The organism is Marinactinospora rubrisoli, assembly GCF_042664915.1.
In the GTDB taxonomy this organism is placed as follows: domain Bacteria; phylum Actinomycetota; class Actinomycetes; order Streptosporangiales; family Streptosporangiaceae; genus Marinitenerispora; species Marinitenerispora rubrisoli.
In genome coordinates, this window is sequence record NZ_JBHTBH010000009.1 from 230686 (window position 1) to 286463 (window position 55778).

The 55778-nt window shown below is 72.6% G+C and carries 52 protein-coding genes and 1 pseudogene (2 of these 53 only partly in view); 26 read left to right on the forward strand and 27 right to left on the reverse strand.

Features of this window, described 5'->3' with window-relative positions; translation table 11 throughout:
• The 4 genes in view from murQ to ACFQRF_RS19505 are tightly spaced (at most 40 nt apart) and all read left to right on the forward strand, a layout consistent with a single transcriptional unit that may run on beyond the window.
• Positions 1-954 carry the 3' portion of an N-acetylmuramic acid 6-phosphate etherase gene (murQ, locus tag ACFQRF_RS19490; RefSeq protein ID WP_379872565.1) on the forward strand. 21 nt of this gene lie to the left of the window's left edge, so 954 of the gene's 975 nt are visible here — the last part of the coding sequence; the start codon falls outside the window, past its left edge; the stop codon is at positions 952-954.
• A gap of 40 nt (positions 955-994) precedes the next feature.
• Positions 995-2296, forward strand: a complete 1302-nt coding sequence (locus ACFQRF_RS19495; RefSeq protein WP_379872566.1) for an ABC transporter substrate-binding protein — start codon at positions 995-997, stop codon at positions 2294-2296.
• Positions 2275-3276: a carbohydrate ABC transporter permease gene (locus tag ACFQRF_RS19500; RefSeq protein WP_379872567.1), complete on the forward strand. Its 1002-nt coding sequence runs from the start codon at positions 2275-2277 to the stop codon at positions 3274-3276. Before ACFQRF_RS19495 ends, ACFQRF_RS19500 begins: the two co-directional genes overlap by 22 nt.
• Positions 3273-4145 (forward strand): carbohydrate ABC transporter permease, encoded by an 873-nt coding sequence (locus ACFQRF_RS19505; protein ID WP_379872568.1) that lies wholly within the window; start codon positions 3273-3275, stop codon positions 4143-4145. Before ACFQRF_RS19500 ends, ACFQRF_RS19505 begins: the two co-directional genes overlap by 4 nt.
• Before the next feature lie 68 nt (positions 4146-4213).
• Here the strand turns inward: ACFQRF_RS19505 and ACFQRF_RS19510 are convergent, their stop codons facing one another.
• Positions 4214-4804, reverse strand: a complete 591-nt coding sequence (locus tag ACFQRF_RS19510) for a DUF4303 domain-containing protein (protein WP_379872569.1) — start codon at positions 4802-4804, stop codon at positions 4214-4216.
• 2 nt (positions 4805-4806) lie between these two features.
• Entirely contained in the window at positions 4807-6360 is a 1554-nt protein-coding gene (locus tag ACFQRF_RS19515; RefSeq protein WP_379872570.1) for a DUF885 family protein, read from the reverse strand.
• Positions 6361-6698: 338 nt separating this feature from the next.
• Here ACFQRF_RS19515 and ACFQRF_RS19520 point away from each other — a divergent pair, with 338 nt between their 5' ends.
• Both ACFQRF_RS19520 and ACFQRF_RS19525 read left to right on the forward strand, forming a co-directional pair.
• Positions 6699-7385, forward strand: a complete 687-nt coding sequence (locus tag ACFQRF_RS19520; protein ID WP_379872571.1) for a SanA/YdcF family protein — start codon at positions 6699-6701, stop codon at positions 7383-7385.
• A 322-nt stretch (positions 7386-7707) separates the two neighbouring features.
• A pseudogene (locus tag ACFQRF_RS19525) lies at positions 7708-8112 on the forward strand (nitroreductase/quinone reductase family protein); the annotation flags it as partial.
• Between the two features lie 67 nt (positions 8113-8179).
• Here the strand turns inward: ACFQRF_RS19525 and ACFQRF_RS19530 are convergent.
• The 6 genes from ACFQRF_RS19530 to ACFQRF_RS19555 form a co-directional block, all read right to left on the reverse strand.
• Entirely contained in the window at positions 8180-8824 is a 645-nt protein-coding gene (locus ACFQRF_RS19530; RefSeq protein WP_379872572.1) for a SanA/YdcF family protein, read from the reverse strand.
• 205 nt (positions 8825-9029) lie between these two features.
• On the reverse strand, positions 9030-9956 hold the full coding sequence (locus ACFQRF_RS19535; protein ID WP_379872573.1) for an NADP-dependent oxidoreductase: 927 nt from the start codon (positions 9954-9956) through the stop codon (positions 9030-9032).
• A gap of 166 nt (positions 9957-10122) precedes the next feature.
• Positions 10123-10902 carry a hypothetical protein gene (locus ACFQRF_RS19540; protein WP_379872574.1) on the reverse strand — a complete coding sequence of 260 codons (780 nt, stop codon included), beginning with the start codon at positions 10900-10902 and terminating at the stop codon, positions 10123-10125.
• The gene (locus ACFQRF_RS19545) at positions 10902-12887 is read right to left on the reverse strand and encodes a hypothetical protein (RefSeq protein WP_379872575.1); all 1986 of its coding nucleotides are present in this window, start codon (positions 12885-12887) and stop codon (positions 10902-10904) included. Before ACFQRF_RS19545 ends, ACFQRF_RS19540 begins: the two co-directional genes overlap by 1 nt.
• Before the next feature lie 38 nt (positions 12888-12925).
• Positions 12926-13771 (reverse strand): hypothetical protein, encoded by an 846-nt coding sequence (locus ACFQRF_RS19550; RefSeq protein ID WP_379872576.1) that lies wholly within the window; start codon positions 13769-13771, stop codon positions 12926-12928.
• A 107-nt stretch (positions 13772-13878) separates the two neighbouring features.
• Entirely contained in the window at positions 13879-14715 is an 837-nt protein-coding gene (locus tag ACFQRF_RS19555; RefSeq protein WP_379872577.1) for a Crp/Fnr family transcriptional regulator, read from the reverse strand.
• A 94-nt stretch (positions 14716-14809) separates the two neighbouring features.
• Here ACFQRF_RS19555 and ACFQRF_RS19560 point away from each other — a divergent pair, with 94 nt between their 5' ends.
• From ACFQRF_RS19560 to ACFQRF_RS19580, 5 genes are all read left to right on the forward strand, one after another.
• Complete coding sequence (locus ACFQRF_RS19560; protein WP_379872578.1) at positions 14810-17074, forward strand: 3'-5' exonuclease; 2265 nt, start codon at positions 14810-14812, stop codon at positions 17072-17074.
• A gap of 57 nt (positions 17075-17131) precedes the next feature.
• The gene (locus ACFQRF_RS19565) at positions 17132-18949 is read left to right on the forward strand and encodes a hypothetical protein (protein WP_379872579.1); all 1818 of its coding nucleotides are present in this window, start codon (positions 17132-17134) and stop codon (positions 18947-18949) included.
• 147 nt (positions 18950-19096) lie between these two features.
• Entirely contained in the window at positions 19097-19579 is a 483-nt protein-coding gene (locus tag ACFQRF_RS19570; protein WP_379872580.1) for a hypothetical protein, read from the forward strand.
• Positions 19580-19699: 120 nt separating this feature from the next.
• Positions 19700-20128: a helix-turn-helix domain-containing protein gene (locus ACFQRF_RS19575; RefSeq protein ID WP_379872581.1), complete on the forward strand. Its 429-nt coding sequence runs from the start codon at positions 19700-19702 to the stop codon at positions 20126-20128.
• A 10-nt stretch (positions 20129-20138) separates the two neighbouring features.
• Positions 20139-20564: a VOC family protein gene (locus tag ACFQRF_RS19580; RefSeq protein ID WP_379872582.1), complete on the forward strand. Its 426-nt coding sequence runs from the start codon at positions 20139-20141 to the stop codon at positions 20562-20564.
• 28 nt (positions 20565-20592) lie between these two features.
• Here ACFQRF_RS19580 and ACFQRF_RS19585 read toward each other — a convergent pair whose 3' ends face one another.
• Positions 20593-21207, reverse strand: a complete 615-nt coding sequence (locus tag ACFQRF_RS19585; RefSeq protein ID WP_379872583.1) for a DUF1707 domain-containing protein — start codon at positions 21205-21207, stop codon at positions 20593-20595.
• A gap of 158 nt (positions 21208-21365) precedes the next feature.
• Here ACFQRF_RS19585 and ACFQRF_RS19590 point away from each other — a divergent pair, with 158 nt between their 5' ends.
• Positions 21366-22346, forward strand: coding sequence for a type IV toxin-antitoxin system AbiEi family antitoxin domain-containing protein (locus ACFQRF_RS19590; RefSeq protein WP_379872584.1), 981 nt, complete (start codon positions 21366-21368; stop codon positions 22344-22346).
• A gap of 55 nt (positions 22347-22401) precedes the next feature.
• Here ACFQRF_RS19590 and ACFQRF_RS19595 read toward each other — a convergent pair whose 3' ends face one another.
• Positions 22402-24219, reverse strand: a complete 1818-nt coding sequence (locus tag ACFQRF_RS19595; RefSeq protein ID WP_379872655.1) for a UvrD-helicase domain-containing protein — start codon at positions 24217-24219, stop codon at positions 22402-22404.
• 603 nt (positions 24220-24822) lie between these two features.
• Here ACFQRF_RS19595 and ACFQRF_RS19600 point away from each other — a divergent pair.
• Positions 24823-25170: a DUF3817 domain-containing protein gene (locus ACFQRF_RS19600; protein WP_379872585.1), complete on the forward strand. Its 348-nt coding sequence runs from the start codon at positions 24823-24825 to the stop codon at positions 25168-25170.
• Positions 25171-25253: 83 nt separating this feature from the next.
• A complete protein-coding gene (locus ACFQRF_RS19605) occupies positions 25254-25856 on the forward strand; it encodes a hypothetical protein (RefSeq protein WP_379872586.1) in 603 nt (200 codons plus the stop codon).
• 70 nt (positions 25857-25926) lie between these two features.
• On the opposite strand, the gene ACFQRF_RS19610 is transcribed toward ACFQRF_RS19605, so the two are convergent.
• Entirely contained in the window at positions 25927-26112 is a 186-nt protein-coding gene (locus ACFQRF_RS19610; RefSeq protein WP_379872587.1) for a hypothetical protein, read from the reverse strand.
• A 476-nt stretch (positions 26113-26588) separates the two neighbouring features.
• On the opposite strand from ACFQRF_RS19610, the gene ACFQRF_RS19615 reads away from it, so the two are divergent.
• Entirely contained in the window at positions 26589-27515 is a 927-nt protein-coding gene (locus tag ACFQRF_RS19615; protein WP_379872588.1) for a virginiamycin B lyase family protein, read from the forward strand.
• A gap of 397 nt (positions 27516-27912) precedes the next feature.
• Here ACFQRF_RS19615 and ACFQRF_RS19620 read toward each other — a convergent pair whose 3' ends face one another.
• From ACFQRF_RS19620 to ACFQRF_RS19640, 5 genes are all read right to left on the reverse strand, one after another.
• Entirely contained in the window at positions 27913-30570 is a 2658-nt protein-coding gene (locus tag ACFQRF_RS19620; RefSeq protein ID WP_379872589.1) for a DUF4132 domain-containing protein, read from the reverse strand.
• 8 nt (positions 30571-30578) lie between these two features.
• The gene (locus ACFQRF_RS19625) at positions 30579-30971 is read right to left on the reverse strand and encodes a hypothetical protein (RefSeq protein ID WP_379872590.1); all 393 of its coding nucleotides are present in this window, start codon (positions 30969-30971) and stop codon (positions 30579-30581) included.
• A gap of 153 nt (positions 30972-31124) precedes the next feature.
• A complete protein-coding gene (locus ACFQRF_RS19630) occupies positions 31125-31445 on the reverse strand; it encodes a hypothetical protein (protein ID WP_379872591.1) in 321 nt (106 codons plus the stop codon).
• 212 nt (positions 31446-31657) lie between these two features.
• The gene (locus ACFQRF_RS19635) at positions 31658-32500 is read right to left on the reverse strand and encodes a maleylpyruvate isomerase family mycothiol-dependent enzyme (protein WP_379872592.1); all 843 of its coding nucleotides are present in this window, start codon (positions 32498-32500) and stop codon (positions 31658-31660) included.
• A gap of 71 nt (positions 32501-32571) precedes the next feature.
• On the reverse strand, positions 32572-33516 hold the full coding sequence (locus ACFQRF_RS19640) for a hypothetical protein (protein ID WP_379872593.1): 945 nt from the start codon (positions 33514-33516) through the stop codon (positions 32572-32574).
• A 128-nt stretch (positions 33517-33644) separates the two neighbouring features.
• Here ACFQRF_RS19640 and ACFQRF_RS19645 point away from each other — a divergent pair, with 128 nt between their 5' ends.
• Positions 33645-34214: a hypothetical protein gene (locus tag ACFQRF_RS19645; RefSeq protein WP_379872594.1), complete on the forward strand. Its 570-nt coding sequence runs from the start codon at positions 33645-33647 to the stop codon at positions 34212-34214.
• Positions 34215-34222: 8 nt separating this feature from the next.
• Positions 34223-35965: an ABC transporter ATP-binding protein gene (locus ACFQRF_RS19650; RefSeq protein ID WP_379872595.1), complete on the forward strand. Its 1743-nt coding sequence runs from the start codon at positions 34223-34225 to the stop codon at positions 35963-35965.
• Here ACFQRF_RS19650 and ACFQRF_RS19655 read toward each other — a convergent pair.
• On the reverse strand, positions 35950-36150 hold the full coding sequence (locus tag ACFQRF_RS19655) for a hypothetical protein (RefSeq protein ID WP_379872657.1): 201 nt from the start codon (positions 36148-36150) through the stop codon (positions 35950-35952). The two genes, ACFQRF_RS19650 and ACFQRF_RS19655, sit on opposite strands and share 16 nt — an antisense overlap.
• On the opposite strand from ACFQRF_RS19655, the gene ACFQRF_RS19660 reads away from it, so the two are divergent.
• Positions 36053-36289: a DUF397 domain-containing protein gene (locus ACFQRF_RS19660; RefSeq protein WP_379872656.1), complete on the forward strand. Its 237-nt coding sequence runs from the start codon at positions 36053-36055 to the stop codon at positions 36287-36289. The two genes, ACFQRF_RS19655 and ACFQRF_RS19660, sit on opposite strands and share 98 nt — an antisense overlap.
• 62 nt (positions 36290-36351) lie before the next feature.
• Here ACFQRF_RS19660 and pdxA read toward each other — a convergent pair whose 3' ends face one another.
• The 5 genes from pdxA to ACFQRF_RS19685 all read right to left on the reverse strand — a co-directional run bounded on the left by pdxA (position 36352) and on the right by ACFQRF_RS19685 (position 42615).
• Positions 36352-37380: a 4-hydroxythreonine-4-phosphate dehydrogenase PdxA gene (pdxA, locus tag ACFQRF_RS19665; RefSeq protein WP_379872596.1), complete on the reverse strand. Its 1029-nt coding sequence runs from the start codon at positions 37378-37380 to the stop codon at positions 36352-36354.
• 72 nt (positions 37381-37452) lie between these two features.
• The gene (locus tag ACFQRF_RS19670) at positions 37453-38811 is read right to left on the reverse strand and encodes a four-carbon acid sugar kinase family protein (protein ID WP_379872597.1); all 1359 of its coding nucleotides are present in this window, start codon (positions 38809-38811) and stop codon (positions 37453-37455) included.
• A gap of 8 nt (positions 38812-38819) precedes the next feature.
• On the reverse strand, positions 38820-40241 hold the full coding sequence (locus ACFQRF_RS19675; protein ID WP_379872598.1) for a GntP family permease: 1422 nt from the start codon (positions 40239-40241) through the stop codon (positions 38820-38822).
• Between the two features lie 17 nt (positions 40242-40258).
• Positions 40259-41047: a DeoR/GlpR family DNA-binding transcription regulator gene (locus tag ACFQRF_RS19680; protein WP_379872599.1), complete on the reverse strand. Its 789-nt coding sequence runs from the start codon at positions 41045-41047 to the stop codon at positions 40259-40261.
• A gap of 332 nt (positions 41048-41379) precedes the next feature.
• Positions 41380-42615, reverse strand: a complete 1236-nt coding sequence (locus ACFQRF_RS19685) for an MFS transporter (RefSeq protein ID WP_379872600.1) — start codon at positions 42613-42615, stop codon at positions 41380-41382.
• 70 nt (positions 42616-42685) lie between these two features.
• Here ACFQRF_RS19685 and ACFQRF_RS19690 point away from each other — a divergent pair, with 70 nt between their 5' ends.
• A complete protein-coding gene (locus ACFQRF_RS19690) occupies positions 42686-43615 on the forward strand; it encodes a LysR family transcriptional regulator (RefSeq protein ID WP_379872601.1) in 930 nt (309 codons plus the stop codon).
• Positions 43616-43630: 15 nt separating this feature from the next.
• Here the strand turns inward: ACFQRF_RS19690 and ACFQRF_RS19695 are convergent, their stop codons facing one another.
• Complete coding sequence (locus tag ACFQRF_RS19695) at positions 43631-44719, reverse strand: Gfo/Idh/MocA family oxidoreductase (protein ID WP_379872602.1); 1089 nt, start codon at positions 44717-44719, stop codon at positions 43631-43633.
• Between the two features lie 233 nt (positions 44720-44952).
• On the opposite strand from ACFQRF_RS19695, the gene ACFQRF_RS19700 reads away from it, so the two are divergent.
• Positions 44953-45270 carry an AbrB/MazE/SpoVT family DNA-binding domain-containing protein gene (locus ACFQRF_RS19700; protein WP_379872603.1) on the forward strand — a complete coding sequence of 106 codons (318 nt, stop codon included), beginning with the start codon at positions 44953-44955 and terminating at the stop codon, positions 45268-45270.
• Between the two features lie 385 nt (positions 45271-45655).
• On the opposite strand, the gene lon is transcribed toward ACFQRF_RS19700, so the two are convergent.
• Positions 45656-48076 carry an endopeptidase La gene (gene lon / locus ACFQRF_RS19705; RefSeq protein WP_379872604.1) on the reverse strand — a complete coding sequence of 807 codons (2421 nt, stop codon included), beginning with the start codon at positions 48074-48076 and terminating at the stop codon, positions 45656-45658.
• 311 nt (positions 48077-48387) lie between these two features.
• Between lon and ACFQRF_RS19710 the strand changes: the two genes are divergently transcribed.
• The 3 genes from ACFQRF_RS19710 to ACFQRF_RS19720 all read left to right on the forward strand — a co-directional run bounded on the left by ACFQRF_RS19710 (position 48388) and on the right by ACFQRF_RS19720 (position 51729).
• A complete protein-coding gene (locus ACFQRF_RS19710) occupies positions 48388-49737 on the forward strand; it encodes an ABC transporter substrate-binding protein (protein ID WP_379872605.1) in 1350 nt (449 codons plus the stop codon).
• Positions 49738-49816: 79 nt separating this feature from the next.
• Complete coding sequence (locus ACFQRF_RS19715) at positions 49817-50800, forward strand: carbohydrate ABC transporter permease (protein ID WP_379872606.1); 984 nt, start codon at positions 49817-49819, stop codon at positions 50798-50800.
• Positions 50797-51729 carry a carbohydrate ABC transporter permease gene (locus tag ACFQRF_RS19720; RefSeq protein WP_379872607.1) on the forward strand — a complete coding sequence of 311 codons (933 nt, stop codon included), beginning with the start codon at positions 50797-50799 and terminating at the stop codon, positions 51727-51729. The genes ACFQRF_RS19715 and ACFQRF_RS19720 overlap by 4 nt, the downstream gene beginning before the upstream one ends.
• A gap of 122 nt (positions 51730-51851) precedes the next feature.
• Here ACFQRF_RS19720 and ACFQRF_RS19725 read toward each other — a convergent pair whose 3' ends face one another.
• Positions 51852-52508: a response regulator gene (locus ACFQRF_RS19725; protein ID WP_379872608.1), complete on the reverse strand. Its 657-nt coding sequence runs from the start codon at positions 52506-52508 to the stop codon at positions 51852-51854.
• A complete protein-coding gene (locus tag ACFQRF_RS19730) occupies positions 52505-53779 on the reverse strand; it encodes a sensor histidine kinase (RefSeq protein WP_379872609.1) in 1275 nt (424 codons plus the stop codon). Before ACFQRF_RS19730 ends, ACFQRF_RS19725 begins: the two co-directional genes overlap by 4 nt.
• A 182-nt stretch (positions 53780-53961) precedes the next feature.
• On the opposite strand from ACFQRF_RS19730, the gene ACFQRF_RS19735 reads away from it, so the two are divergent.
• The 3 genes from ACFQRF_RS19735 to ACFQRF_RS19745 all read left to right on the forward strand — a co-directional run bounded on the left by ACFQRF_RS19735 (position 53962) and on the right by ACFQRF_RS19745 (position 55515).
• Positions 53962-54270 carry an SHOCT domain-containing protein gene (locus tag ACFQRF_RS19735; protein WP_379872610.1) on the forward strand — a complete coding sequence of 103 codons (309 nt, stop codon included), beginning with the start codon at positions 53962-53964 and terminating at the stop codon, positions 54268-54270.
• Entirely contained in the window at positions 54267-54842 is a 576-nt protein-coding gene (locus tag ACFQRF_RS19740; protein ID WP_379872611.1) for a hypothetical protein, read from the forward strand. The genes ACFQRF_RS19735 and ACFQRF_RS19740 overlap by 4 nt, the downstream gene beginning before the upstream one ends.
• A gap of 145 nt (positions 54843-54987) precedes the next feature.
• The gene (locus ACFQRF_RS19745) at positions 54988-55515 is read left to right on the forward strand and encodes a GNAT family N-acetyltransferase (RefSeq protein WP_379872612.1); all 528 of its coding nucleotides are present in this window, start codon (positions 54988-54990) and stop codon (positions 55513-55515) included.
• Between the two features lie 135 nt (positions 55516-55650).
• Here the strand turns inward: ACFQRF_RS19745 and ACFQRF_RS19750 are convergent, their stop codons facing one another.
• Positions 55651-55778, reverse strand: the 3' portion of a protein-coding gene (locus tag ACFQRF_RS19750; RefSeq protein ID WP_379872613.1) for a DUF8017 domain-containing protein. The gene runs 748 nt beyond the window's last position; 128 of the gene's 876 nt are visible here — the last part of the coding sequence; the start codon falls outside the window, past its right edge; it ends in the stop codon at positions 55651-55653.

The following is a 55778-nucleotide window of genomic DNA, read 5'->3' on the forward strand; positions in this document are numbered from 1 at the left end:
CACCCCGCCGCACCCGGAGTCGGCGGCACCGCTCCGGGAGGACCGGAGCCGCGGGTGGAGGTGGTGCGCTCGCCGACCGAGGAGCGGAACCCGCGCACCCTGGACATCGACGTGCTGCCGACACTGGAGGTGCTGCGCCTGATCAACGCCGAGGACGCGACCGTCGCCGGCGCGGTGGCCGCGGTCCTGCCGGAGCTGGCCCGCGCCGTGGACCTCGGGGTCGCGGCGCTGGACGGCGGCGGGCGGATCCACTACTTCGGGGCCGGCACGTCCGGGCGGCTGGCGACGATGGACGCGGCCGAACTGCCGCCCACCTACGGAGTCGCCGCCGACCTCGTCGTGGCGCACCACGCCGGCGGTGAGAGCACGCTGCGGGAGGCGGCCGAGGGTGTGGAGGACGACGCCTCGCTCGGCGCCGCCGACGCCGCCGGCATGCGGGCCGGCGACCTCGCCGTGGGGCTGGCCGCCAGCGGCCGCACCCCCTACGTCGGCGGGGCGCTGCGCCGCGCTCGCGAACGGGGGGCGCACACCGTGCTGGTCAGCGCCAATCCCGCGGCCGTGCTCGCCGCAGAGGTGGACGTGCACATCGGGGTGGCCACCGGGCCGGAGGTGATCGCCGGGTCGACCCGGATGAAGGCGGGAACCGCACAGAAGCTGGTCCTCAACGCCTTTTCGACCGCGGTCATGGTGCGGCTCGGCGGCACCTACTCCAACCTCATGGTGGGGGTGAACGCCAGTAACGCCAAGTTGCGCGGCCGGGTCGTCACCATCCTGACCGAGGCCAGCGGGCAGCCCGCCGACGTGTGCGCGGATGCGCTCGCCGCGGCCGGCGGCGACACCCGGGTGGCGCTGGTCTGCCTGCTCACCGGCGCCGAGCCGGACCGCGCCGCCGAGGAGGTGCGGGCCGCCGGCGGATCGGTGCGCGACGCGCTGCGCCGGCTGACCACGGTCTGAGGAGCTTCGTCCGAGCGGAACCGAGTCCCAGGAGTCGCCCATGCCCGTCCTCCGGTCCCTGAGAGCACGAGTGACCCGCGCCGCCGCGGTGGGCGCCGCACTGGCCCTGGCGGCCTCGGCGTGCGCGCCGAGCACCGACGGCGGCGGCGAGGGCGGCGACGGGGACGTCACCCTCACGGTGTGGTCGTGGCGTCCCGAGGACGCCGACGGATACGAGCGGATCTTCGCCGCGTTCGAGGAGCGCAACCCGGGCGTCACGGTGGAGTTCCGCGGCTACCAGAACAGCGAGTACCCCGCGATTCTGCAGACGGGGATGACCCAGTCCTCGGGCGGACCCGACGTGGTGCAGCTGAAGCCGTTCGGCCCGATCCAGTCGTTCATCGCGGCCGGGCAACTCGTCCCGCTCGACGAGGAGGTCGACCTGTCGGACTGGCCCGAGGAGGTCGTCGCGGCGGCGCGGGGACGCGAGGACGGCCGGCTGTACGGGGTGCCTTTCGCCTTCCAGACCCTGGGCGTCCTGTACAACGAGGGGCTGTTCGCCGAGCACGGCCTGCGGCCGCCGGCGACCTGGGCGGAGATGACGGAGGCGGCGGAGACACTGCGCGACGCCGGCGTCATCCCGTTCGCGACCGCCGGAAGCGACCCGTGGGTGCTCGCGATCCTGCGCGAGACCATGGGGGCGACGCGCGCCGGAGGCGCGGAGTTCGCCGAGGACGTGCTGGCCGGGCGCACCGACTTCACCGACCCCGACTACACCGCGTCGCTGCGGACGGTCGCGGACCTGGCGCCATACCTGCCCGAGGACGTCACTGCGGTCGGCTACACCGACGCCCAGACGCTCTTCACGAGCGGTCGCGCGGCGATGTACCCGGGCGGCAGCTACGAGCTCGCGCCGTTCGCGACGGCCGCCCCCGACCTGGAGATCGGGTACTTCGACGCACCGCCCGCGCCCGGCGCCGTGGTGGACACTCCGCTCACCCCGGGCTTCGCCGACGGCTCCTACGGTGTGAACGCCGCGTCGCCGCACCGCGCCGAGGCGATCGCGCTGGTGGAGTGGATGGCCACCGAGGAGTTCGGGCAGGCGTTCGCCGAGGAGCTGCGCCAGATCCCCGCCGTGCCGGGGGTGCCGCCCGCCGACCCGCTGCTGGCCGAGATGCAGGCCAACTACGAGGAGCACGGCACGCCGTACATGATGAGCGTGCACTTCGGCTACGGCGATCCGCTCGGGCGCGACGCCGAGGGGCAGGCGCTTGCCGACATGCTTCTTGGCCGCAGCACCGAGGAGGAGGCGGGCGAGCGGATCCAGAGGGAGATATCGGCGTGGTTCGAGCCGACCGGCTGAGGCCGGTCGAACCGGGTACCGGCGGTGTCGCCGCGCCCGCGCGGGCGCGGCGACACCGGACCCGCCGTACGGGGACGGGCTACCGGCCGCCGTGGTGGGTGCTGGCGCTGTTCGTGCTGCCGGCCCTGGCACTGTACACGGTGTTCATCGTGTACCCGCTGTTCAGCGCGCTGCAGTACAGCCTGTTCGACTGGCAGGGCACCCGGCGGGGCGGGCCGGCGGGGCTGACGAACTTTCAGCACCTGTTCAGCGGGGTCTACGGCGAGCGGCTGTGGCGCGCGTTCGGGCACAACCTGGTGTTCTTCGCCGGAACGCTGCTGGTGCAGACCACGCTCGGGCTGGCGTTCGCCGTGCTGCTGCGGCGGTCGCGGGCCGGCCGGCGGTTCCTGCAGACCGCGTACGTGCTGCCGCACCTGGTCAGCCCGATCGTCGTCGGCTACCTGTGGAGCCTCATGCTCAGCCCGCAGTTCGGCGCGGTGAACGCGGCGCTGCGCGCGGTGGGCCTGGACGCGCTGGCGCTGCCGTGGCTGGGCGACCCCGCCCTGGCGTTGCCCACGCTGGTGCTGGTGAACGTCTGGCAGTGGGTGGGCTTCCCGATGCTGCTGTTCACCGCCGCGCTCGCCGGGCTGCCGCCGGAGTACGAGGAGGCGGCCCGGGTGGACGGCGCGTCGGCGTGGCGGGCGTTCTGGCACGTCACGTTGCCGCTGCTGGTGCCGGCGATCGGCATCGTGAGCGTGCTGACCTTCGTGGGCAGCATGAACGTCCTGGACCTGGTGTACGCGATGCGGGGGTCGCAGGGGGCTCCGGGCGGCGCCACCGACGTGCTCGGGCTGCTGTTCTACCGGACGGCGTTCAGCAACCCCGATCCGGGGGCGATCGGGCAGGCGTCGGCGCTGGCCGTGGTGATGTTCGTCTTCATCTTCGGCATCTCGATCGCGGCGACCCGCGTGCTGCGCCGCTGGGAGGCGAGGCTGCGATGACCGCCGGAGTGGTGTCCGCCGCGCGGCCTGGCCGCGCCCGCCGCGACCCGGCGGCGGTGCTGGGCGCGGTCGCGGTGCGCGTGCTGCTGTGGGGCTACGCCGTGGTGGCGCTGGCTCCGCTGGTGCTGATGGCGGTCAACTCGCTGCGCCCGGAGACCGAGCTGCGCGCCCGGCCGCTGGGGTTGCCGACGGTCCCGGAGTTCGGCAACTACGCCCGGGCCTGGACCGAGGCGGACTTCGGCGGCTACTTCGCGAACTCGGTGTTCGTGACGGTCACCGCGGTGCTGCTGGGCACCGCGGTCTCGGTGCTGGCCGGGTACGCGCTCGGCCGGTACACCTTCCCGGGCAGCGGGCTGCTGCTCGCCTACCTGCTGGCCGGGCTGATGATCCCGATCCGGCTGGGGATCGTGCCGGTGTTCTATCTGTTCGACGTGCTCGGGCTGCTCGACTCGCTGTGGGGCCTGGTGCTGGTGTACGCGGCGAGCGGGGTGCCGTTCTCGGTATTCGTCCTCACGGCGTTCTTCCGGCAGCTGCCGGACGGTCTGGCCGAGGCGGCACGGATCGACGGGGCGGGTGAGTTCCGGCTGTTCGGCCGGATCATGCTGCCGCTGGTGCGGCCGGCGCTGGCCACCGTGATGCTGTTCCAGTTCATCCAGTTGTGGAATGACTTCTTCTTTCCGCTGGTGCTGATCCGCGACCAGGACCGGTACACGCTGCCGGTGGGGCTGACCGCGTTCTTCACCGAGTACGGGCTGAACGAGTCGCTGCTGTACGCCGGACTGGTGATCACCACGCTCCCGCTCGTGCTGCTGTTCCTGCTGGCGACCCGCCAGGTGGTGGACGGGCTGACGGCCGGCGTGCACCGGTGACGCCCGGCGGGCCCGCGGCACGGGGCCGCGCGGGCCCGCCGGGGCGGCATCCGCGCGGGCGCGGCCCGTCACTCGTCGGCAGGTTCGGCGGCCTCGGCCAGCCATCTGCTGAGGGCGGCGGGCGGGTTCAGCCGCGTCGCGCGCGCGGTGTTGCCGCTGTCGCCGGGCACCACCTCGACGTTGACGAGGACGGCCGCCCGCTGCGCTCCGGAACCGAACAGGCCGTCGCGGTCCAGGCGCGCCACCGCCGTCTCCATCGCGCGCAGCCGGAGCTCGTACTCGGAGTCGCCGTCCTCCTCCGGTAGCTCGAAGACCTGGGGCCGCGCGTCGAACAGCTCCCGGACCGGCGCGAGGTACCGCTCGCCGTAGCAGCAGAACGGGGAGTCGGCGTAGGACCAGCGCAGTGCATCGGGATCGGCGCCCGTACGGTGCGCGGCCTCCGCGAGTGCCTCGGTGGACCACGCCGACAGCGCGGGACCGTACGCCTCGCCCGGAGTGACCAGCACGCAGTAGTAGAAGGTGTGGCCGGGGTACTCCCGGAACAGATCCGCGACAGCGGCGCGGGCCGCCCGGTACACGGCGTGGGCGAGATCCGCCTCGGTGGGCACGGACGCGGCCGCGCCGTGCGGCGGCCGGGCCTCGGCTGCGCTCTCCGGCACGCTCAGCCCCGTTCCAGCGCGGTGCCGAGCAGTCCGAGCGGCGGCGAGCCGAGGTCGAGCATCGCGGTGTGGAAGCGCTTCAGGCTGAAGTCGGCTCCCCAGCGGGCACGCGCCTGGTCGCGCAGCCCGAGAATCACCAGCTTGCCCCACGTGTAGCGACCATAGGTGGGGTCGTGCGCGGCGCGTTCGGCCTCGGCGCGGGCGGCCGGCCCTGTCAGGTGGGTGTCGGCGGCGAACCGGCGCGTTGCCTCCTCGACCGTCAGGGCGCCGGTGTGCACGCCGATCGCGGACGCCAGCCGGGTGACGCGGATCAGCGCCTCCAGCCACACCCCGATCTCCAGATGCGCCGCGGTGAGCCCGCCGTCCGGGAACCGGCGCGCGGCTGCCGCGGCGAACCCCTCTTCCAGGCACATCTCCTCGGCGTAGTGCGCCCAGCCCTCGGCGAAGGACATGGAGAACAGCGTCCGCCGCACCTGCCCGGGCGCGCGGCGCAGCGCTCTGCCGTGGGAGAAGTGACCGGGGGCGACCTCGTGCACCGTGATGCCGGGCAGCGTGGTGGCGCTGAACATCTCCAGCCACTCCGCGGCCTCGCGGGGCTCCCACGCGGGATCGGGAGGGGTGACGTAGTAGTAGGTGGGGCCGTCGGGTTCCGCGGGCCCGGACCAGCTGAGCATCGCCGTGGCCCACCGGCGGGAGGCCGGCGACGTCGTCACGAGGCACTCGCCGTCGTGATAGGGCACGAGGTCGCGTTCCCGGGTGAACTCGATGGAGTAGTCCGTCCACGCCCGGGCGGCGTCCAGCACGCCAAAGGAGTCTGGGTGGTCGCGCACCAGGGTGCGGGCGACGTCGAGCGCCGGGCGGTCGGGGTCGATCCGCGCGGCGGACTCGGCGAGCAGCGCGGTGAGGCGGTCGCGCTCGGCGTCGGCCTGCTCGGCCAGCCGGCCGAGATCGACCTCGGCGGCCTCGGAGGTGCCCATGAGGCGGGCCAGCGCGGCGCCGCCCAGCGCTGCGCTGGGGTCGCCTTCGGCGGCGGCGTACTCCAGGTGGGCGATCAGCCGCCCGTGCGCGGCCAGCGCGCCCGCGCGCAGCTTCTCGGGGACGCCGGCCGGAACGCCGTCGGCCAGGCCGCGCGCGCCGGGCAGCAGCGCGGTGGCGACGGGCGCGCTCACGCGGTCCAGGGAGGCGATGGCTGCGTCGACGGCGTCGGGCCAGGCCGCGAGGTGCCGCTCGACGGCGGACCGCCGCTCGGCCTCGGGCGCGTACGCCTTGTCGTAGCAGCAGAGGTCGAGCTCCTCCAGGTGGTAGCCGGGGTTGGACCGGTGCAATTCGAGCTCGCCGAGCTCGTACCGCAGGCCCTGCTCCACGGCCGCCAGGTGCGCCTCGTCGTGCGGGTCGTCCTGTGGCTCGCCCGCCCCGAGACGGGCGAGCCCGGCGCGCACGCCCTCGGGTGACAGATCGGCGATCCGGCCGTCGTACTCGTGCCGACCGCCCTCCTCCCGGATGGTCGCGACGGTGAGATCGGCAATGGCCCGAAGCCGGGGAGCGAGATCGTCCATGCCCAGACCATAGAGGACGGGTGACCGGCGACGCCGACCGATTTTCCCGCCTGTGGAGAACGGAACGGTGAGCCGACGAGCGAACGTAACCGGCGCCGCCCCGCGCCGCAGGCCCCTCCCGCGGGGCCGGTGAAGCAGAACGAGAAGGCGAACGTGACCGGGAGTACCGGACGGCGAGCCGACGAGCGAGCGGAGCCGGTGCCGCCACTCTGGCCCGCCACCGGGCCGGGAAGCGCCGCCGGACCGGAACCGGGCGGAAACGCGCTGGCCGGTTCCGGTCGGCCGTCCTCGCGCGCCGCGTTCGGGAACCCGGCGGCGGCGCCCTACGTCGACTGTCCGTGAGCGGACTGCGCGCAGTAGTGGACAAGATGCGGAAGTGGTGGCTGCCGGCGGCGGCCGGGCTGGGGGCGGTGGCGCTGTTCGCGCCCGTCACGTGGCTGCACGTGAGCACGGCGCAGCAACGGTATCCGGCCGACGACGTGCCGGCCCGCGCCGTCGCCGTCGTGCTGGGGGCCGGGCTCAGGTCGGACGGGCGGCCGACCCGGTTCCTGGCGGAACGGCTCGACGTCGCCGCGGAGCTGTACGGCCAAGGCCGGGTCGAGGCGGTGCTGGTCACCGGAGACAACAGCCGCCGGTCCTACAACGAGACCGACGCGATGCGCGACTACCTGGTCGCCGCCGGGCTCCCCGCAGCCAGAGTGGTGGGCGACTACGCGGGCTTCTCCACCTGGGAGTCGTGCACCCGCGCCCGGCGGATCTTCGGCGTCCGCGAGGCCACCGTCATCACCCAGGCGTTCCACCTGCCCCGGGCGGTGGCGCTGTGCCGCGCGGCGGGCATCGACACGGTGGGGGTCGCGGCGGTCAGCAGCGACGGATACCGGCTCGGCGCGATGGGCTACGGCTACGTACGCGAGGTCCCGGCCGCGTTCAAGGCCGTCCTCGACGCCACCGTACGGCCGGACCCCACCTTCCTGGGCGACCCTGAACCGGGAGTGCGGGAGGCGCTCTCGTCCCCGCGCGGCTGACGGCGGCGGGACCACGCGGGAGGCCATGGTCACGAGGCGGGCCGCTCGCTGCGCCCCACGGCCGGAGGCCACTCGTGCTCCGGTATCCCCGCGCGGCCGGCCGCCGCCGGATCCGGTTCGAGGGGACTACGCCCGGCGAGCGCTCTCCGGCACACCCGTGCTGCGCCCCGCCCTCCCGCCCGCCCCGGGCGGAGACGCGGCGCGATCCGTCGCCACCGGTGCTGCCCGCCGCAGGGTCCGTACCCGGCCGAGGTTCCGGCGGCACGGCACCGGGAAGACGTTCATTGACCTTGACAAGAAGTCAAGGTCTAGCGGCACCGCCATGACGGCCGGTCCGAACACCGACGAACCGAGCACCACGCACCCGGTCGACCGCGCCGTCATCGAGGAGTTCCGGCGCAACGTGGGCCGGGTGAGCGGGGACTTCGCCGGGACCGGCCTGCCGCCGCTCACCACGCGCGGCGCCCGGAGCGGCCTGCCGCGCACCACTCCACTGGTGTACCTGCCCGACGGTGACCGGCTGATCGTCGTCGCGTCCAACGGCGGCGCTCCGGCGGCGCCCGGCTGCTTCCACAACACCGTCCGCTCGCCGGACGTCTTCGTGGAGGTGGGGGCGGAGCGGCTCCCGGCACGGGCCGTCATCGTGGACGAGCGCGAGCACGACCGGTCGTGGCGGCGGCGGGTCGAGCGGGACCCCGCTTTCGCCGGATTCCGGGCCCGTGCGGGCCGCACGATCCCTGGTGGCACTGGAACGGGCCGCTGCCACGGACGCCGGATAGCGGCGCCGGCCGGCCTCACTCGGCGTCGGACAGCCGGGCCAGGTGAGCGGGGTCGGCGGGGTCGGTCACGGCCGGTGCGGGGCGCAGCACGGCGTCGCGCAGGGCCTTGGCGTTGGCCCCGATCTCGCGGGCGTAACCGTGGAGGGTGGAGCGCGACCGCCCGCTCAGGCTGGCGTCGCCGACCCCGACGGCGTCGATGCCGACCGTACGGCACAGCGCCACCGCCCGGGGCAGGTGGAACGCCTGGGTGACCACGGTGGCGGCGGTGATCCCGTACACGTCGCGGGCCCGCACGCAGGTGTCCCAGGTGCGGTAGCCCGCCGGGTCGGCCGCGATGGCGGACTCGGGGATGCCGCGCGCCACGAGGTAGCTCGTCATGCTGTCGGTCTCGAACCGCGACCTCGCCTCGTTGTCCCCCGACACCAGAATGGCCCGCACCCGCCCGGCGCGGTACAGCTCCGCGGCGATGTCCAGCCGGCGGGCCAGCAGGGGGCACGGGCCGCTCTCCCAGACGGCGGCTCCGAGCACAATCGCGACCGGCCGGACCGGCACACCGTCCAGCCGGTGCCGGCGCCCCGCGCTCACCGCGTACGTCCAGGCGGTCGGCAGCAGCGCCAGCATGACGCACCCGCCCACCGCGCCCAGTACCGCCCACGTCATCCGCCGCACCCCGCCGATCTCCGCTGCCGTCCCGCGTGCACGGCACCAACGTAGAGGATCCCGGGCGCTCCGTTGCGCGTTTCCACCGCACCGGACGCCCTGCGGCGCAGGGGATGCGGGCGCCCGCACCACCCCGCGCCGAACGCGGAGCAGGGCGGACGGCGAGCTCCCGCGCCCCCTGCCGGGCCGCACGTCCCGGGGACGGTCAGCCGATCTCGATGGCGATCTTGCCGCGGGTGTGCCCTTCAGCGCTGCGCCGCTGCGCGTCCGCGGCCTTCTCCAGCGGGAAGACCTCGCTGACCTGCACCCTGACCTTGTTCGCCTCGACCAGCTCCACCAGGGCGGTCAGGTCCGCGGAACTCGGCCGGACGAACACATACGTTCCGCCCCGCTCCTTGATGGAGACGTCCACGATGGACGCCTCGCGAACCCCCGGCGCCCCGACCTCGCCCGTGACCGCGAGCGCAGGACCGCCCACGAGATCCAGCACCGCGGTCACCCCGCCGGGCGCGATCTCCCGCACGCGCTCCGCCAGCCCGTCGCCGTAACTCACCGGCTCCGCACCGAGCGAGCGGACGAACTCGTGATTGCGCTCTGACGCGGTCCCGATGACCCGCGCCCCGAACACCCGCGCGATCTGCACGGCGAACGTCCCCACCCCGCCGGCCGCCGCGTGCACCAGCACCGTGTCGGCGTCGGTCACCTTCAGCGCGTGCACCAGCGCCTGGTAAGCGGTGAGCCCCGCAAGCGGCAGACTCGCCGCCTGCGCCCAGTCGAGGTTCCCCGGCTTCCGCGCCAGCGCCCGCACCGGCGCCGCCACCTTGTCCGCGTACGTCCCACGCCGGACCACGTCCTCGCGCACGTACCCGATGACCTCGTCCCCGACCCCGAACTCCGGCGCCGCCGCCCCGGACGCCTCCACCACGCCGGCCACGTCCCACCCGGGGATGACGGGGAAGAACGCGTCCATGATCCCGTCGAGGTACCCTTCGCGAAGCTTCCAGTCGACCGGATTGACGGAGGCCGCCTTCACCCGCACCAGCACCGAGTCCGGCCCGACCTTGGGATCGGGCACCTCGGCCATCCGCAACACCTCGGGGCCGCCGTACTCGTCGTAGACGATGGCTCGCATGGTCGTCTCCTGTCGCTCGCTCCACGATTACGGTCTCGGACAACATGCGGGGCACGCCCGCCATTCCCAGTGCCCGGGCGCGGCCGCGTCCACCGCCATGGAACGGAGCCGCCCCCGTGCGGTGCACCGCGCTGCGGAAGCCTCCTCTCACCGGGAAGACCGGCCGTCAGCCCGGTACGGCCGACTCCGCTCCCGCCCTCCCGGGCAGGTGCGGAACGAGGTCCGGGCGGTCGCAGGCGGTGAAGACGTGCGCGAGGAAGTCGATGGACTGCCGGACCAGGAGCTTCCTGGAGTCGTCCTCCAACCCGGCGACCAACGCGAAGCACAACTCCACCACCCGGGCCACGTCGGACTCCGCCGTGGTAGTCGGCTGCCCACCGCTGATCCCATCCAGCGCCTGCCCGACCTGCGGAAGCCGTTCCACGTGTTCGGGGTACTTCATCAGCCACCACAGGCGCGCGAGGTTCCCGTCCCGAAAGACGCCGTCACGCAAATGCCGGATCTGGCGGACCATGTCCTCCTGCTTCCGGAGCTCGATCACCGCTCGGTGGTTCGCCGCCTCGATCTCGCGGGCACGCTCCATGTCCGCCTCATGCGCTGAGATTTCGGCCGTCGCCCATGAAGCAGCCGGACCCGCAGGGCTGCGAAGAGACAGCAGCCGCTCATTGACGGCGAGTTGGGCGTTACCGGAATCCACGATCGAGTACCCGACGCTGACCTGATCGGCCGCTGCCCGGGCTTCCTGCTGAGCATCATTGATGAGCTTCGCCCGCGACCGGCCGTTCTCGCCCGCGGGCAGCAGCCGCAGCTTGAAGCAGGCGGTGAAGTACAGTCCTTCGGTCCCGCTTCGCAGGCGGGCCGTGAACGGAGCCTTGATCTCCTTCTCACGCTCGAACCCGAACAGCCTGCCGAAGAACAGTTCGCTGCGACCGTTTGTCCCCGTCATCACTGGCTCCCCGCCTGTGCGTGCACTGACGTCGTGAAGGAGCCGGAACGCAACGGATCCTGCTCCAGCACATGCCGCAGAACCGCTGCGACACGAGGGTCAGCGGTGCCTGTGGCCACCTCCCAGGAGACGATCGATCGCGCCACCATGTGCACACGAGGGAAGCTCCCGCGCACGGCCTCGGTGAAGACGCCGACCACGACCTCGGGTGGCACGGTTTCTCGGACGAGGGCAGCCATCCACACGTCCACGGTCTGATCGACGGTTTCACGGTCAGCGTGCGTCAGGACGAGTTCCCATGCCTTCGTCACCGCCGGCACGTCGACCTCCGCCTGCGACGCGCCGTCCCCGACCACGAGCAGCGCCCCACTGTCCGTCGATTCGCTCACCAGCCGGACAAGCGCCTGAAGGGCGACGCCCACGCGTTCCCGACGCTGCGCGTCCGACACCCATTCGAACAGTTCGGCCAGAACCAGCGGACGCACGGCCGCCTCCGCCCAGAGCGTTCGCAGTGCGTCGTGAACGGCCCCCTGTACTTCTGCGTCGCCGTGATCCGCGAGCCACTTCAACCGGGTAAGTGCCGAGTTGGGGAAGCTCATCCCGTACCCGGCGCACACCTCAGCCACCACCACTGCCGTGCGTGTGGAGACCGGCCGCTTCGCCTGCTCGTAGAGACGCCGCCGGAGGTTTCGACCGGCCCTTGGCTGCTCGGCGACCCTGCGGCCGATACTCACGGCCAAGCTGCGGGTCTGGGAGGTTTGGGCCCAGCTTTCGAAGAGTTGCCCCACCCACTGCCAGTCGTTGTGGCGTTCCGCCAATTCCAACCAGCGTTCCGCGATCTTGGACCGCCAAAGGGCTGGGAATCTGCCCGTGGCCACCTTGCCGCTCCAGTTCAGCAGGGCCGGCCGAACGCGCGGGTGCTGTTCCCAGAGGTAGTCCAGAACAGCCGACGCGTAGGCGACTCTCTGGAAGCGGACTCGGCGCCCTGGTGTCACCTCTGCCGCCACGGCGGCCATCGCAGAGTCCAGTCCAGGGCCTGAGATGCCCGTCGGGTCCGAGGGGGGAACGGCGAGTTCCTCGGCGAGCAAGTCGGCCGCCGCGAGAACGTGGTCCGCGGCCTCGTTCTCAAGGATCGCGACAGATGCCAGCAGCACCCGCTCGTAGGTCCGCTCAGCCGCCAGGCGCTCGGCGAACCAAGGTCGCAACTGGTCCTTCCAATTACCGAACGCCTGAATGGCGGTGTTGATCCAGTCCTGGTCAGTGTCACCATGCGATGCGGCACCCCGCGCTTTACCCGCGAGGCGAGCCAGTCGAGCCGCGTCCCCCGGCTGAGCTCCTCGCAGGGCGCCGAGGATACGCGAATCCGAACGCCAGACCTGCGGGTCGATCGGCGCGAGCGCCATCAGGTGCCGCTCGAAGACTTCGACGGCCGGAGGAGCGGAGATCCGAAGCACAGAGACGGCGTCGGCTGCGGTTTCGAGCCACTGCTCGGGGCGGAGCACGATGACCACGGCAGAACCACGCTGCTTCGCCTTCGTCGCGTAACCGAGAAGCACACGGAATCGGCCTTCGCTGAGCGGGCTGTTCTCGGAGAGGTCCAGCACGTAGCCTTGGCCGGACTCGCACGGTAGCTTCGGCAGACTCCAGTCCTCGTCGTCCTCCAGGGTGATCGGGCGCGGCGGCACGTCGAGGAGGTCCGCAGTGCGCATCGCCGTCGTCCAGCGCCCGTTCCCCGGTTCCCCGATGACAACACCGAAGCGGCTCTTCGTGACTTCGGCGATGAAGGCATCGAACCCGTCAGGAGCGACGAACCTCCGCCTCAACTCCCTGAGATCGTCTTCGTCGATCTGGCTGGCCTCGATCAACTCCCCCGTGAATTGGTAGCTGTAGGTCTGATGCACGCCACCGTCGATCCGTCCCGCCTGAACGATCAGGTCGGCGTCTCCGCCGTTCCAGTTCGTGGCCGGCGCCATCGTGCCCACCATGCCCCGCGGCCCTTCCAGGGCCTCAGCCGATCGCTGGCTCACTTCTGTCCCCCGTTCCACGTGATCCCACCCTGGAAGGTCTGTCCCTGGATGATCTGCTGGGCGTTACCGCTGTTGTGGTTTCCGCCCGCCGCCCCAGAATCCGGCGCGACGCCCGTTTCGGTGGCCGGGGCCGGTTCGCTCTCGTCCGAAGCCGCCCGCCTACTGCCTTTGGCGTCGGCGCGCCATGTCGGGAACGGGATGTACAGATACCCCTCGGCGTCGAACTCCTTCGCTGGCATGTCCACATGCACGGCACGGAACCTGCTCGGGGGCACGCCCACGAACCCGCCCAGCACGGCGTCCTCATACACCCGACGCGACACGATGGCAGCGAGCAGCGTGGCGTCCGGGTCGGCGTTGTCCAGCTCATCACGGACGGGGTCGGAGTCGAGCAGGCGGTGAGTGTGGTTCATCGCTCCGCCGATCCCGTCGGCCGCCCCACCCTCGCACGCGTCCGGCAGCGGGCCGACGTCGATGCTCGCCCGCAGTCGCAGCCGCAGGTTTCGGTCGTGGGCGGCCAGCTGGGACCGTGCGTCTTCGAGGGTCTCCTGGAGGCACCCGAGCAGCGGGTGGATGAGGAAGGGGAGGTTCCGCGGTTCAGCGCCGATGACGTAGCCGTCACCGGCCGCCTGCGGGAACCGGCGGTTCGCCCAGACTTCGGCCAGGTTGCTCCTCTGGAACGCCACTTCGAGGATTCGGGGCACCGCCTGACTGAGGATCTGCTGGTCCAGGTCCGGGTTCCGGGTGTACCTGACGATGTCGACAGCGAGCACTGCCTGGTACGGAGGAAGCGGCACACTGACACGTGGCGCTCGGCGCTCGAAGCGCAGGATGTCGTTCATGGCACCTCATTCGGGATCGCGGGGCGCAGCCGGTCGGCCGCGCCCCTTGACGATCCGCCGAGTACCGTCGGAGCAGTATTCAGAACTGAACACAACTCCCATGTGTGTCACGCGTCACTGCCCCCATGCGCGATGGCGCGGAGCCGGTCGAGATCGTGGACGGCGACGAATTGCCGGCCGGTGCGCACGATTCCCAGTTCCCGGAACCGGATGAACGCCTGCGCAACGGACGAGCGGGAGGCCCCGATGTGGTCGGCGATGTCTTGCTGCGACAACCCGAAAAGCACACCTTGGCGCGACGTCCGCCCGTTCGCGGTGACGTCGGGGGCGATGTTCTCCCCGCCGAAGGCCGCCAACTGCACCAGAATCTTGGCCAGGCGGCGCTCAGCCGGCAGAGCGGCCTGATCGGCGCGCGTTGCGTCGCTTTCGATCTGGCGAACGACGAAGTGCTCAAGCAGGGCCGCGTCCAGGCCCATTTGGTTGACCAGTTGCCGAAAGCGCTCTCTGAGCACCACATGTGTGTAGCAGGTACCGATCGCGGTGACCGTTGCCGAGCGTGGTCGGCCTGTGATGACCGCCATTTCCCCCAGAGCCTCGCCATAAGAGCGGACCACAAGGAGCACCTCCTGACCGTCCGGGCGGACCATGCTGACCTTGACTCTCCCTGCGACCAGCAGGTGGACGCTGTCCCCCGGCTCTCCCTGGCGCATGATCTGGGAGCCCGCCTCGTGGCGGCGCCGGGTGCCCGCCTTTATGAGTCGGGTCCACTGGTCGTCGGTGAGGACGCCGCCGAATCCCTGTCGTGTCACGCGTTCCCTGTTCCGGTTTTTCGCACTGGCTTTTGCCGGTGAGTGGTGGATTCCGAGAAGAGGTTTCCCACCCCGGGATCCGAGCTGGCCGTCACGCAAGCGATTGGCCGCATCCGGCCCTTTTGTCAGCACCATCCGTTACAAGATCATGGGAAGGCATTCCGGAGACGGCGTACCCGAACGTACGGGCCGGGGCCGGTCGAAGAGGTGCCCGTAGCTAAGGAGGCTCATGCCCCAGCTGGCCATCGACGCGACGTGTCTCCCGCAGTACGACAAGCTCGACCGGCCCACGCGGGAGCGGCTCATCGCGGCCACGCGGAAGTTTCGGGAGCTGCCGTTGGAGGCGCTGCTCGCCCATCCCGACCTGCGCATTCGGCGGCTGCCGGCGGGGCAGGATCCGCGGATCCGTACGTTCCGTATCAGCGACGGCTGGACCGGGGTGATGCTCGCGCCCGAGTCCGGGGAGACGTTTCTGCTCGTGCATCTGCTGCCCCGGGACTCCGCCGAGGACTGGGCCGGGGAGCAGCGTCATGACGTCAACACGGTCATGGGGACGCTGGAACGGCGCAACGCCGCGGCGCTCGGGCGGGTGGTGGGGCGCGGTGACGTCGCTGCTCCCGTGCAGGCCGGCGGCGCGGGCCCGCCGGGTGAGGCGGTGCCGGCCCCGGCGTCCGATCCGGAGCCGAGCGGGGGGCCGGTGGTGGCCCGGCCCGACGAGGCGGCGCTGTTCGACCACGTCAGCAACCATGACCTGCGGCGGCTCGGCGTGGACGCCGAGATCCGCCGGTTCTGCCGCACCCTGACTACCGAGGAGGAGCTGGAGGGCTGGCGGGCGGCGCTGCCCCAGGACCAGTACGAGGTACTGAGTCACCTCGCCGAAGGGCTCCCCGTGGAGCGGGTGCTGCGCGAGGTCGTCGAGCCGCGCCGGCCCAGGGTGGGCGCGGTGGCCGCCGACGACTACGACACGGCGATCCGCAACACGCGCGAGCGCGTCATCGTCGTCAACGACGACCAGGAGATCGAGGACGTCCTCGCCGGTGAATTCAACGCCTGGCGGATCTACCTGCACCCCAAGCAGCGCGATCTCGCCTACCGTCCGCGCTTCAACGGGCCGGCCAAGGTCTCGGGCGGGCCGGGGACCGGCAAGACCGTGGTCGCGCTGCACCGGGTGAAGTTCCTCGCCGAGCACCTTCCGCTCGGCGGGCGGGTACTGCTGACCAGCTTCACCAACGCTCTCGTGGAGTCCCTGAAGCGCAATCTGGCGCTGCTGCTCCCGGCGGAGCTGATCGAGGACGTGGACGTCATCACCGCCGACAAGCTGGCGATGAACGTGGTGAAAGAGGAGCAACCGGACGTCAGCTTCTGGTCGGACAACGACGTGCGGGGCCTGCTCGCCAACGTGGCCCAGCGGCACGGCCTGCGCTGGTCCGCCGACTTCCTCTTCCAGGAGTACCGGCACGTGATCATGGCGCACGGCATCACCACCGTGGACGGATACCTGGACCCTGACGCGCGGCGCGGGCGTTCGCTCGCGCTGGACACGGCGCAGCGCCGCGACGTGTGGCACGCGATCGCCGACGCCCGGGTCCGCATGCGCCGCAATCGCCGTCTGCCGTCGCTGGAGCTGCACGCCGAGGCCGCCCGCATCCTGGACGGGCGGGCCGAGAAGCCCTACACCAACGTGGTGATCGACGAGGCGCAGGACCTCCATCCGACCCAGTGGCGTACGCTGCGCGCCGCGGCCGCTCCCGGCGCCAACGACCTGTTCATCGCCGGCGACAACCGGCAGCGGATCTACGACAACACCGTGTCGTTCAAGCAGCTGGGCATCCGGATCGTCGGCCGGTCCTACCCGCTGCGGGTCAATTACCGCACCACCGGCGAGATCCTGGCGTGGGCGGGTGAGATCCTGCGCGGTCAGCAGGTCAGCGAGCTGGGCGAGCCGGTACCGGAACCGGCGGGCACCACCCGGTCGGTGCTGCGCGGCCGCCCGCCGGAGGTGCGGGCGGCCCGCGATCTCGCCGACGAGCTCGACGCCCTCGCGGAGCGGGTGCGCGGCTGGCTGGCCGACGGCATCGCCCCTGGAGACGTGTGCGTGACGACCCGTACCCACCGCCTGCGCAACGCGGTCGTCCGAGAGCTGACCGAGCGGGGCGTCCCGGCCGCGGCGTTCCAGGCCAGCAAGGACACGGTGACCGACGCCTCGCCCGCGGTGCGGGTCACCACGATGCACAGCGTCAAGGGCCTGGAGTTCCGGGCCATCGCCGTGTTCGGCGTCACCGCGGACGCACTTCCGAACATGGAGCACGTCACCGACGCCGAGGTGGACGAGCAGCAGCACGAGGCCGACCTCGCCGCGCAGCGCTCCCTGCTGTACGTGGCGTGCACCCGCGCGCGCGAGTCGCTCTACGTCTCCTGGCACGGTGAGCCCAGCCCGTTCCTGCCGCGGGCGGCGGTGAACGGCGCGGTCCGGCGGGGACCCGCCCGAAGGTAGAGTTCGTCTTCGGCGTCCGTGGGCGGGCGCGTTCCGGTCCGGCCCTGGTGCACGGGGATGTCCGTACCGGCCGTCGTCGGCATGGCCGCGGCGCCGCTCGTGCTCACCGGCCGCCGGCCGTCGTTCCCCTCTACCCTCAGGTTGGTCGCCGCCATGCGTTTGGTGTTCACGAACGCCGATCAGGAAACGTTCGACGAGTACCGGTCGCTGTTCATCACGCGAACGCTCGCCCACTGCCGCGCCGAGAACATCCCTGTGTCGCGGACCGCGCTGGAGATCCTGCTCGATTTCAAGTTCGGCGAGCCGGACGAGGGCGGTGACGGGCTGCTCGCGCGGTGGAACGAGGACGATGTGGCGGCGCTGCTGCTCGGCTGGCTGCCCGAGGAGGCGGAGCGCACCCCGCCGCCGGTCGGGGACCTGCGCGCCGCGCTGGACGCCTGGTACCGCTTCCTGGAGGCGCGCGGCTGGCTGGACCCGCGCTCCGACGGCCGCGACGGGCTGCTCGCGACCATGGACGAGCTCGCCGACGCCTACCAGAACGCGGTCGAGAACCCGGAGCAGCACCGGATCGCCAAGTACCTGCAGCGGGCGCTGCTGGACTCCGACGTGGACGTCGACGACCCGGAGCAGCTCGCGGACTTCGAGTCCCGGCTCGACGAGGGCGACCTGCCGGTGGACCAGGAGACGCTGGCCGCCATCGCCGAGGGCACCGCGGCGGCGCCCAAGTCCCCGGTGGACGGCATCGGGCGCGTCGGTTACGTGTGGCGCGCGCCGCGGCTGCTGGAGGGCGCCGAACTCGCGGCCGCGATGGAGGCCGCCCCCACGCTGGCGCGGCTGCGCCGGGAGTCGCCGGAGGGGCTGCCGAAGGACTCCGAGGAGGCGTGGCTCAGCGCCTACGACGCTCTCGGGCCGGCGATCGCCGAGGGGCGCGGCCTGGACGCCGGCTCGTTCGAGGACGCCTTCGGTCTGGACCCCGAGGAGTTCGTGGTGGCCGTGGTCACCGTGCTGTTCGCCGAACGCCCGCCGCTGCCGGTCCCGGTGGTGCTCGAACTGGTGGCCGAGGCGTCCGGTGCGTTCGATGAGGAACCGCCGCCCGGGGACAGCGGGGACGTCGCCGACGCGGCGGCCCGGTTCGCCCCGGTGGTCGAGACGGCGCTCACCGAACTGGAGAAACTCGGCGTACTCGTCCGGGACGCCACGTGCGAGGAGGCCCGGGAGGCCGGCGAGCCCGTGGTGCGCCTGACGCCGCTCGGCGAGTGGATCGGCTTCGAGGAACTGTCGGCCGACGACTACGTCATCCGCACGTTCGACGAGCTGATGGCCGAGAACGCCGAGGTCCTCGTGGAGCGCGCCGCCTCCGGCCAGCCCACCGCCGACGTCGACCTCGACGACTGGATCGGCGCCCGTGACACCGCCACCGCCATGCACGACCTGGTCGAGGTCGCGCGGCGCACGGACGACTCCACCCACCGGTTCGTGATCGCCTGCGCCACCCGCGAACACGCCGAAGCGGCCCGCCCGGTGTACGACGCCCTGCGCGACGACCCCGCCTTCGGCGCCCAGGCCCGCGCGTGGCTGTTCGACGCCGGTTTCCTGAAGGAGTCGGACCTGCGGCCCGACGACCGCACGTGGGTCACACTCGACACCGAGGCGGCGCTCGCCCGGCTGGGCCTGCTGGACGAGCAGCGGCTCCTGGACAGCCCGCTGCTGGGCGCCGAGCCGCTGCTGTTCGAGATCGCGCTGGACATCGACCACCCCGAGAGCGCCTTCCTGCTGAGCTACGTCGGCGAGCACCATCCGGACCCGAAGGTCTGCAAGCAGGCGCGCGCGACGCTGTACCGCCTGCGGAGCCGGGGGACATCCGGCCGCGGCTGACCGCCACGCCCCCGGGGCCTGCGGGCCGGCCTCTCGGGTGGGTTATCCACAGACCACGAACCGCGGTGGAGCCGGCAGGGTGCGCGCGCCGAGCATGGACGCTGGGTGCCCGGAGGGGCATCCGGACGTTCGTCTGGAGGTTTTGCCATGCTGGTTCAGTCGTTGGCGGCGGTCATGGTGGCGGCCGGGGCGGTCGTCGCCTCGCCGGGGGAAGTGGAGGTTCGGGAGCCGTTGGACGGATTCGTGATCGAGCACGTGCCGGCGGGGGCCGGCACGCTGGAGTCGGACTTCAGGTTCGAGTGGGGCGATGTCGCCTTCACCGAGCGGGTGTGGGAGCGGCAGCTGGAGAGCGGCGGGTACCGGGTCGACCTCACCGTTGCGGTGCTGCGCGGCGAGCGGCTGTCCGACGTCGCCGCGACCCAGGACTTCCTGGCCGAGTACCACGAGCGCGAGCCCGGTGCGTGGCGGGTGCAGCCGTTCCGGCACGGAGCGCACGATGGCGGTATCGCCGATGATCTGGCGTTCTGGCAGGTGCGGCCGGGAGTCGCGGTGTCGGTGCGGGTGGATCCCGAGCGTTTCGGGGTGGAGGACGTCCGGGAGACCGCTCTGGGGGTCCGACCGGCGGAGTGAGCCGGGGCGGCCGGGAGGGGCGGGCGTCCGCGCGCCTTCCGGCCGCCGTCCCGTGGCCCGGCCGCACCGTGGGCCGGGGTGGCGAGCGCTCCCGCCGCACTGACGTGGTGTGATGTTGGCATGAACCGCGCCGTCGAGGAGTCCAATCGCCGGATGCTCCGGGCCCGCGACGCCATGGACCGCGACTACGCGGCTCCCCTCGACGTCCGGGCCCTCGCCCGGATCGCGCACGTGTCCGAGGCGCACTTCATCCGGACCTTCCGTGCGACGTTCGGGGAGACGCCGCACCGCTACCTGCAGCGCCGGCGTGTCGAACGCGCCATGGCCCTGCTGCGCGAGACCGGTCTGAGCGTCACCGACATCTGCCTCGCGGTCGGCTTCACGAGCCTGGGCACCTTCAGCCGGACGTTTCGCGACATCGTCGGCCGGTCGCCCTCGGCCTACCGCGCCGCAGCGCGCGGCACCGCGGCGGGGGTGCCGACTTGCTTTGCCAAGGCGTGGCTGAGACCGAGCAGTTTCGGAGAAGCGGGCCAGACCGGACGCGACTAGCGTTGCCGCCATGTTGCGATCGATCACTCACTCCCAGATCTACGTCCTCGACCAGGACCAGGCACTCGACTTCTACGTCGGCAAACTCGGCATGGAGGTCGCCACCGACGCGGACCTCGGCTTCATGCGCTGGCTGACCGTGCGGGTGCCGGGCGACACCGGGCGCGAACTACTGCTGGAACGGCCGGGCCCGCCGGCGCTGGACGAGGCCACCGCGGAACAGGTTCGCGAACTGGTGACCAAGGGCGTCATGGGCGGCTGGCTCATCCTCGGCACCGCGGACTGCCAGAAGACCTACGAGACGCTGCTGGAGCGTGGCGTCGAGTTCACCGAGACCCCGACGACGCGCCCCTACGGGATCGACTGTGCGCTCCGTGATCCGTTCGGCAACAACATCCGGATCACCCAGCCCGCGCCGCGGCCCCCGGCGGGGTGAGCGGCCGCACGTCCGGCCGGGCGGGTCCTCAGTCCCAGTCGTTCCAGCCCATCCATTCGTCGAGCCTGGTCTTGTACCGGACGCGCAGCGCACCGCCCTTCACGGCGCCGCTGATCCGGAAGTGCGGCGCGGGCGGGGCCGGCCGATCGGGGACCCGGCTGTCCACGTCACCGAACCACGACGTGTCCACGTCGATGGCGGCTGTGGCGCCGTCGGGCAGCACGATCTTGGCGTCTCCCCAGGAGGCGGTGATCTCCAGGTCGATCACGTCGGCCAGCAGCCTGGCCTCGCGGAAATTGAGCCGGGTCTCGCCGTAGGGGTTGCTCACGACGACCCGGGCCGGCACCTCCCACTCCCCCCGCCGGGCGATGCTGCCGGCCTTGGCGCGAAGCTCCAGGGTGCGCTCGGCGGCGCCGGCCTGGTGAGGGACGGCCGGCGTGCCGTGGCCGGTGGGCAGATCGGCGGTGAGCGGACGCAGTTCGCCGTAGGTGCGGGCACGGTAGGCGAGGTCGAGCCGCTCGTCGAGTTCGTCGAGGGTGATCCGGCCCTCTCCGGCGGCCTGCCGCAGGATCTCGGCCACCTGGTCCCGGTCGAGATCGGACGCCCGCATCGCGTCCCGGCCAACCGCCCCGTCTCCGGTCATGGTTCTCCCCGTCGATCCGCTCAACGCTCGCGTTTCATCGTAATTGCGCACCACCACGGCTCCCAGTTCCCCCGGCGTCCTTTCGCCGCACGGGCCGGTTGTCCACAGTCCCGGAACCGGACTCGCCGGCGCGACCCGCCGCCTCCGACCCTGGAAGCATGCCGGAACTGTCCAGCGCACACACGCTCGCCGCCACCCAGCACGGGGTCATCGCCCGCCACCAGGCCCTGGCGTGCGGTCTCCTCCCTCAGCAGATTGCCCGGCTGCTCCGCCGTGGCGAGTGGCGGCGGCTGCGGGCCGGTGTGTACTTCGTCGGTGGCGACCCGCCCCGGCTCGCCGCGCGGGTCATGGCGGCGCAACTGGTCTACGGGCCACGCGCCGTGGCGGTCGGCCCCACGGCGGCGCGGCTGTGGCGGCTGCAGGGGCTGCTCCCCGGCCCGGGACACGAGCACGTCCATCTCAGCGTCAGCGGATCGGCCGCGGCCCGGCACGACGGTCTGCGCCTGCACGGCTGGAACGTCGCCCCGGGCGAGGTGACGCTCTGCAACGGCCTGCGGGTCACCACCCCGGCCCGCACCCTGCGCGACACCGTCCTGCTCGCGGACCGGTACTCGGCGGTGAGCATCCTCGACTCGGCGCTGCAGAACGGGCTCGTCGACGCCGCCGACCTGCCCACCCTGGAAGCCGCCAACGCGGGCCGGCGCGGCGCCCGGCGGACCCGGGACTGGTGGCGGCTGGCCGACGGCCGGGCACAGAGCACCTTCGAGACGCGCCTGCGGCTCGTCTGCCATGACGCGGGCATCCCGCCGGAGACGCTGCAGTACCCCGTGTACAACGGCGACGGCCGGCTCGCCGGGCATGCCGACCTCGCCTGGCCCAGCTGGGGCGTCGTGGTGGAGGCCGACGGTTCGGAGCCCCACTCGCTCCCCGGCCCGCTCTTCGTCGACCGCCGCCGGCAGAACGACATCGTCAGCTCTCCGGAACGGCTGGTGCTCCTCCGCTTCACTTGGCGGGACCTCCATCACCCGCGCGAGATCGTCGCCATGATCCGCGAGGCGCGCGACCGCGCCACGGCCGGCGCCGAACGGCCCGGCGATGGTCCACCGCCGGACGGCGGCGGGGCGGCGCCATGCGAGTGACCGCGGGCCCTTCCGCCGGCGCGGTGTGCCCGCACCGCGCCGGCGGAAGGCCGGCTCAGTCAGCGGACTCCGCGGAGTCGGCGTGATCGGGGAGCAGCCGGCTCGGCGCCCCCACGTGGGAGACGTAGAGGGCGTCGCGGGCCCGGGTGCAGGCCACGAACAGCAGGTTGCGCTCCTGCTGGCGGATCTGCTCCAGCGCCACCGGGTCCCCCTCGGCCGCGTCGACCGCCGCCCTGGGCGGCAACTGCGCCTCGCCCGCTCCCACCACGGCGACGCACCGGTACTCCTGCCCCTTCAGCTTGTGCATGGTGCCGACCCGCACGGCGTCCACGTCGTCCGTCGCGTCCACCGGCGCGGTGCGGATCCCCTGGGCCAGCAGCTCCTTGCTGATGTCCCGGACGACCCAGCGGTTCCGCCCGGCCACCGCGATCGACGGCGCGGCCACCCCGGCCGCCAGCCAGGCCCGGACCCACTCGCCGAGCGCCGCGAGCTCCTCGTGGCGGCTGGCGCAGCCGCGCACCACCGGCCGCGGCCCGTGCAGCAGCGAGCGGTACCCGGCGAGGGTGTCGACACTGTCGTCCAGGCCCACGGCCGGCGTCCGCCCGAGGATCGGCACCGCCCAGTCCAGGGTCTCCTGGGTGACGCGGTAGCTCACCCGCAGCCGGTGGCCGCGCCCCCGCACGTGGATGCCGACCGAGGCGAGCGACACCCGGCTGTCGTAGATGCGCTGGTGCGGGTCGCCGACGATGAAGAGATCGTCGGGTCCCTCGGCGACGGCGGCGCGCAGCAGTCGCCACTGGGCCGGGTGCAGATCCTGTGCCTCGTCCACGACGACGTGCGCGTACCGGGGTCCCGAACGCCGCAGAGCGCGGGCGGCCTCGTCGGCCACCTGCGGGTAGGACCACTCCCCTGCGACCCGCATGGCGTCGGTGTAGCGGCGCACGGTGTCCCAGACGAGCCGCCGGTGCTCGGGGGCGAGGTGCAGCACACGGCCGCTGCGCTCGCACCGGATGTAGGCGGCGGGGTCGGTGAACCCGCGGGCGAGGATCACCTGCTCCCACTCGTCCACCAGGAAACGGCCGGAGTAGGGGATGCCGTCCGCCCGGGCGGCGTCCCGCCAGCGCTGCGCGATCACCTCCTTGGCCAGCGCCTCCGGGGCGAATCCCGCGTGTCCCTGCACGACGGCGCGGGCCAGGCCGTCGATGGTGACCACCTCGATGCGGGCGCGCACGTCGGGATCCGGCACGATCCGGTCGAGGTGCGCGCTGAGCGTCTGGGCGAGCAGCCGGTTGTACGTGGTGAGCAGCACCGGCCGCGTGTCGCGGTCCGGCCGGGCGGTGAGAGCGGCGGCCAGGTGGGCGGCGCGGTGCAGCGCGAGCACCGTCTTGCCGGTGCCCGGGCCGCCGGTCACCTGCACGGATCCGCGGAACCGCCCTTCGGCGAGGCGCTTCTGGTCCGGGTGCAGCGTGACCTGCCAGCGGTCGAAGGGGCCGCGGAGATGGCGCGCGATCTCGACCGGCCCGACCACCGTGGGCGCCGCCGGAACAGGGGCGGGGTGGTGCGGAATTTCGATGATGTCGATGGCCGGTACCGGGCCGGGCCGGAACCGCCGGGCGAAGGCCAGCGCCTCCTCGTGCGGCCGGATGGTGATCAGGCAGTAGCCGTCATCCGGCGTGGGGGCGACCACACCGGACCATTCCGGGCCGATCTGCAGCATCCGCACCCGGGAGTCGGCGGCGTCCTCGACGCTGCCCAGGTCAGGCCGGTCGCCGGTGAGGTACGCCTGCACGGCGGTGAGGGCGGCGGCTTGGACACGCGTGTCGAGCCGGGAGAAATCGTTGAGGAAGGTGGGGGCGATGGCGAGCTGCGGCACGTCGGGCATTCCTCCAGGTCTGGGCCGGTCGTCGGGCGGCGCGTGGGGAAGTCGGTTGCGGGACGACCACCGCGTCCACCGGTAGAAATGCTCATCGAGAAATTCCGGCAAACCGCCCCAGAAACCCCTGTTCCCGTCGCGGATCAACCACGAAAAGGACGAACGTTTCCGCAGGTCAGATACGAGAAAACGAACGCCTTTCCGACTACCTCCCCGAAAGGTAAGGTAACTGTCACCTTGATTGCCGGACGAGGCTCGTCCGGCACGCTCGCCACGGTGTCCGGATCCCGGATTTTCCACCGACCGAAACCGCGAGAACCGGTGCGGCGGACCGGCTTCCGGGAACGCGGTCCCGCCGTCGGCGGTCGGCCCGATCTCCCTGGACACCGCGGGCCCGCCCCGGCGCCCGCTCTCGGATCCCAGGGTGCGGAGACGGGGTCTACCCACCGCCCGATTTCGGATGCCGGTTACTCCCGGGATCCCGTCGCCGGAGTAACCGGCGTCACGTCCGATCCACTCCCGCGCGCCGCGCAGACTGGTACGGACGTCCGGCCGCGCATCAACCGGCCCCTGCCGTTGCCGCTACCGCCCCGAGGAGCCCCCGTGTCCAAGCCGCTACTGCTGACCGCCTTCCGGGTGATCGCCGCCGTCGAGGCCGTCACCTGGGCCGGGCTCCTGGCCGGCATGGTCGTCAAGTACCTCGTCGTCCACAACGAGATCGGGGTCAAGGTGTTCGGCCCACTGCACGGAGCGGCTTTCCTCGGTTATGTCGCCGTCGCCGTCCTGGCCTGGATCGTGCTGCGCTGGTCCCCGCTGACGGGCGTCCTCGCCCTTGTCGCCAGCGTCCCGCCGCTGGGCACGGTGATCTTCGAGCGCTGGGCCTCCCGCACCGGACGCATCGACCGCACCGCCGAGCGGGAGCCGGAGCCGGTGGGGTCCGCCGCGCGTTGAGCACCGCACGCGGCAGGATCGGTCGCCGGCCGAAAGCGTCCCGGCCTGGAGGGGCCGGACGCACACGCTGAAGGAGTCCCCCCATGGACGGTGTCGTCCATCGAAGTCGCCGCCTGATCCTCCAGGAGGGATTCGGCCTGCGCGTCGTGTCCGCCTCCGTCGCCACGTTCCCGCCGGAGCTCGGCTGGTCGGGCCCCTCCTCCACACGGGAAGAGGACCGCGAATCCTGGCTGCCGGCTCGCGTCGTCTGGGGTACGGACCCCGCACTCCACTACGAAGAGGACCTGCTGTCCGACTTCGCGTACGTGACCTCGGTGGGCAGTGACCCGGAGCAGGTGGCGGCGGTGGCGCGGCTGGCGGAGCAGCGACTTCCCGTCCGCTCCGTCGGCCAGCTACTGGAGGACGTGGACTGGCAGTTCGGAGATGAAGACCGGGCGCACGCCGTCGTTCGGGCCGGTGCCGGGGCCCCTTTGGAGGTCCACGAGGGCGTCCTCGATTGCGTCCGCGCGGCGCTCGCGCACGCGTCGCCGCAGGTGCGCATGGCAGCGGTCTGGGCCGTCACCTACCAGCCCTGGCCTGAATTCCGCACGCTGCTGCGCGAGCGCGCGGAAACGGAGACGGACGAGCACGTCACGGCCGTGATCCGGCACCTGCTCGATGGGTGGGACCCGGTCGGCGAGAAGTGAATCCGGCGCCGCCTCAGCACCTCGCCGAATCGGCTCGCCCCTGCCGTACCGGCAGTGCAGCCGCCGTGAGTCACATGTGTCCGGCCACCATGCCGATGAGGATGAGACCCACGCAAGTGATCGCGAGCCCGATCCCGAACGAGTTCCAGGAATACCCGACGAACTTCTCCCGCTGGTGGGGGTCGTCCATCGACATCGCGATGACCGCGAACACGATCGCCAGGATGCCGCAGACGACATTGCAGCAGACCGTCATCAATATGCCGCCGGCAAGGGCGGAGCCGGCGTCACGCCTCGGATACTTGCGGGATGGCATATTCGCCCTTTTCTGATGTGGAACACGTTCAGAGAAACCGTGAATTCAGACGCCCGACCTTGCCGGTCCGTTTGCGCTCGCTTCTCCGTACCTCCGTCCGTTCTACCGTCCGCCCATCCGCTCACCAGCGCACCGATTCCGCACCGACATCGGCGGCGAACGTCCCCGACGGGCAGCGCTCCACAAAGGAGCCGCAGCGGGGAACGCCGCGCAACCCGGAAAACCGGTTGCCGCCATTGACGCCCAGCACCGACCATGGCGCGGTGCCATGACGGCGGCCGGCGGACCCGCGACCGGACATCAGGGCCGGACGCAAGGGCGCCGCCTGCGCTCGGCGCCATCCGCCGGTCCCCGTCCGATCCGGCCGGCCCGCCCTTGACTCGACCGCGCACCTCCATCACCACCGGGAGCCCGCCATGTCTTCGACACCGTCCGCCGCGATCACCGAACACCGCCTCCCGGGCGCGGGCTCCGGACCGTACGGCATCACCGCAGGGCCCGACGGCGCCCTCTGGTTCACCATGAACGGGGACGGCCGGATCGGCCGGATGACCGTGCGCGGTGAGCACGCCTCCCATCAGCTCGAACCCGCGACGTGCGGGCCGACGGTCATCACGGCCGGGCCGGACGGCGCGCTCTGGTTCGCGCAGACGCAGGCGCACCGGATCGGCCGTATCAGCACCGACGGCCACGCGTCCTCGTATCCGCTGCCCACTCCGGAGGCCGGGCCGTTCGGCGTCGCCGCCGGGCCGGACGGCGCGGTGTGGTGCACGGAGATGAACGCCAACGCCGTCGCGCGGATCACGCCGGACGGCGAGGTGACCGAGTTCCCGCTCCCCGTGACCGGAGCGTTTCCGTCGATGATCGCGGCGGGGCCGGACGGAGCACTGTGGTGCACCCTGAACCAGGCGAACGCCATCGGCCGGATCACCACCGGCGGCGAGGCCGTCCTGTTCCCGCTGCCCACGCCCGCCGCCGGACCGGTGGGGATCGCCGCCGGGCCGGACGGTGCGCTGTGGTTCGTGGAGATCGGCGCCGGGCAGGTCGGCCGCGTGACGACCGACGGGCACATCACCGAATTCCCGCTGCCGGACCGGGCGGCACGTCCGCACGCCATCACCACCGGACCGGACGGCGCACTCTGGTTCACCGAGTGGGGGGCGAACCGCGTCGGCCGGATCTCCGTCGACGGAGACGTCGACGGCTACCCGCTGCCATCCCCCGGCTCCGAGCCGCACGGGATCGCCCCCGGGCCGGACGGCGCGCTGTGGGTCGCCCTCGAATCGGGCGCCCTCGCCCGGGTGGCACCGGGCGCGGGAGACCCGGGGCCGGCGCCGCGCTGACCGGTGCGGGCCCGGCTGGACGGGGTTCCGCATGCGGCGAGGCCCGCCCTTGAGATGAAGAGGGCCGGCGCATCGGGCCGACCGGGTGCTTCCGCACGGACGGCATCAAGTGCCGCAGCCCGGGACACCGGGGCAGGCGCATTGGCGAGCCGCGCTTCGCACCGGGCGCTCGTCCGCATGATTCCGGAAGCATGCGCCGCCGGGCACACGCACGGCGGCCCGCGCTCCGGCCCGCAGGCGGCGCTCGGTGAAAGAGCCCGGCCGGGCGCGCCCGTGCCTGCGGCGCCCCGGACAGGGCTCCGCCCTCGGGCGTGTTCGCGCGGCGAGCGGCGGCCCCTGACCTGCGGAGGGGCGGCACCCTGTCCGGATGCCGCCCCCGATCTTGTTCCCGCGTCGGTCAGCCCGCCGAGCCGCGGCGGATCTGCCGCGTGATGCTCGGGTCGGTGATGGCGGTGTCGTCGGCGAGCAGGAACGCCTTCGAGAGGATCACCGAGAGACGGCCGCCGTCGGCCTCGAACGGCAGGAAGACGGCGGAGTCGCCGCCGCGCGCCGTGACGATGCACAGGTAGGAGTCGTCCGGCTCCATGAGGATGTTGGCGCTGCCCAGGTGGATACGGTAGCCGCGCAGGTCGCCGCGGACCTTGAGGAACCGGTCGGTCAGCTCCAGCCGGTCGGCGATCTTCAGCCGCGGGATCAGGCGTTCGAGCGCGGTCCGGCGCATCTCGGCGGACTCGGTCAGCTTTCCGAATCCGGCCTCCCGCCAGTAGGCGAGGTACCGGTCCTCGCCGCGGTCGACCCACTCCGGGTCGGCGGCGATCGAGGCGACCCCGACCGCGAGGTCCATGTCCCGCATGACCTCGGAGAACACCAGCGCCGGGACGTCGCGCAGGTCGCCCTCGTCGTCCACCGCCCCGGCCCGCCCGATGCGGACCTGGTCGGAGGAACAGAAGGAGACGCGCATGTAGTCGTCGTCCGAGTGCTCGGCCAGCTCCAGGTAGCAGACCGCCGCCCAGTCGGTGCCGGAGGCGGCGTCGTGGTACACGCGCTCGGCGGAGCCGTCGAAGCCACCGTCCCAGTAGCCGAGGGTGAGGCCGGACCAGCCACGCCCGGCGAGCAGCGCCTTGGCCTGGGGGTAGCGCAGGATGTGCCCGGCGTACCGGTTGGAGTAGGTGGAGGTGGCCTCCTCGGCCGGGGTGAGCAGGTAGATCTCGCGGTACGCCTGCTTCACCGGCTGGCGGAGCTCGGCCGCCATCAGGTGGTCGCGCCACGCGCGCACCCGGTCGGGCACGGCGCGGATGGGGTGCCACAGCCGGACCTGCGGCGGCGCCACGGATTCGCCGTCGGTGCGGAAGACCTCGGTGCCCTCGGGGCCGACGAGCCGCCAGTGGTCGCCATCGGGCTCCGGGAGACCGTCCCGCCAGGTCGCGCCGGCGTCGGTGGAAACCTCCCAGACGAGCACGCGGGCGAACCACCCGGTGAGGGGATGGTCGAGGTAGTAGCGGCGCCAGTCGGCGAGGTCCCACACCCGGCCCTCGGCGAGCGCGGTCTCGATGCGGAACCGTTCGGCGGCCAGCGTGGACTGCAGCTCCTTGAGTTCGGCGCGCAGCGCGGTCAGCCGATCGGCGTGCGCCTCGCGGACGGCCTTGGGGACCGACTTGAGCTCCCGGCCGTTGCCGCCGCGGAACTTTAGTGCCGCGCCGCCGTCGCCGTCGACACGCAGGATCGCGGTGTGCTCCCCGAGGGACTCCTCGCGGCGGGCGCCGGGGCCGAGCTCGAAGTCGGGGACGGTGCGCTCCACGAGCTGCCACCGGGTCAGGCCGAGCCGTTCGGCGCAGCCGTCCAGGGCCCGATCGACGGCACCGGCCACGGTCTTCTTGACCACCTTGGCCTGCACCCGGGCGAGGCCGGCCACGGCCGCTTCGTCACCGCGCGCCCCGAGGACCGCGATGGCGGCGGTCGCCAGCCGCTCGCCGCGCAGCACCTTGCTGCCGCCGCGGCCGGTGCCGGTGAACCGCGCGACGTCGGCGAGCAGTGCCGGTGCCCACGGCGTTTCGGCGTGCGGCGCCACGTCCAGGCTCCACAGCAGCCCCCGCAGCATGAGCTGGGTGTTCTCCGAACCGATGTGCGGGGTGATGTCGGAGACGTACTCGTGTTCCACATAGATGGCGCTGTCCGGCAGCTTCGGAATCTGCGCCAGCACGGCGCGCGCGCCGGCCAGCACGTCGGGATGGTCGCGCAGCACCGCCTGCACCTGCGTCCGCCACGCCTTGGTCGGCCGGGTGCCGCTGAGCGTGCCGCACCGCTGCAGCAGCGCCCCGAGTCCCGGGGTGCGCAGCGCCTCGGGCGCCTCGCGACGGAGCAGCGCGCCGAACGCGTCGTCCTCGCCGAACAGGCGCTCGGCTGTCTCCGCACCCCCGGCGAGCCGTCCGATCAGCGCCTCGACCCTGGCGTGGACCTTGCGGACGTCGGCGTACTCGGATCTGCCGAGCACCGCGTGCAGGGCGCGGAGGCCGGTGGCGCACTCCGTCAGCAGCGCGTCGTCGGCGCGCTCGCAGGCGGCGACCGGCAGCTTCGCCAGTTCTGCGGCGTGGTAGTCGTATTTCCCCTGGCCCTCCGCCATGCGCAGCATCGCCGTGAGCTGGGCCCCGCTCCAAGAGAGGCCGCGCCGGGCCAGCGCGGCGAGCACCGCCCGGTGCCCGTTGGTCTTGTACGGGTCGCCGTTGCGCGCGAGGCGTACCAGCGCCCACATGCCAGCGGCGCGCAGCCCCGCGTCGTCGCAGGAACGGAGGACCTCGTCCACCTCGGTGCCTTTGAGCTTCGCCACCCGCTGCCACCAGTTGTCGGGCGGGATGATCTTCGCGATGGCGAGTTCCAGGCGGACGGCGACCGGGCCGCCGAGTTCCGCCAGCATCACCAGGTAGGGGCGGTGCTCGTCCGCCAGCTTGAACCGCCGCAGCAGGAATTCCGCGATGTCGCCGGGCCGCGCTCCGGTGAGTTCGGGGGAGTCGAGGTCGGCTTCGGTGACCGGCGGATTCGAGTCGTTCTCGGCGTTCATCCCGGCGTTCACCCTCCCACCAGCGGAACGAGCTTGATGAAGACGATCTCCGGATCGCCGGTCAGCGCCACGGACTCGTCCAGGTCCTCGACCTGGCGGTCTCCGACCAGCACCACGAACCCGTTGCGGGTGAACGCCCGCTCGGCGATGTCGGCCTGGCGTTCCCAGCTGATGGACCGACGCTTGCGCATGTGGTAGCCGTTCAGTTCGGCCTCGGTGTCGTCCGGCCGCACCAGCCCCCGGAAGCTCGGCCCGGGATCGGCGTTGTAACGCGCGACCTCCTCCCGCACTCGCAGGCGGATGAGCTCGCGGACGGTGACGGAGTCCGGGAGGTCGGGCAGTTCGAAGGCGTCGAGCCGATCGCCGAGCGGCGACTCGTCGCGGAAGATGGCGCGGGCCATGGTGCTCCCTTGCTGGGGGAAGGTCAGCAGGTTCACGGAGATCGGGAAGGGCGGCGGCCGTCGCCGGCACCGTGACGGGCACGGTAGTGGATCGCGGTGACAGTTCCGTGCCGCCGGGACGGGTGGCCCGCGGCTTCCGTGAATCCCACGGGCTCATGGCCGTGCCCCGCGTTCGGCCACCCGCCAGCCCGCGAGCGCCGCGTGCTCGCCCACCAGCTGGACGAGCGCGAGCCGCAGCCCGGTCTCGGCGAGGTCGGCGGAGGGGGCGTCGGCCGCCACCCGAACCGCCACGCCACCGTCGTGGGCGACGCACCGGGCCGCCCGTGGCCGGACGACCACCCCGCCCGGGCCCTCGATCCTGCTGACGGTGGCCAGCGCCGCCATGAGCAACTGTGCGGCGCCCCGCGCCCGAAGTTCGTCCCCGGCGGCGGGACCGCCGGGGCTCTCGATGTCGATCTGGACCATGACGTGCACTGCGGCCTCCCGTCGAAGGACCCGGTCGGGATTTCGACGGTAGGCGACCGTGACGAAGCGTGATCGGTTATCCACAGACGGCCACGGCGAATGCCGGGACGCGGATCGGGCCGGGTGCCTCGGCACCCTCCTGCCGTGGCGGGTCCGCCGCCCCCTGCCTGGAGACCCCGCACGGCGGCCGTCGGGTCGCGGGTGGCCGGCACCCATCCGGCTCAGTGCACGATGGCGAGCAGGCCGGTCACCGCGTCCACGAGCTCCGGGTCGCCGTGGACGTCCGCACGGCCACGCGCCTCGGTGGCCGGGATGCCGCGGGTGGCCAGCCGCCAGAAGGCGTCCTGTGGCAGGGTCACCCGCGCCGCGGCCGGCCTCGCGCCGGGCGGGGCGCCGAGCAGCCAGCGGCCGGTCCCCCTGACCGCGGCCCAGCGTCCGCCAGCGGGGCCGGTGACCTCCAGCACCACCGAGGATCCGGGGGGCCGGGTGAGTCCGTGCAGCGCGCTCGGCAGGGCGCGCGCGAAGGTGTCCAGCACGGGTGCCATGAGGGCGGGATCATCGGCCCCCGGGCGGCCCACCGCGTCGCGGATCTGCTGCTGGTGGACCCAGTACTCGGTGTACTCGCGGGCCATGTCCAGCCACACCGGTGTGGAGTCGGCCGGCTCGGCCTGGGCCCACGACACGGGGAGATCCGCCTGGCCGTCGAGCGGGCGCCCGGCCCACAGCTCGTCGAGCTGCGGGCCGAGGAAGCCCAGCAGCTCGGCCATGACGCGCGGACTGGCGCACCGTGCCGCCCGGACGAATTCGCCGTTGACCCGGTGAATGTAGGCGGGCAGGGTCTCCCCGGCTCCGAACGGCGGCCCCGCGTGGCCGTCGCGGCTGCCGGAGAGCCGCCGGAGTTGATCGTTGAGCAGGTGCGCCACCAGGTCGTGGACGTCCCACCCCGGGCAGACCGTTGGCGCCCTCCAGTCGTCCGGACCGAGGGACCCGAGCAGGTCCAGCAGCGCGGCGCGCTCTCGGGGGAAGAGCGGGCGAACGTCGATGGCCGGGCCGAGGTTGTCCACGGCGGTATCCAAGCACGGCCGCCCGGGCACGTCGAACGGCATTTCCGCGACAGCGCCGCGGCGGCCGGCCGTCAGGCTCGGGCCGCCGTCCCGTCGGCCGGCACGGCGACCGACCCGGCGACGTCGGTGAGCACGGCGGCGACGTCGTGCCGGCCGAACTCCACGAGTCCGGCGGAGAGCGTGTCCGGACGAGAGGCCGACCGGCGGACGATCTCGCGCGCCTCGTTCTTCGTCGGCACGGGGCGGCCCGGGTGCCCCTGGCTCCCGCGGACCAGCGCGTCCCGCCACACGTTTCCCACCTTGCCGTGTGCGCGGTGCAGCATCCGGTTCCGGACCCGCTCAACGTCGTCAAGGCTGCCGGGGTCGACGGCCGACGCCTCGACCACGGCGTGCCGCGAGTCCGGCGTGCTGCGCCGGAACCGCAGCCGGTACTTGGCGGCGACCAGCTCCTGGAGCGCGGCCTGCGACGCCTGGTCGGCGAGGTCCGGATGCCGGTTGGGCACCAGGGCCACCACCCGCGCGGCGTTCGCCGCCAGCAGCGCGCGCAGCAGCCGACCGCCGGGATCGTCGGAGAGGTTGACCACGACGGTGAGGCGCTCGCGCCGGGCGTGGGCGGCCGGCAGGCCGTCGGACAGCAGCCGGGCCAGCCCGACCCGGCCCAGCGCTCCGGTGCCGGCGTCCGGCCAACCGGCGCCGACGAGGACGGTCTCCCCCGCGTCGGCGATCTCCAGCACCCGGCGCGCGACCTCGTCATGGAGTTCGCCGCCGGCCGCCTCCACGGACCGGGCGCCATGGGTGTAGATGTGCGCCGCCTCATGGCCGGCGCGCTCCAGGGACCGCCAGGTCCGGGCCGTCGGCCGGCAGACGTACCAGTCAGCGGCGCTGCCCACGGCCTGGGCGCCCAGGTAGCGGTTGAAGTGCGGCAGGATCGCCTCGTACGCCATGTGCAGGCCCTGGACGGCCTGCTGGACGTGCAGGCCCAGCGCGGGCTGGCGGTGGCTGAATCCGTACGCCATGACCAGCCGGCCGTTCTCCCGATCCCGCAGCCCCTCCGCCCCGCGGGCCAGGAACAGTCGGCCACCCCACCGCCAAGCTGGAGGCGATCTCGACGCTGTCCCGGTTCGCCGGCCGCCGGCGCCGCGCGATGGTCTACCTGGCCTGCTCATGGCCGGACCTGTGCCGACGGCCGCCGCACGACTTTCTCGCCGAACCGTACCGCGGCCTGGCGGAGGACTGGACGGCTTCGTGGGTACGGACCCTGGTGCGGCTGCACGGGCGGCGCCACCGCTCCCTGGCGGTCATGGACGCGTGGAGCGCCCTGTACCCGCACCAGCGGCTGCGCACGCCGGGACTGCTGCGGACCGAGGACCCGTTCCTGGACCCGGAGTTCGTCGAGCAGGCGAAGCGGCTGCCACTGCACCGGCGGTACGACTCCCGCCAACCGCACCCGTACTGGCGGTGCAAGTCCCAGGTGGTCAGGCTCATGCCGTGTAGCGCCCTGCCGTACCTGCCCACCACCAGGCAGATCTTCGGACGGGCCATCGTCAGCCGGGTGAATCTCCCCGAGCTGAACGCGCCCCATCTCTTGACCGCCGGAATTCTCAGCGACCAGGCACTGTCCGAAGACCTGGACCCGATGGTGGCCACCCGCATCCTGGAAGTCGAGCTGTGGCTCGCCGAAGCTCTGCGTCTGGGGCACCGACTAGATGACTGACGGAAACCATGAACGAGACAACGACGACCGGCCGTGTCACCCTCCGCGACCTGCTGGTCTGGACGAGGGGCAGCCGGTTGCGGCTGCTGGGCGCCCTGATCTGCGCACTGGCCGCGGCCGGGCTCGGCCTGGCGCAACCGATGATCGTCAGCCGCACCATCGACACGGCGACGGCCGGGCAGCCGGTCATGCCCCTGTTGCTGCTGCTCACCGTGGTCTTCGTGGCCCAGGCCACGACTCAGGCCCTCTCGACCTACCGGCTGGACCAGGCCGGCGAGACCATCGTGATGCGGCTACGCGTGGCGTTGACCGACCAGTTGCTGCGCCTTCGCATGGCGGTGTTCGACCGGCAGCGGCTCGGGGACCTGATCTCCCGCGCCACCACTGACACCACACTGCTGCGCGACGTGCTGGCCCAGGACGTGGTGAACGGCGTCGTCAGCGCCCTCGTCGTGGTCGGCGGCTTGGCGATGATGCTGTGGCTGGACCCGGTGCTCGCGGCGGTGGTCCTGGCGGTCGTCGTGGTCTCCGGAGCCGTGGTGGGGGTGGTCCTCAAAGGGATCCGGCGCGAGACCGTGGCGGCGCAGGAGGCCACCGGCGCGCTCGCCGCCGAGATGGAACGCGTGCTCAGCGCCATCCGCACCGTGCGCGTCAGCCGGGCCGAGGCGCGGGAGTCCCGAGCACTGGGCGACCGAGCCGACGTGATCCGCCGGCACAACGTGCGGGCGGCCCGGCTGACCGCGGTGGTCTCCCCCGCCATCGAGTTCGGGGTCCAGGGGTCGCTGGTCCTGGTGATCGTGGTCGGCTTGTACCGGGTCGCCGCCGGGGACATCGCCATCGGCGACCTGGTGGCGTTCCTGCTGTACGTCAACTACCTGGCGGTGCCGATGTCCAGCCTGTTCGACATCGGCCCGGCGATCCAGACCGGTATCGCGGCCATGCAGCGCCTCCAGGAGGTGGTGGACCTGCCGACCGAGGAGGACTCGGCACGGCCGCGCCCCGACGCCCAGGCTTTTGTCAGCGTAGGCTCCGGCCTCGCGCTGCGCGACGTCCGGTTCCGCTACACCGACCGCGAGATCCTCACCGGGGTGTCCTTCCAGGTCCCCCGGCACGGTTTCACGGCGGTCGCCGGCCCGTCCGGCGCGGGCAAGACCACGATCTTCAACCTGCTCGCCCGGTTCTACGATCCGGCGGACGGCGTGATCGCCTTCGACGGCAAAGACGCCCACTCCGACCACACCCTTGAGGAGTGGCGGACCCGGATCGGGCTGGTGGAACAGAGTTCGCCGCTGATGTACGGCACCCTGCGCGACAACATCAGCTATGCGGCGCCGGACGCCGACGAGGAGCGGCTGCACGCGGTGATCGAGATGACGGGCCTGACGGACCTGGTACGCCGGCTGCCCGACGGCCTCGACACGATGGTCGGCGAGCACGGATCGACCCTGTCGGGCGGCGAACAGCAGCGGGTGGCCATCGCCCGGTCCCTGGTCGCCCGCCCGGAGATCCTGCTGCTGGACGAGCCGACCTCGCATCTGGACGCCGTCAACGAACAGCTCCTCACCAGGACCCTGCGCCGGATCTCCACCGAGCACACCCTGCTGGTCATCGCGCACCGGTTCTCCACCCTGCGCGCGGCGGACCGGATCATCGTGCTCGCTGACGGGAAAGTGGCGGCCTGCGGGAGTTACGAGGAGGTGCGGGACCACCTTCCGCCGGTGCCCGCCGACCTGGGTCAGGGGTGTGCGTAGACCTCGACGCCGCACTTGGCCGTGCCGCTGCGCCGGATATGTGCGTCGCCGGTGATGAGCGGGACGCCGAGTGCCTCGGCCAGGGCGATGTACCGGGCGTCGTGGGCGCTGAGGTTGGCGTGCAGTCGCCTGACGCGGCCCCAGAAGGGCAGTGTCTCCTGCTTGGTGATCGGCGGCGGGACCAACAGTAACTGCGTCGAGTACGCCCGACTCCCAGCCACGGTCGCCCTCCGGGATTCCAAGAACCCCACCCACGGCCACCTGACTCTCCCCTCCGCAGAGTGGGCGGCCTTCCTCGGGGCCATTCGACGCGAAGAGCTGTAGCCCCCAGAGCAAGAACAGAGGACCGCCCCGGGGCGTGGGGGCGGTCCTCCACCTTCGTCGGGTCAGCTCCCGCTTCCGTACGCGTCCCGGATCCGGTCCGCGAAGCGGGCGAAATCCGCACCGTGCAGGAACGCCGAGCGCATCGTGCCCGGGTCGGCGATCCCCTGCCCGGCGATGTCGAAGGCGGTGCCGTGGTCGACCGAGGTGCGCAGGATCGGCAGCCCCACGGTCACCGAGATGGTGCCGTCGAAGTCGAAGGTCTTCGCCGCGATGTGCCCCTGGTCGTGGTACTGCGACAGCACGCCGTCGTAGCGTCCGGTCAGCAGCTGGTGGAACACCGAGTCGGCCGGCACCGGACCCGTGACGTCGGCGCCGGTCCTGCGCACGCGCTCGACGGCCGGGCGCAGGTGGAGGATCTCCTCGTCACCGAACGCGCCGTTCTCGCCGCCGTGCGGGTTGATCGCCGCGACCGCGAGCCGGGGTTCGTCGTCGCCGAAGACCCGCAGCGCGGTGAGCGCCTCTTCGATGGCGGCGACCTGCTGCTCCACGCTGATCTGGTCCAGCGCCTTGCGCAGCGACAGGTGCCGGGTGGCGAAGAAGATCTTCTTGCCGCGCACCACGAACATCGTGGTCTGCCGGGTGGCGCCGGTCAGTTCGCCCAGCATCTCGGTGTGGCCGAGGTGCTTGCTGCCGGCCGCCCAGATGGCCTCCTTGTTGATGGGGCCGGTGACGATACCGGCGACGTCACGGGCCATGGCGGCGGCGGTGGCCACCTCGATGGCGCGCACCGACGCGGCTCCGGCCCGCGCGTCGACCGTCCCCCACTCCAGTTCGGTGTCGCCGAGCGCGTCGATGTCGAAGCAGTCGATGACGCCGTCCCGCTCCGGCGGCAGCCGCCAGGACCCGACCCCTCGCACCTCCAGGTCGAGCCCGCACACCGCGATCGCCCGGCGCAGCACGGCCGGGTCGGCGACGACCACGCCGCGGGCCGCCGCCCCGGCGCCGACGTCGGCGAGCGTGCGCACGGTGATCTCGGGGCCGATGCCGACCGGGTCACCGACGGTGACGGCCAGGATCGGGCGTTCAGTCATGGAATTTCCTCCAGATCGGGTGGCGTGGAGCCGGCCGGCCGGGGGCCGGCCTGCGGGCGTGGGGAGGGCCGGTCAGCCACCGGCTCCTCCGCCGACGAGCAGCACGTGCTCGGAGACCTCCGACCGCACCTGGCGGAGCCGGGCCTGCCCGGCGCGGCGGAGTTTGCCGAAGCACTCGATGAGGGCGGTGTCGTCCCCGATCAGCCCGCCCTTGGTGACGATCGGGACCCCGTCCAGCGGACCGCCGACGAGCGTGCCGTGCACCGCCAGCGGCAGCACCTCACCGCCGACCTCGAAGGCGTGCACGTCCAGCTCGTCCAGGACCGCCGAGGTGATGTCGCCCCCGCTGGTGAACAGCCCGCTGGGCAGCGCGTGCGCGCCGGACCGGTGCGCGACGTCGTCCAGCACCTCGCGGACCAGTGCGGCCAGCAGCCCGGGCAGCGCGCGCCGGGTCCGGGCCGGCAGTTCGACCACGTCGCCGGGGGCCGAGGCGGTGCGCATCACCACGAGCTCGGGGAAGACGGCGGTGTCGAGGTGGCGGGTCAGCCGCTCGGCGACCTCGTCCCGGTGGTCGTCGTCGTGGGCGAAGCGGGTGACGTCCACGTCCACGAACCGCACCGGGCCGCCGCGGCCGACCGCCTCCAGCTGGCGGCGGGTCAGATCGGTGGCGCTGCCGATGACCGCGAGCACCGGTCCGGCGGCGCCGCCCTGCCCGCGCAGCCGCAGGGCCGCGGCGAGCAGCGCCCCGGCCGGGCCGGGGTCGACCGACACCCACGCCGTGCCGTCCTGGCGGTGCACCTCGGCGGCGGCCTCGGCGATATCGGCCAGGTGCTGCTCGGTGAACGCGTCGCACAGCACCACCGGCTCGTCCCCGGCGGACAGGTCCGCGGCGAGCAGGGTCTGGGTGACCTGCCGGATCGGCACGTGCCGGAGGGGCAGCTCGCTCTGCCGGGCGACGATGTCGGCGACGACGCTGGTGTCCATCGGGGTGAGCGGGTCGACGGCCAGCTCGGTGCGCTCCAGCGGGACGCCGTCGAGCAACTGCACGCCGTCGACGGTGACCCGCCCCGAGGCCGGGAAGGCCGGCGCCATGAGCGCCCGGACGCGCGTGGCGGCCGGAACCCGGTCGCGCACCGCCCGCCAGGCCGCCTCCAGCTCGGCCCCCACGTTGCCGCGCAGCGTGGTGTCGGTGCGCTTGACCACCAGCGCCACCGGCCACACCGCCTCCACGACGTCGGTGACGAGGTCGGCGGCCTGTTCGGCCGGCAGGTGCCGGCTGTCCAGGTTGGCGACGACAACGTCGTACTCCTCCGCCGCACGGGTGACGTGCTCGGGCGCGACCGTGGCCACCCGCATGCCGGCGCGCGCGAACCGCGCCCCGGTGGCGTTCGCCCCGGTGAGATCGTCGGCGACGACGAGAACCTGTGCCATGTCCGCCCCTAACGCAGGATCAGCGCGGCGACGCCCAGGAGCGGGAGGCTGGCCAGCCACAGCGTGGTGGTCATCCCGCTCCACATCTTCATCGCCGCCACACCGGACAGCCCGGTGAACCGGGTGACGACCCAGAAGTAGGAGTCGTTGAAGTAACTGAACACCATCGATCCCGCGCACGCCGAGAGCACCGCGAGCGTGGGATCCACCCCGGCCGCCTCCATGACGGGCCCGCTCAGCGTCGCCGAGGTGATGATGGCGACGGTACCCGAGCCCTGGGCGACCCGCACGAAGCTGGCGATGAGGAACGGCATCAGGAACATCGGCACCGGCCAGCCCGACACCGCCTCGGCGAGCGCGTCGCCCACCCCGGACTGACGCAGCACCTCACCGAAGGCGCCGCCGGCTCCGGTGATGAAGACGATCATTCCGGCGGAGGCGGCCGCGGCGGTGAGCCAGCCGACGACGGTGGCGCGGCTGGTGCCGCGTGGCGGGAGCAGGTACACCGCGATGGCCAGGCCCAGGAGCAGCGCCACGGTGGGGTTGCCGGCGAAGGCGAACGCGTTCGCGAGCGCGGTGCCCTCGGCGACGGCACCGGTCACGGTGTTGCCGATGATGAGAACGAGTGGCAGCAGCAGCGGAAGGGCGGCCCTCCCGGCGCCGATCGGCGGGTCGGGCGGCTCCTCGCCGACCGGGACACCGGTCCGGCCCACGACGTGCCCGCTCGCGCCACGGGAGGTCCCGGCCTGCGCGGCACCGGGGCCCTCGGCGGCGGCCGGCGCATCGCTGTCGGGGACGAGGGTGGGGTCGAGCTGCGACTCCAGGCGCGGCCCGACGATGCGGGCGTAGGCGACGACGACCGGGATCAGCGGGATGACGAACAGCAGGCCGGCCGCGATGACGGCGCCGAGGTCGGCGCCGAGCAGCCCGGCGGCGGCGAGCGGTCCGGGCGTGGGCGGCACCATGTGGTGGGTGATGGCGAGGCCGCCCGCGAGCGCCAGGGACATCGTCACGACGGGGCGCCCGTACCGGCGGGCGAGCGACCGGGCGAGCGGGTGCAGGATCACGAATCCGGAGTCGCAGAACACCGGGACCGACACCACGGCGCCGGTGGCGGTCATCGCGACGTCCTCGCGGCCGCGCCCGGCCAGCCGGACGAACAGCTTGGCGAGCGCGTCGGCGCCGCCGCTCTCCTCCAGAACCTTGCCGATCATCACGCCGAGCGCGATGACGACCCCGATCCCGCCGAGCGTGCTGCCGAAGCCGGTGGAGACGTGGCCGATCAGATCGACCGGGGATACTCCGGCGACGAGTCCGGTGACCAGGGCGCCGGCGAGCAGGCCGACGAACGCGTCGAGGCGGGACCACAGGATGAGGGCGACGACCGCGGCGACGCCGAGCCCGAGTGCGGCCAGTAACTGCAGATCCATACCGTTGTCCTCGCAGGTCAGTCCGGCAGCGACACCGGATCGGAGGGGATTCGGCCGATCGGCACGATGACCGGGGTGCATCGTGGGTCCTCGGCCAGGAGGCGCCGGGCGTCCTCGGGGAGCGCGCCGTCGGTGACGACGGTGTGGTCGCCGGGGATGAGCGCCCAGTGGGGGTGCGGGCCGGCGCCGATCTTGGTGGAGTCCGCGACGATGACCGCCTGACGGGCGCGGCTCAGCATGAGTTCCTTGACGGCCGCGAGTTCGGGGCCGGGGCAGTTGATGCCGCGGCCGGGCACCAGGCCGTCGGCGCCCACGAACGCGATGTCGGCGGTGAAGCGGTCGAGCACGGCGCGGGCGTGCTCGCCCACGATCGACCCGCGCCGCTGACGGAGCCGGCCGCCGGTGAGGTAGACGTCGACCCCCTCGGCCTCGCGCAGCGCCCACAGCGGGCCGACCCCGTTGGTGACGACCGTGATCCCGGTCCGCTCCGCCAGCCGTTCGGCGATGAACGACGTGGTGCTGCCCGCGTCCAGCAGGACCACGTGGCCCTCGCGGACGAGGCCGGCGGCGTACTCGGCGATCCGCCGCTTGGCGGCGGCGTTGCGCTGGCTCTTCTGCGTCCAGGAGAGTTCGCCGGTGGCACTGACGGGGACGGCGCCGCCGTGCGTGCGCACCACCTTGCCAGCGCGTTCGAGGTCGGTGAGCCCGCGGCGGACGGTCGACGGGCTGACGTCGAGGGCCTCGGCGAGGTCCTCCACGCGCTGGATGCCGTCGGTGACGGCGTCGAGCAGCCGCTGGTGGCGCACGGATGGACTCCCTTGTTTGCTCATGTCGAGCGGACAGGTGCCGACAGCATGACCAATTTACGCATAATTTGCAAGAAGGTAACGTAAAGCTGCTCATTATGAGCACGCTGCGTGACCGTCGCCACAGCCCGATGTGACGCCCTCGATGCCGTGCCCGGGTGACGGTGCGGACCTGACCCATGAGCGGCGGGATCGGTCAGGGCCCGGTCGGCCGGGGACCGGTGGGCGGCCGTGCGCGCCGTTCTCCGCTCGAAATCCGCCGTGGAAGCCGGCCACGCACGAGAGACGTGGGAATGGCGGTACGCCGGCGCCGGTGCGCCGCTGTCCCCCGGCTACGGCTCGCGGCGGAACCGCAGGCCCAGGCCGGACAGTGCCGCCGCCGCGCACAGGGCGAGGACGTAGCCGACCACACCGCACCAGCCGAACCGGTCGTAGCACACGCCGCCGAGCCAGCCGAACAGGCTGGAGCCCACGTAGTAGCCGAGCGTGTACAGCGCCGACGCCTGCGCGCGCACGGCCGGAGCGGCGCGGTGGCCGACCCACGCCGACGCGGTGGTGTGCGCCGCGAAGAACCCGAAGGTCAGCACGACCAGCCCCGGCACGACCGCCGCCAGAGTCCCGGGCAGCAGGGCGAGCACTCCGGCGACCATGACCGCGACACTGGCCAGCAGCACCGGGTAGCGCCCCACCCGCTCGATCACCCGGCCGGCGACCGCCGAACTCACCGTGCCCGCCAGGTAGGCCACGAAGAGCAGCGCCACCACGGCCTGCGGCAGCCCGAACGGGGCACCGAGCAGCCGGAAGCCGAGGAAGTTGTACACGGTGACGAACGCGCCCATCAGGAAGAGCCCCTGACAGTACAGCGCGACCAGGCCGGGATCGGTCACGCTCGCCGCCACCCGCCGGGCGAGCCCCGGGCCGCCCCGCTCGCGCCTGCGCGGCCGGAATCCGCGCGGCCGGGGGATCGCGGCCAGGAACACCACCAGCGTGAGCGCGCCCAGCGCGGCGTCGGCCGCCACGCCCCAGCGCCATCCGCCCAGATCCGCGACGGCGCCCGCGAGCAGCCGCCCGGCCATCCCGCCGACCGTGTTGCCCGCGATGTACACGCCGGCCGCCCGCCCGAGGTGGCCGGGGTGGATCTCCTCGGCGAGATAGGCCATGGCCACGGCGGGCAGCCCGCCGAGCGCGGCGCCCTGCACGGCGCGCAGCGCGACCAGCGTGGCCAGGTCGGGCGCGAACGGTGCGAGCACCCCGAGCACGGTGGAGAGAGCCAGTGCCACCGCCATGACGCGCACCCGGCCGAACCGGTCGGCGATCCCGCTCCAGAACAGCACGAAGGCGGCCAGGCCGCCGGTGGCCATGGAGACGGTGAGCGCCACCCGCGCGGCCGAGGCGTCGAAGGTGGCGGCCAGGCCGGGCAGCACCGCCTGCACGCTGTAGAGCTGGGCGAAGGTGGCGATGCCGGCGGCGGTCATGGCCACCACGATGCGGCGGTGCCCGCCGGTGCCGGCGCGATGGCCGGACCACGGCCGGAGTCCGGTGGCGTCGGACGAACGGGTCTCGGTCACCCCATCGACGCTAGGCAGAACGGTTCGATACGTCTAATACATGCGTATTCGATGATTCATACTGTGTTGTATGGAACGCGGGGAACTTGAGCGTTTGGTGCACGTACTCGCGCCGCGGCTGCGCACGTTCCGCGCGGTCGCGCAGGGCGAGCACGTGACGCAGGCCGCCGACGAGCTCGGTGTCCCGCAGCCCACGGTGAGCCGGTCGCTGGCCCGGCTGCAGGAGGAGCTGGGCGTCGAACTGCTGGAACGCACCGGCCGCGGCGTGCGGCTGACGCGGGCGGGGCGGGTGCTGCTGCCGCATGTGCGGCGCGCCCTGGACGTCCTCGGCGAGGGCGTGGCCGAGCTGATGGACGCCTCCTCCGGGCAGGTGGGGCTCACCTTCCTGCCCTCGCTGGGGGCGGAGGTGGTGCCATCGCTGATCCGGGAGTTCCGCGGTGCGCACCCCGGCATCCGGTTCACGCTGATCCAGGACGTGTGGGCCACCGCCGTCCGCCACCTGCGCGACGGTTCGGTGGACCTCGCGCTGACCTCCCCGCTGCCGGGCGAGCCGGGTCTGGAGGCGCGGGTGCTGCACACCCAGCCGCTGCGGCTCGTGGTCCCCGACGGCCACCGGCTGGCCGGCCGCCGCCGGGTGCGGTTCGACGTCGTGGCCGAGGAGGATCTCATCGTGCTCAAGCCCGGGCGCGGCATCCGGCACCTGACCGAGGACCTGTGCCACCGGGCCGGTTTCGTCCCGCGGGTGGCCTTCGAGGGCGACGACACCGCGACCGCCCGCGGCCTGGTCGCCGCCGGGCTCGGGGTCTCCGTGCTCCCGGCCCAGCCGCACGGCCCGTTGCCGGGCACGGCCGAGCTGGTCATCGCCGATCCGGGGGCGCACCGGTCCGTCGGGGTGGTCTGGCGTCCCGCACAGTACGAGCCGCCGGCGGTGGCGTCCTTCCGGGCCTTCGTGCTCGCGGAGGGCCCCCGCCTGGTGGCCGAAGGGCTCGGCCGCGCCTGACGGGGTGCGCCGCCGTCACCGCGGCTGTGCCGGCTCCAGCCGTACCGCGCGCCGGGTCCGGGCGCTCTCGGCGGCCGCCTCGATGACCTCCAGGCCGTGGATCACCTCGTGCGGCTCGACCGGGACGGGCTCGCCCTCGGCGACGGCGTCGCGCACGGCCGCGTAGAACGCCGGGTAGTCGCCGCGTTCGCTGCGCACCGGGGCGAGACCGCCGTCCGCGCCCAGCAGCCCCCAGCGTTCCGCCGGCTCCTCGCCCCAGCCCGGCCGCGCCGGGTCGTCGCCGCGGGCCAGCCGCTCCTCCTGGCCGTCGAGGCCCCGCACGGTGTAGGCGGCGCGGTCGCCGAGCACCCGCAGGCGCGGGCCGAGCTGCGCGACGAGCGCACCCGCCCACAGGTGGGACCGCACGCCCGAGGCGTGCGTCAAGGCGAGGAAGACGTCGTCCTCGGCGCGCACGCCCTCGCGCCGGGCATCGAGCTCGGCGTAGACCTCGGCGACCGGGCCGAACAGGATGATCGCCTGGTCCACCAGGTGCGAGCCGAGGTCGTAGAGCAGCCCCGCGCCGCGGCTCCGCTCGCCGCGGTCCCGCCAGGTGTGCTTGGCCTCGGGGCGCCAGCGGTCGAACCGGGACTCGAACCGGTGCACCCGGCCGAGGGCCCCCTCGTCGACCAGCCGCAGCGCGGTGAGGAAGTCGCTGTCCCACCGCCGGTTGTGGAACGCGGTGAGCACGAGTCCACGCCGCTCGGCGTCCGCCACCAGCCCGCGGGCGTCCGCCGCGGTGAGCGCCAACGGCTTGTCGACCACCACCGACAGACCGGCGTCGAGCGCGGCCCGCGCGAGCGGAACGTGACTGTCGTTCGGGCTGGCCACGACGACGAGATCGAAGTCGGCGGCCCGCCGCCACAGCTCCTCCGGCGCGCCGATCACCTCGGCACCGGGATATCTCCGCCGCGCCTGCGCCGCCCGCTCGGCGTTGCCGGTGACCACGGCGGACAGCTCCAGCCCGGGAGTCGCCGCGATCAGGGGGGCGTGAAACACCGCGCCGCCCTTGCCGTAGCCGATGAGGGCGACCCGCAGGGCCGGTCCCGCCGAGTGCGATGAGGTCATGGCAGGGATTATCCCGGCGGTCCGGCGCCGTCCGTCCGCTGCCCCTGCGTTGCGGAACGCCGGATGGCATTCCGGTCACACCCTCAATGACCTGGGCTTGTCACTTATTGAAGTCGTTTTACAACGTTGCGCACATGCCGGTAAGGTCTCGCTGACCCAAGAGACGGAGCGATGGAGGGCACAGCCGTATGTCCGTACTGACCGAGAGACCGCTCCCCGGTTACCGTGGTGACATGGACAAGCACCTGGGCTTCAGCAGTGTTTCCGCCGATGATGGAACGATCGTTGTCCCCCCCGAGGTACGTCGGCAGCTTGGGCTGGATCGCCCCGACACGGTGGTGGAGTTCGTCGTTCGCGATGGCGCGCTTCTGTTGCTGCCTCGCGTAGCTGTTCATCCCAACGACGTCTGGTTCTGGGAAGAGGGGCAACAGAGCGCCGAGCGCGAAGCCGAGGAGGAACTCGCCGCCGGTGACATCAGTCCCGCCATGACAGGCGAGGAATTCCTCGCCTATCTGAAGGGCATGATCGACGAGAAGCCGGGTGAAGGTTAGTGAAGTTCAAGGCTCTCGGGGGCTTCGGCCGTGCTTTTCGGCGGCTACCCAAAGAGCATCAAAAGATGTTCTGGGATGTTGTCCACGAGATGTTCCTCCCAGCAGTCGCGGCCGGCGCCTTCTCCGGCGATCCCCCATGGCCGCAGACTCTCCGGATCCACAAGGTCAGGGGACATGACGTCTACTCGTTGACTTGGAGCTTCAGCAGACCCGATGGGCGTGCGACCTTCCACATCCAGAAGGACGAGGCCGGCGAGTTGCTCCTGGTATGGCGGCGGATCGGAGATCACTCGATCTACAAGAATCCCTAAGCTGCACCAGGTAAGGAAGCCGCCGTGGTTCGGGGCCGCCCCCTCGCGGCGGCGACCCCGGCTCAGTGGGCCTGTTACGCCGCCACGGCCGTCGCGCTGTGCGCCGGTTCCAGCGCCAGGTCCAGCACCTCACGGACGTCGCTGACCGTGTGCACCGTCAGCTTCTGCAGCACCTCCTCGGGCACGTCGTCGAGGTCGGGCTCGTTGCGGGCCGGGATCAGGACCGTGCTGATCCCCGCCCGGTGCGCCGCGAGCAGCTTCTGCTTCACGCCCCCGATCGGCAGCACCCGGCCGGTCAGCGACACCTCGCCGGTCATCGCCACGTCCGAGCGGGCCGCGCGGCCCGAGAGCAGGGAGGCCAGGGCGGTGGTCATGGTGACACCGGCGCTCGGGCCGTCCTTCGGGACCGCTCCGGCCGGGACGTGCAGGTGCACGCCGCGTTCCTTGAGGTCGCCGACCGGCAGCTCCAGCTCCGCGCCGCGGGAACGCAGGTAGGAGAGCGCGATCTGCGCCGACTCCTTCATGACGTCACCGAGCTGGCCGGTCAGGGTCAGCCCGCCGGCACCGGACTCGGGGTCGGCGAGCGACGCCTCCACGAACAACACGTCGCCGCCGGCGCCCGTGACCGCCAGGCCGGTGGCCACACCCGGCACCGCGGTGCGCTCCGCCGACTCCGGGGTGTGCCGGGGACGGCCGAGGTAGTCGGCCAGGTCGGCGTCGGTGACCCGGACCGGGAGTTCGCGCTCGCCGACGGCGACCGTGGCCGCGATCTTGCGGAGCACCCGGGCGATGGACCGCTCCAGTCCGCGCACGCCCGCCTCGCGGGTGTACTCGGCGGCGATCCGGCGCAGCGCGTCGGTGTCGACCTGCGCCTCGGTGCCGTCCAGGCCGGCCTTCTCCAACTGGCGGGGAAGCAGGTGGTCCCGGGCGATGGTGACCTTCTCGTCCTCGGTGTAGCCGTCGAGCTCGACCAGTTCCATGCGGTCCAGCAGCGGCCCGGGGATGCTCTCCAGCGTGTTGGCCGTGGCCAGGAACACCACGTCGGAGAGGTCGAGGTCGACCTCCAGGTAGTGGTCCCGGAAGGTGTGGTTCTGCGCGGGGTCGAGCACCTCCAGCAGCGCCGCGGTCGGGTCGCCGCGGAAGTCGCTGCCGACCTTGTCGACCTCGTCGAGCAGCACGACCGGGTTCATCGTGCCGGCCTCCTTGATGGCCCGCACGATCCGGCCGGGCAGCGCGCCCACGTAGGTGCGCCGGTGGCCGCGGATCTCGGCCTCGTCGCGGACGCCGCCGAGCGCCACCCGGGTGAACCTGCGCCCCATGGCCCGCGCGACGGACTCGCCGAGCGAGGTCTTACCGACGCCGGGCGGGCCGACCAGCGCGAGCACGGCACCGCTGCGGCGGCCGCCCACGACCCCCAGGCCGCGGTCGGCGCGGCGGCGGCGGACCGCCAGGTACTCGATGATGCGGTCCTTGACGTCCTCCAGCCCGGTGTGGTCGGCATCGAGTACCCGCCGGGCACCGGCGATGTCGTAGGAGTCCTCGGACCGCTCGTTCCAGGGCATGTCCAGGACGGTGTCCAGCCACGTGCGGATCCAGCCGGACTCCGGTGAGGAGTCGCCGGCCCGTTCCAGCTTGTCGACCTCGGCCAGCGCGGCGGTGCGCACGTGCTCGGGAAGGTCGGCGGCCTGGACCCGCTCGCGGTAGTCGTCCTCCTCGCTGCCCGGCTTGCCGGACAGCTCGTTGAGCTCCTTGCGGATGGCCTCCATCTGCCGGCGGAGCAGGAACTCGCGCTGCTGCTGCTCGACGCCTTCCTGGACGTCCTTGGCGATGGTCTCGGTGACGTCGAGCTCGGTGAGGTACTCCCGCGTCCACTCGATGAGGCGGGCCAGCCGCTCGGCGACGTCGTAGGTCTCCAGGAGTTCCAGCTTCTGGGAGGTCTTCAGGAACGGGGAGTACCCGCCGCGGTCGGCGAGCCGCCCCGGATCGTCCAGTTGCTGGATGCTGTCCAGGATCTGCCAGGCGCCGCGCTTCTGCAGGTAGGTGGCGAGCAGCGTCTTGTACTCGCGCGCGAGTTCCTGCACGCGGCCGGGGTGGCCGCCCTCCGGGGGCTCCTCGTCGTGCGGGGTCGCCGAGACCCACAGGGCGGCGCCTCCCCCGGGAGGCGCCGAGGTCCCGGTGCCCACGCGCGCCCGCGCGACGCCCCGCAGCACCGCGGCCGGCTCGCCGTCGGGGGTGCGGCCGACCTGCTCGATGACGGCGACCGTGCCGACCCCGACGAGGGATCCGTCGACGCGCGGCACGATCAGCACCCGCGGCTTCGCGGCCGAACGGATGCCGGGTGCCTTGGCGGCGGCCTCCTCGGCCGTGCGGGCGGCCTCGACCGCGGTCCGGATCTCGGCCTCGGAGATCTCCACGGGGACGACGGTGCCGGGGAGCACGACGTCGTCGTCGAGCGGCAGGACGGGCAGCGTCACGACGGACTGCGTGTCAGTCATCAGACCCTCCTTCTTGAGTCACTAAGGCTCAATAAACGAGAGTCCGGTTTTGTTCCCCGGCCGCTGTTCGCCCTCAGCGATGCGCCGCGTCGCCCGGGATGCGAGCCCGGCGCGTCGCCACGCACCCACCAGCACAACAACGGACACCTGGCCGCAAAGTGACACGTATGTAACAGATGCCCGCATTCTGTAACGCAACCGTTATGGCCAATATCACTGCAAAAAGTAGACAAAATTTCTAGAAACGGCTTTCATCAGGGCTCACCAACCCCGGCCCGGACCGGCGGCCGGGCGGTCCAGGAGGTAAGTACATGCCCCTACTACCACCACGCCGCATCGCCACCGCGGCCGCGGCGCTGCCCCTCGTCCTCATCGCCGGAGGCTGCTCCTACCTGGAAGGCGGCTCCACGGCGGCCGACCCCGACTCGGCGGAATGTGAACCGTTCCGCGAATGGCAGGACACCGACGGCGGGACCGTCCACGTGTACGCCTCCATTCGGGACGTGGAGGCCGACCGCCTCGAAACCTCGTGGGCCGACTTCGTCTCCTGTACCGGGATCGACGTCCAGTACGAGGGCACCGGCGAGTTCGAGGCCCAGATCCAGGTGATGGTCGACGGCGGCAACGCCCCCGACCTCGCCTTCTTCCCGCAGCCGGGGCTGGTGGAGCGCTTCGCGAGCGCCGGTGACCTCCTGCCGCTGCCGGACGCGGTGCGCGAGCGCGCCGAGGCCGGGTTCAGCGAGGACTGGCTGAACTACACCACCGTGGACGGCGAGATGTACGGCGTCCCGCTCGGGGCCAACGTCAAGTCGTTCGTCTGGTACTCGCCCGGCTACTTCGCCGAGAACGGCTACGAGGTCCCGGAGACGTGGGACGACATGATCGAGCTCAGCGACGCCATCGTCGAGGCCGGCGACAAGCCGTGGTGCGCTGGCATCGAGTCCGGTGACGCGACCGGGTGGCCGGCCACCGACTGGGTGGAGAACGTCATGCTCCGGGAGAACGGGCCCGAGGTGTACGACCAGTGGGTCAGCCACGAGATCCCGTTCAACGACGAGGCCGTGGCCGACGCCATGAACCGGGTGGACGGCATCCTGCGCAACCCCGACTACGTCAACGGCGGCTACGGCGACGTGCAGAGCATCGCCACCACCGCCTTCCAGGAGGCCGGGCTGCCCATCCTGGAGGACCAGTGCGCGATGCACATGATGGGCTCCTTCTACGCCGCCAACTGGCCGGAGGGCACCGAGGTCGGCGAGGACGGTGACGTGTTCGCCTTCAACATGCCGCCGATCGACCCCGAGATCGGCACCCCGGTGCTGGGCGGCGGCGAGTTCGTCGGCGCCTTCGCCGACCGGCCCGAGGTCGTCGCGTTCCAGGAGTACCTGGCCACCGCCGAGTGGGCCGACAGCCGCGCCGCCGAGGGCGCCTGGATCTCCGCCCACCAGGATCTCGACCTCGACACCCTCCAGTCCCCCACCGACCGCCTGGGCGCCGAGGTGCTGCGCGACCCCGACGCCGTGTTCCGGTTCGACGGTGCCGACATCATGCCGGCGGCCGTGGGCGCCGGAACGTTCTGGCGCGGAATGGTGAACTGGATCAACGGCGACGACACGGAAGAGACGCTGACCTACATCGAGGACTCCTGGCCCTCCTCCTGACTCCCTTCAGTCTCCTCCCCAGCAGTTCACAGCGCGGCCTGGGCACCGGTGCCCGGGCCGCGCCCCTGAAAGGGATCCCATGGGCTTCTCCATCCTCGACGAACTCCCCAAACTCCTCTGGCTGGTGATCGGCCTCGCCGCCTTCGCCGGCGTGATCGGCCTGCTCCTGCTCCTCGTCGACCGCGGACCGCGGACGCGACGCGACTGGTGGCAGGCGTTCTTCTTCCTCGGCCCGGCCGTGCTGCTGCTCCTGCTCGGCCTGGTCTACCCGGCGCTGCGGACCGCCTGGCTGTCCTTCTTCGACGGCTCGGGAGACACCTGGGTCGGGCTGGACAACTACGTGTGGCTCTTCACCCAGCCCGAGATCCTCATCGTGCTGCGCAACACCCTGCTGTGGGTGGTGTTCGCGCCGGTGCTCGCCACCGCGACCGGGCTGATCTACGCGATCCTCGTGGACCGCTCCCGCTTCGAGTCGGTGGCCAAGTCGCTGCTCTTCATGCCGATGGCGATCTCGTTCGTCGGCGCCGGCATCATCTGGCGGTTCGTCTACGCCTACCGGCCGGCCGAGGCGGACCAGATCGGCCTGCTCAACCGGTTCGTGGTCGCGCTCGGCGGCGAGCCGCAGCAGTGGCTGCTCAACCAGCCGCTCAACACGCTGCTGCTCATCGTGGTGCTGATCTGGGTGCAGGCCGGATTCGCCATGGTCGTGCTGTCGGCCGCCATCAAGGCCATCCCGGCCGAGATCATCGAGGCCGCCCGGATCGACGGCGCCAACGCCTGGCAGTTGTTCCGCAACATCACGCTGCCGTCGGTGTGGCCGACGCTGACGGTCGTCCTCATCACCATCTCGGTGCAGACCCTGAAGGTGTTCGACATCGTGCGCACCATGACCGGCGGCCAGTTCGACACGAGTGTGATCGCCAACGAGATGTACAACCAGGCGTTCCGCTACGGCGAGCTGGGCCAGGGATCGGCACTCGCCATCTTCCTGTTCGCCCTGGTCATCCCGCTCGTCATCGTGCAGATGCGGACCAACCGACGCGTGAGGGAGCAGCAGGCATGACCGATCCGACCCCCCGTCCGGGCGCTTCGGCCGCCCGGGTCCGCCGGCGGCTGTCCGGCCGCGCCGGCAGCGCGGTGGCGATCGTCATCGCGGTGCTGTGGACCACGCCGACCTTCGGGCTGCTCATCTCCTCCTTCCGGCCGGAAGAGCAGATCAAGACGACCGGCTGGTGGACGTTCTTCACGGACCCGCAGGTCACCCTGCAGAACTACACCGACGTGCTGTTCGGGACGTCGAGCCAGGGCCAGCTGGCGAGCTACTTCATCAACTCGTTCGTCATCTCACTGCCCTCCACGGTCTTCGTGGTGGGCATCGCGGCGCTCGCCGCGTACGCGCTGGCGTGGATGAACTTCCCCGGACGCGACTGGCTGTTCCTCGGCATCTTCGCGCTGCAGATCGTGCCGCTGCAGATGGCGCTGGTACCGCTGCTCAGTTTCTTCTCCGAAGGACTGGTCGTGGGCGGCGTGCAGATCCTGCCGGCCTGGGAACTTCAGGGCGCCCTTGAGTTCACCAACGTGTGGGTGGCGCACACGATCTTCGGACTGCCGCTCGGCATCTTCCTGCTGCACAACTTCATCTCGGCCCTGCCGCGCAGCCTCTTCGAGGCCGCTCGCGTGGACGGCGCCGGGCACGGGGTGATCTTCCGCCGGGTGGTCACGCCGCTGATCGTGCCCGCGCTGGTGTCGCTGGGGATCTTCCAGTTCCTCTGGGTCTGGAACGACCTGCTGGTGGCGCTGATCTTCGCGGGCGGGAACGCGGACGTCGCGCCCCTCACCGTGCGCCTCGCCGAGATGGCCGGCACCCGCGGCAACGAGTGGCAGCGCCTCACCGCGGGCGCGTTCGTGTCCATCGTGGTCCCGCTGGTGGTGTTCTTCTCCCTGCAGCGCTACTTCGTCCGCGGGCTCCTCGCGGGCAGCGTCAAGGGCTGAGGCCCGCGGCTCCCGGTCCCGGCCGTCGATCCAGCGCCGCGTGCGGGGCGGCGGCCGGGGCCCGGCGCCGGACGGCTCGGAGCGGTCCTCCACCGAGAGACCGCCCTGAGCCGTCGGCGCGGTCAGCGCACCATCCCCGCCTGGTAGGCGATCACCACGAGCTGGGCCCGGTCCCGGGCCCGCAGCTTCACCATCGACCGGCTCACGTGGGTGCGGGCGGTCGCCGGGCTCACCACGAGCCGTTGGGCGATCTCCTCGTTGCTCAGCCCCTCCCCCACCAGGGCGAGCACCTCGCGCTCGCGCTCCGTGAGCAGCGCCAGCTCGGGGAACGTCCGTGGTGCCGCCGGGATCCGGGACGTGAACGCCGCGATGACCCGCCGGGTCACCGACGGCGACAGCAGCGACTCGCCGGCGGCCGCCAGCCGGACCGCCCGCAGCAGCTCCGGCGGTTCGGAGTCCTTGATGAGGAACCCGGCGGCGCCCGCCCGCAGCGCGTCGAACACGTACTCGTCCAGCTCGAACGTCGTCAGCATCACCACGCGGGTGTCCGCGAGCGCGTCGTCGGCGGCGATCTCCCGCAGCGCGCCGATCCCGTCGAGCACCGGCATGCGCACGTCCATGAGCACGACGTCCGGCCGCGCCCGGCGGACCAGCCGCACCGCCTCCGCGCCGTCCGCCGCCTCCCCCGCGAGTTCGAGGTCGTCCTCCGCCTCGATCAGCACCCGCAGCCCCATGCGGACCAGTGCCTGATCGTCGGCGACCGCCACCCGGATGGTCACGGCGCCTCCTCTCCGTCCCGGACGCGGCCGGCCGCGTCCGCCTCGTCGCTCGCCGTGCCTCGCCGTGCCGCGGCTCCCCCGTGCCCGCGCAGCGGAAGCTCGGCCCGCACGGCGAAACCTCCGCCGGGACGCGGGCCGGCCTGGAGCCGGCCGCCCACGGCGCGGGCGCGCTCACGCATCCCCGCGATCCCGCTGCCCTCGGCCGGAGGGGCGTCCGGGCGCGCCGGGCCGTCGTCGGTCACCTCGACCAGCACGTCGGCGTCGCGGTACGCCAGGCGCACCTCGGCCCCCGCCCCGCCCGCGTGCCGGACCACGTTGGTCAGCGCCTCCTGCACGATCCGGTAGGCCGCGTGGTCCACCGCCGACGGGAGCCGTGCAGGGCCGCCCTCGGTGCGCACGGTCGCGGTCCGGCCGGCCGCCGTCACCGCCGCGACGAGGTCGTCCAGCCGCCGCAGCCCGGGAAGCGGCGCCCGATCGGCGGGCGGCTCGGCGCCGTCCGGCGCACGGAACACCGCGAGCGTGCCGCGCAGCTCCTCCAGCGCGTCCTTGCTGGTCTGGCGGATCGCCTCCAGCGACGGCGCCGCCTGCTCGGGGCGCCTGGGCAGCACGTGCAGCGCCACCCCCGCCTGCATGTGGATCACCGACAGGCTGTGGCCGACCAGGTCGTGCACCTCGCGGGCGATGCGCAGCCGCTCTTCGTAGGCCGAGCGGCGCAGCTCCTGTTCCCGCTCGCGGCGGACGCTCTCACGGCGCAGGCGCGCGAGCACCCCGAGCGCGGCCGGGGCGGCGAGCACGAGCAGGGCCGCGAAGGCGGCGACGAGCACGTCGCCGCTCGGCATCCGTTCCCCCGCGCGCAGCAGCGCGGCCGCGAACAGCGGCACCAGCAGCGCGGCCCATGGCGCCCACCTGCGTACCGGCATGGCCGCCGCGAGGGAGAACAGCGTGATGAGCACGGTGACCAGAATCGGGCCGAACCGGTAGCCCAGCGTCAGGTAGCCGGTGACGGCGAGGACCGACACCGCGAACGCCACGTGCGGCCACACCCGGCGCACGGCCAGTGCGCCGGCCGCCGCGACGACGCAGCCGACGGCGGCCGGGGCGAGTTCGAGCGGCCCCGGGCCGCCCGGCGGGTGCGGTCCGCACGGCCCGCAGGGCGGCCGCCACGGTCCGCCGCCGAACGCCTGGCCGTGGGTGGCCGCGAGCAGCATGGCGCCGAGGAGCACCGCCAGCGGCACGTCCACGGCCAGCCGCCGTGCCAGTCCGGTCGCCATGCACCGCCCTCCGCTCATAGGCCCGCCGCGATCGGGCACGCGGTGACCAGGTTCGACGATAGTTCCCGTGCGCGCTCGCCGCGTCGGCCGGCGGGCGTACCCGGGCTACGCCAGGGCGCGTACCGCACGAGCCGCGCGGCGGGCGACGACAGTGGACACCGCCCGCGGCGACCGTGGAGGGCATGAACACCATCGCCACGACCGCGTCGGCGACGCTGGGCGGGCTCGCGGGCCCGCCCTGGGGCGCCGGACCGCCACCGCACGCCCCCTTCGCCGGAGTCGCCATGCTGCTGCTGACCGTTCTCGTGATCGCCATTGCCGTCCTCGTCGTGTCCCGCCGGACGGGCGGACGTCCGCCGTGGGCGCGTCCCACCCCGGAGGAGACGGCGCGGACCGTCCTCGCCGAGCGCTTCGCCAGGGGCGACATCGACGCCGCGGAGTTCCTGGAGCGTGCCGGAGCGCTCAACTGGACGCCGGGCGCCGACAGGTGAGCACCGGGGCACCGGGCCGGCCGGTGGCGGCGGTGCGCGCCGCCGCCACCGGCCGGCCCGCACCCCGGCGGGACGGGCCCCGGTTGCCGCGCGGCGCCCGCCGCACGCTGAACTGCGTGCACGCCGTCATCTCGACCGCCTGGCTCGGCGCGCACGCCGCCGTGGTCGTGCTGCTCGCCATCGGGCTGGCGGCGGACACCCCGGAGCGCGCCGGGACCGGCTACGGCGCCGCCGAGATGCTGATGACCGGCTTCACCCGCCCGGCCGGATTCGCGGCGCTGGCCACCGGCCTGCTGCTCGCGGTGACCACGCCGTGGGGGCTCTTCCGGCACTACTGGGTGTTCGGCAAGCTGCTGCTCACCGCGGCGCTGGTCGTCGGCGGGAACCTCTCCCTCACCCCGGCCGTGCGCGCCATGGCGGCGGCCACGGAGGGCGGGACGGTGCTCCCGCCCTCCGACGAGCGCCTGGCGCTGCTCGTCCCGCTGTGCGTGTCGCTGGGGTTCCTGGTGGCCGCGACGGTGCTGTCGCTGCTCAAGCCGTTCGGCCGGGTCCGGTGGCGGCAGCCGGGATGATATCGGGGGGACAAAAGCCCGCCCGCGCCCGGCGACGGTCGCGGCCCTCGGCACCGTCATCGGTCGAGTGGGGCCTCGGCGGTCACGACGCTCCGTCCCGCGAAATCCGGTTGTGCGCCACGGCTCCGAGGCCGAGAATCGCGGAATGCGCGAAGTGGAGCTCTCCGACGGGATCGTCACGCTGTCCCCACTGCGCATGGACGACGTGGAGGCGCATCTCGCGGGGGAGGACGAGCTGCTCGTCCGCTGGCTCAACGGTGGTCCCGGCACCCGCGAAGGCGTCGCGGCGTACATCCGGGACTGTCAGGAGCAGTGGACGGTCGGGGGGCCGCTCCGCGCGTTCGGCATCCGGGCGGGCGCCGGCAAGGTGCTCGCGGGGACGATCGACCTGAGGTTCGAGGGTGAAGGGCTGACGTCCGGCCAGGTCAATGTCGCCTACGGCCTCTACCCATCCTGGCGAGGACGCGGCCTGGCCACGCGCGCGGTCCTGCTGGTGTCCCGGTACGCCGCGAGTGCGGGCGGGCGGGAGGCGGTGATCCAGGTGGAGCCGGAGAATCCCGCGTCCGCCGCGGTCGCGCGGCGCGCGGGGTTCGTCCTCGGCGCGCGTACCCGCGGCGACGACGGCACGCGGCTGCACTGGTACATCCGGGACCTGCGCGCCGGGCCACGGTGACACCGCGCCGCTTCGGGCCGGGCGGTGCTCCGCGCCGCGTGACCGGCCCGCACCGGACCACACCCCGAGCTGCGCCGGAGTAGGGAGACCGGACGTCCGCCCGCGCTTCGGCTCTCCCGCCACGGGCGCGGTCGCTCAGCCGTCCTCGGGCCGGTATCCGACATCGCGCAGCGACGCGACGATGCCGTCCACGGTGCCGGACTCGGCCGCGCCGTCGATCCCGGTGTCGGCGACGATCACGAACACCCGCACGCCGCCCTCGC

What these genes read in the sequence shown, in the direction of transcription:
- ACFQRF_RS19495 (WP_379872566.1), top strand. Translation starts at nt 995, where the DNA reads ATGCCCGTCCTCCGGTCCCTGAGAGCACGAGTGACCCGCGCCGCCGCG.
- ACFQRF_RS19505 (WP_379872568.1), top strand. Translation starts at nt 3,273, where the DNA reads ATGACCGCCGGAGTGGTGTCCGCCGCGCGGCCTGGCCGCGCCCGCCGC.
- ACFQRF_RS19515 (WP_379872570.1), bottom strand. Translation starts at nt 6,360, where the DNA reads ATGGACGATCTCGCTCCCCGGCTTCGGGCCATTGCCGATCTCACCGTC.
- ACFQRF_RS19530 (WP_379872572.1), bottom strand. Translation starts at nt 8,824, where the DNA reads ATGACGTGGGCGGTACTGGGCGCGGTGGGCGGGTGCGTCATGCTGGCG.
- ACFQRF_RS19535 (WP_379872573.1), bottom strand. Translation starts at nt 9,956, where the DNA reads ATGCGAGCCATCGTCTACGACGAGTACGGCGGCCCCGAGGTGTTGCGG.
- ACFQRF_RS19540 (WP_379872574.1), bottom strand. Translation starts at nt 10,902, where the DNA reads ATGACGGGGACAAACGGTCGCAGCGAACTGTTCTTCGGCAGGCTGTTC.
- ACFQRF_RS19545 (WP_379872575.1), bottom strand. Translation starts at nt 12,887, where the DNA reads ATGGTGGGCACGATGGCGCCGGCCACGAACTGGAACGGCGGAGACGCC.
- ACFQRF_RS19550 (WP_379872576.1), bottom strand. Translation starts at nt 13,771, where the DNA reads ATGAACGACATCCTGCGCTTCGAGCGCCGAGCGCCACGTGTCAGTGTG.
- ACFQRF_RS19555 (WP_379872577.1), bottom strand. Translation starts at nt 14,715, where the DNA reads ATGGTGCTGACAAAAGGGCCGGATGCGGCCAATCGCTTGCGTGACGGC.
- ACFQRF_RS19560 (WP_379872578.1), top strand. Translation starts at nt 14,810, where the DNA reads ATGCCCCAGCTGGCCATCGACGCGACGTGTCTCCCGCAGTACGACAAG.
- ACFQRF_RS19565 (WP_379872579.1), top strand. Translation starts at nt 17,132, where the DNA reads ATGTCCGTACCGGCCGTCGTCGGCATGGCCGCGGCGCCGCTCGTGCTC.
- ACFQRF_RS19570 (WP_379872580.1), top strand. Translation starts at nt 19,097, where the DNA reads ATGCTGGTTCAGTCGTTGGCGGCGGTCATGGTGGCGGCCGGGGCGGTC.
- ACFQRF_RS19575 (WP_379872581.1), top strand. Translation starts at nt 19,700, where the DNA reads ATGAACCGCGCCGTCGAGGAGTCCAATCGCCGGATGCTCCGGGCCCGC.
- ACFQRF_RS19580 (WP_379872582.1), top strand. Translation starts at nt 20,139, where the DNA reads ATGTTGCGATCGATCACTCACTCCCAGATCTACGTCCTCGACCAGGAC.
- ACFQRF_RS19585 (WP_379872583.1), bottom strand. Translation starts at nt 21,207, where the DNA reads ATGACCGGAGACGGGGCGGTTGGCCGGGACGCGATGCGGGCGTCCGAT.
- ACFQRF_RS19590 (WP_379872584.1), top strand. Translation starts at nt 21,366, where the DNA reads ATGCCGGAACTGTCCAGCGCACACACGCTCGCCGCCACCCAGCACGGG.
- ACFQRF_RS19605 (WP_379872586.1), top strand. Translation starts at nt 25,254, where the DNA reads ATGGACGGTGTCGTCCATCGAAGTCGCCGCCTGATCCTCCAGGAGGGA.
- ACFQRF_RS19610 (WP_379872587.1), bottom strand. Translation starts at nt 26,112, where the DNA reads ATGACGGTCTGCTGCAATGTCGTCTGCGGCATCCTGGCGATCGTGTTC.
- ACFQRF_RS19615 (WP_379872588.1), top strand. Translation starts at nt 26,589, where the DNA reads ATGTCTTCGACACCGTCCGCCGCGATCACCGAACACCGCCTCCCGGGC.
- ACFQRF_RS19620 (WP_379872589.1), bottom strand. Translation starts at nt 30,570, where the DNA reads ATGAACGCCGAGAACGACTCGAATCCGCCGGTCACCGAAGCCGACCTC.
- ACFQRF_RS19625 (WP_379872590.1), bottom strand. Translation starts at nt 30,971, where the DNA reads ATGGCCCGCGCCATCTTCCGCGACGAGTCGCCGCTCGGCGATCGGCTC.
- ACFQRF_RS19640 (WP_379872593.1), bottom strand. Translation starts at nt 33,516, where the DNA reads ATGGCGTACGGATTCAGCCACCGCCAGCCCGCGCTGGGCCTGCACGTC.
- ACFQRF_RS19645 (WP_379872594.1), top strand. Translation starts at nt 33,645, where the DNA reads ATGGTCTACCTGGCCTGCTCATGGCCGGACCTGTGCCGACGGCCGCCG.
- ACFQRF_RS19650 (WP_379872595.1), top strand. Translation starts at nt 34,223, where the DNA reads ATGAACGAGACAACGACGACCGGCCGTGTCACCCTCCGCGACCTGCTG.
- ACFQRF_RS19660 (WP_379872656.1), top strand. Translation starts at nt 36,053, where the DNA reads ATGTACCGGGCGTCGTGGGCGCTGAGGTTGGCGTGCAGTCGCCTGACG.
- pdxA (WP_379872596.1), bottom strand. Translation starts at nt 37,380, where the DNA reads ATGACTGAACGCCCGATCCTGGCCGTCACCGTCGGTGACCCGGTCGGC.
- ACFQRF_RS19670 (WP_379872597.1), bottom strand. Translation starts at nt 38,811, where the DNA reads ATGGCACAGGTTCTCGTCGTCGCCGACGATCTCACCGGGGCGAACGCC.
- ACFQRF_RS19675 (WP_379872598.1), bottom strand. Translation starts at nt 40,241, where the DNA reads ATGGATCTGCAGTTACTGGCCGCACTCGGGCTCGGCGTCGCCGCGGTC.
- ACFQRF_RS19690 (WP_379872601.1), top strand. Translation starts at nt 42,686, where the DNA reads ATGGAACGCGGGGAACTTGAGCGTTTGGTGCACGTACTCGCGCCGCGG.
- ACFQRF_RS19695 (WP_379872602.1), bottom strand. Translation starts at nt 44,719, where the DNA reads ATGACCTCATCGCACTCGGCGGGACCGGCCCTGCGGGTCGCCCTCATC.
- ACFQRF_RS19700 (WP_379872603.1), top strand. Translation starts at nt 44,953, where the DNA reads ATGGACAAGCACCTGGGCTTCAGCAGTGTTTCCGCCGATGATGGAACG.
- lon (WP_379872604.1), bottom strand. Translation starts at nt 48,076, where the DNA reads ATGACTGACACGCAGTCCGTCGTGACGCTGCCCGTCCTGCCGCTCGAC.
- ACFQRF_RS19710 (WP_379872605.1), top strand. Translation starts at nt 48,388, where the DNA reads ATGCCCCTACTACCACCACGCCGCATCGCCACCGCGGCCGCGGCGCTG.
- ACFQRF_RS19715 (WP_379872606.1), top strand. Translation starts at nt 49,817, where the DNA reads ATGGGCTTCTCCATCCTCGACGAACTCCCCAAACTCCTCTGGCTGGTG.
- ACFQRF_RS19720 (WP_379872607.1), top strand. Translation starts at nt 50,797, where the DNA reads ATGACCGATCCGACCCCCCGTCCGGGCGCTTCGGCCGCCCGGGTCCGC.
- ACFQRF_RS19730 (WP_379872609.1), bottom strand. Translation starts at nt 53,779, where the DNA reads ATGGCGACCGGACTGGCACGGCGGCTGGCCGTGGACGTGCCGCTGGCG.
- ACFQRF_RS19735 (WP_379872610.1), top strand. Translation starts at nt 53,962, where the DNA reads ATGAACACCATCGCCACGACCGCGTCGGCGACGCTGGGCGGGCTCGCG.
- ACFQRF_RS19745 (WP_379872612.1), top strand. Translation starts at nt 54,988, where the DNA reads ATGCGCGAAGTGGAGCTCTCCGACGGGATCGTCACGCTGTCCCCACTG.